General features: G+C 38.5%; 52 protein-coding genes (2 of these 52 only partly in view). 18 read left to right on the plus strand and 34 right to left on the minus strand.

What is annotated here, in order from left to right; translation table 11 throughout:
• A protein-coding gene (locus tag QNI22_RS20995; RefSeq protein ID WP_314513704.1) for a LysR family transcriptional regulator crosses the window boundary here: on the plus strand, positions 1 to 684 show its 3' portion. Its footprint begins 237 nt before the window's first position; only the last 684 of its 921 coding nucleotides appear in the window; its start codon lies beyond the left edge, outside the window; it ends in the stop codon at positions 682 to 684.
• Here the strand turns inward: QNI22_RS20995 and QNI22_RS21000 are convergent.
• From QNI22_RS21000 to QNI22_RS21010, 3 genes are all read right to left on the minus strand, one after another.
• Positions 681 to 1,277: a hypothetical protein gene (locus tag QNI22_RS21000; protein ID WP_314513706.1), complete on the minus strand. Its 597-nt coding sequence runs from the start codon at positions 1,275 to 1,277 to the stop codon at positions 681 to 683. The genes QNI22_RS20995 and QNI22_RS21000 overlap by 4 nt on opposite strands.
• Positions 1,278 to 1,367: 90 nt before the next feature.
• Entirely contained in the window at positions 1,368 to 1,871 is a 504-nt protein-coding gene (locus tag QNI22_RS21005) for a hypothetical protein (protein ID WP_314513708.1), read from the minus strand.
• A gap of 23 nt (positions 1,872 to 1,894) precedes the next feature.
• The gene (locus QNI22_RS21010; RefSeq protein ID WP_314513710.1) at positions 1,895 to 2,920 is read right to left on the minus strand and encodes a tetratricopeptide repeat protein; all 1,026 of its coding nucleotides are present in this window, start codon (positions 2,918 to 2,920) and stop codon (positions 1,895 to 1,897) included.
• Positions 2,921 to 3,158: 238 nt separating this feature from the next.
• Between QNI22_RS21010 and QNI22_RS21015 the strand changes: the two genes are divergently transcribed.
• Positions 3,159 to 3,707 (plus strand): hypothetical protein, encoded by a 549-nt coding sequence (locus QNI22_RS21015; RefSeq protein WP_314513711.1) that lies wholly within the window; start codon positions 3,159 to 3,161, stop codon positions 3,705 to 3,707.
• Positions 3,708 to 3,712: 5 nt separating this feature from the next.
• Here QNI22_RS21015 and QNI22_RS21020 read toward each other — a convergent pair whose 3' ends face one another.
• Positions 3,713 to 4,432, minus strand: coding sequence for a hypothetical protein (locus QNI22_RS21020; protein ID WP_314513712.1), 720 nt, complete (start codon positions 4,430 to 4,432; stop codon positions 3,713 to 3,715).
• Between the two features lie 208 nt (positions 4,433 to 4,640).
• Positions 4,641 to 6,035, minus strand: coding sequence for an alpha-L-fucosidase (locus tag QNI22_RS21025; protein WP_314513713.1), 1,395 nt, complete (start codon positions 6,033 to 6,035; stop codon positions 4,641 to 4,643).
• 295 nt (positions 6,036 to 6,330) lie between these two features.
• Here QNI22_RS21025 and QNI22_RS21030 point away from each other — a divergent pair, with 295 nt between their 5' ends.
• From QNI22_RS21030 to QNI22_RS21045, 4 genes are all read left to right on the plus strand, one after another.
• Positions 6,331 to 7,185, plus strand: coding sequence for an alpha/beta fold hydrolase (locus tag QNI22_RS21030; RefSeq protein ID WP_314513714.1), 855 nt, complete (start codon positions 6,331 to 6,333; stop codon positions 7,183 to 7,185).
• Positions 7,186 to 7,782: 597 nt separating this feature from the next.
• Positions 7,783 to 8,256 (plus strand): RNA polymerase sigma factor, encoded by a 474-nt coding sequence (locus QNI22_RS21035; protein ID WP_314513716.1) that lies wholly within the window; start codon positions 7,783 to 7,785, stop codon positions 8,254 to 8,256.
• Positions 8,243 to 8,836 carry a hypothetical protein gene (locus QNI22_RS21040; protein ID WP_314513717.1) on the plus strand — a complete coding sequence of 198 codons (594 nt, stop codon included), beginning with the start codon at positions 8,243 to 8,245 and terminating at the stop codon, positions 8,834 to 8,836. Before QNI22_RS21035 ends, QNI22_RS21040 begins: the two co-directional genes overlap by 14 nt.
• Positions 8,837 to 8,954: 118 nt before the next feature.
• Positions 8,955 to 9,881 carry a hypothetical protein gene (locus QNI22_RS21045; protein WP_314513720.1) on the plus strand — a complete coding sequence of 309 codons (927 nt, stop codon included), beginning with the start codon at positions 8,955 to 8,957 and terminating at the stop codon, positions 9,879 to 9,881.
• 115 nt (positions 9,882 to 9,996) lie between these two features.
• On the opposite strand, the gene QNI22_RS21050 is transcribed toward QNI22_RS21045, so the two are convergent.
• The 10 genes from QNI22_RS21050 to QNI22_RS21095 all read right to left on the minus strand — a co-directional run bounded on the left by QNI22_RS21050 (position 9,997) and on the right by QNI22_RS21095 (position 21,907).
• The gene (locus QNI22_RS21050; RefSeq protein ID WP_314513723.1) at positions 9,997 to 10,719 is read right to left on the minus strand and encodes a hypothetical protein; all 723 of its coding nucleotides are present in this window, start codon (positions 10,717 to 10,719) and stop codon (positions 9,997 to 9,999) included.
• Between the two features lie 21 nt (positions 10,720 to 10,740).
• The gene (locus QNI22_RS21055; protein WP_314513727.1) at positions 10,741 to 11,115 is read right to left on the minus strand and encodes a GntR family transcriptional regulator; all 375 of its coding nucleotides are present in this window, start codon (positions 11,113 to 11,115) and stop codon (positions 10,741 to 10,743) included.
• Positions 11,116 to 11,151: 36 nt separating this feature from the next.
• Positions 11,152 to 11,946 (minus strand): hypothetical protein, encoded by a 795-nt coding sequence (locus tag QNI22_RS21060; protein WP_314513729.1) that lies wholly within the window; start codon positions 11,944 to 11,946, stop codon positions 11,152 to 11,154.
• Between the two features lie 58 nt (positions 11,947 to 12,004).
• Positions 12,005 to 12,775 (minus strand): ABC transporter permease, encoded by a 771-nt coding sequence (locus tag QNI22_RS21065; protein WP_314513733.1) that lies wholly within the window; start codon positions 12,773 to 12,775, stop codon positions 12,005 to 12,007.
• 53 nt (positions 12,776 to 12,828) lie between these two features.
• Entirely contained in the window at positions 12,829 to 13,737 is a 909-nt protein-coding gene (locus QNI22_RS21070; protein WP_314513736.1) for an ABC transporter ATP-binding protein, read from the minus strand.
• 47 nt (positions 13,738 to 13,784) lie between these two features.
• Positions 13,785 to 14,645 carry an ABC transporter ATP-binding protein gene (locus QNI22_RS21075; protein WP_314513739.1) on the minus strand — a complete coding sequence of 287 codons (861 nt, stop codon included), beginning with the start codon at positions 14,643 to 14,645 and terminating at the stop codon, positions 13,785 to 13,787.
• A 42-nt stretch (positions 14,646 to 14,687) separates the two neighbouring features.
• Positions 14,688 to 15,344, minus strand: a complete 657-nt coding sequence (locus QNI22_RS21080) for a DoxX family membrane protein (RefSeq protein WP_314513741.1) — start codon at positions 15,342 to 15,344, stop codon at positions 14,688 to 14,690.
• A 576-nt stretch (positions 15,345 to 15,920) separates the two neighbouring features.
• Positions 15,921 to 17,873, minus strand: a complete 1,953-nt coding sequence (locus QNI22_RS21085) for a sensor histidine kinase (RefSeq protein WP_314513743.1) — start codon at positions 17,871 to 17,873, stop codon at positions 15,921 to 15,923.
• 291 nt (positions 17,874 to 18,164) lie between these two features.
• Positions 18,165 to 21,119 (minus strand): FAD-binding and (Fe-S)-binding domain-containing protein, encoded by a 2,955-nt coding sequence (locus QNI22_RS21090; RefSeq protein WP_314513745.1) that lies wholly within the window; start codon positions 21,117 to 21,119, stop codon positions 18,165 to 18,167.
• Between the two features lie 341 nt (positions 21,120 to 21,460).
• Entirely contained in the window at positions 21,461 to 21,907 is a 447-nt protein-coding gene (locus tag QNI22_RS21095) for a Rid family detoxifying hydrolase (RefSeq protein WP_313997481.1), read from the minus strand.
• 60 nt (positions 21,908 to 21,967) lie between these two features.
• Here QNI22_RS21095 and QNI22_RS21100 point away from each other — a divergent pair, with 60 nt between their 5' ends.
• Together QNI22_RS21100 and QNI22_RS21105 are read left to right on the plus strand one after the other, a co-directional pair.
• The gene (locus QNI22_RS21100) at positions 21,968 to 23,101 is read left to right on the plus strand and encodes a tetratricopeptide repeat protein (RefSeq protein WP_314513747.1); all 1,134 of its coding nucleotides are present in this window, start codon (positions 21,968 to 21,970) and stop codon (positions 23,099 to 23,101) included.
• Between the two features lie 43 nt (positions 23,102 to 23,144).
• Complete coding sequence (locus QNI22_RS21105) at positions 23,145 to 23,744, plus strand: IMPACT family protein (protein ID WP_314513748.1); 600 nt, start codon at positions 23,145 to 23,147, stop codon at positions 23,742 to 23,744.
• On the opposite strand, the gene QNI22_RS21110 is transcribed toward QNI22_RS21105, so the two are convergent.
• Positions 23,732 to 25,234 (minus strand): tetratricopeptide repeat protein, encoded by a 1,503-nt coding sequence (locus QNI22_RS21110; protein WP_314513750.1) that lies wholly within the window; start codon positions 25,232 to 25,234, stop codon positions 23,732 to 23,734. The genes QNI22_RS21105 and QNI22_RS21110 overlap by 13 nt on opposite strands.
• A 189-nt stretch (positions 25,235 to 25,423) precedes the next feature.
• On the opposite strand from QNI22_RS21110, the gene QNI22_RS21115 reads away from it, so the two are divergent.
• The 4 genes from QNI22_RS21115 to QNI22_RS21130 all read left to right on the plus strand — a co-directional run bounded on the left by QNI22_RS21115 (position 25,424) and on the right by QNI22_RS21130 (position 29,409).
• On the plus strand, positions 25,424 to 25,672 hold the full coding sequence (locus tag QNI22_RS21115) for a YiaA/YiaB family inner membrane protein (RefSeq protein WP_314513752.1): 249 nt from the start codon (positions 25,424 to 25,426) through the stop codon (positions 25,670 to 25,672).
• Between the two features lie 127 nt (positions 25,673 to 25,799).
• Positions 25,800 to 27,152 (plus strand): MFS transporter, encoded by a 1,353-nt coding sequence (locus tag QNI22_RS21120; protein ID WP_314513754.1) that lies wholly within the window; start codon positions 25,800 to 25,802, stop codon positions 27,150 to 27,152.
• Positions 27,153 to 27,360: 208 nt separating this feature from the next.
• On the plus strand, positions 27,361 to 27,909 hold the full coding sequence (locus tag QNI22_RS21125; RefSeq protein ID WP_313982961.1) for an inorganic diphosphatase: 549 nt from the start codon (positions 27,361 to 27,363) through the stop codon (positions 27,907 to 27,909).
• 150 nt (positions 27,910 to 28,059) lie between these two features.
• A complete protein-coding gene (locus tag QNI22_RS21130) occupies positions 28,060 to 29,409 on the plus strand; it encodes a lysophospholipid acyltransferase family protein (RefSeq protein WP_314513757.1) in 1,350 nt (449 codons plus the stop codon).
• A 3-nt stretch (positions 29,410 to 29,412) separates the two neighbouring features.
• On the opposite strand, the gene QNI22_RS21135 is transcribed toward QNI22_RS21130, so the two are convergent.
• The 8 genes from QNI22_RS21135 to QNI22_RS21170 all read right to left on the minus strand — a co-directional run bounded on the left by QNI22_RS21135 (position 29,413) and on the right by QNI22_RS21170 (position 39,395).
• A complete protein-coding gene (locus tag QNI22_RS21135) occupies positions 29,413 to 30,189 on the minus strand; it encodes a Rossmann-like and DUF2520 domain-containing protein (RefSeq protein WP_314513759.1) in 777 nt (258 codons plus the stop codon).
• 125 nt (positions 30,190 to 30,314) lie between these two features.
• Positions 30,315 to 31,055 carry a GLPGLI family protein gene (locus QNI22_RS21140; RefSeq protein ID WP_314513761.1) on the minus strand — a complete coding sequence of 247 codons (741 nt, stop codon included), beginning with the start codon at positions 31,053 to 31,055 and terminating at the stop codon, positions 30,315 to 30,317.
• A gap of 53 nt (positions 31,056 to 31,108) precedes the next feature.
• A complete protein-coding gene (locus tag QNI22_RS21145) occupies positions 31,109 to 33,910 on the minus strand; it encodes a TonB-dependent receptor domain-containing protein (RefSeq protein WP_314513762.1) in 2,802 nt (933 codons plus the stop codon).
• A gap of 384 nt (positions 33,911 to 34,294) precedes the next feature.
• Complete coding sequence (gene ccsA / locus QNI22_RS21150; protein WP_314513764.1) at positions 34,295 to 36,820, minus strand: cytochrome c biogenesis protein CcsA; 2,526 nt, start codon at positions 36,818 to 36,820, stop codon at positions 34,295 to 34,297.
• 74 nt (positions 36,821 to 36,894) lie between these two features.
• Complete coding sequence (locus QNI22_RS21155; RefSeq protein ID WP_313997460.1) at positions 36,895 to 37,335, minus strand: cytochrome c maturation protein CcmE domain-containing protein; 441 nt, start codon at positions 37,333 to 37,335, stop codon at positions 36,895 to 36,897.
• Between the two features lie 43 nt (positions 37,336 to 37,378).
• A complete protein-coding gene (locus QNI22_RS21160; protein ID WP_313997458.1) occupies positions 37,379 to 37,603 on the minus strand; it encodes a CcmD family protein in 225 nt (74 codons plus the stop codon).
• 50 nt (positions 37,604 to 37,653) lie between these two features.
• Positions 37,654 to 38,349, minus strand: a complete 696-nt coding sequence (ccsA, locus tag QNI22_RS21165; protein WP_313982947.1) for a cytochrome c biogenesis protein CcsA — start codon at positions 38,347 to 38,349, stop codon at positions 37,654 to 37,656.
• 374 nt (positions 38,350 to 38,723) lie between these two features.
• On the minus strand, positions 38,724 to 39,395 hold the full coding sequence (locus QNI22_RS21170; RefSeq protein WP_313982945.1) for a heme exporter protein CcmB: 672 nt from the start codon (positions 39,393 to 39,395) through the stop codon (positions 38,724 to 38,726).
• A gap of 186 nt (positions 39,396 to 39,581) precedes the next feature.
• Between QNI22_RS21170 and QNI22_RS21175 the strand changes: the two genes are divergently transcribed.
• The 4 genes from QNI22_RS21175 (at position 39,582) to QNI22_RS21190 (ending at position 43,397) form a co-directional block, all read left to right on the plus strand.
• Positions 39,582 to 40,613 carry a vWA domain-containing protein gene (locus tag QNI22_RS21175; RefSeq protein ID WP_314513766.1) on the plus strand — a complete coding sequence of 344 codons (1,032 nt, stop codon included), beginning with the start codon at positions 39,582 to 39,584 and terminating at the stop codon, positions 40,611 to 40,613.
• A 300-nt stretch (positions 40,614 to 40,913) separates the two neighbouring features.
• A complete protein-coding gene (locus QNI22_RS21180) occupies positions 40,914 to 41,609 on the plus strand; it encodes a CoA transferase subunit A (protein WP_314513768.1) in 696 nt (231 codons plus the stop codon).
• A 27-nt stretch (positions 41,610 to 41,636) separates the two neighbouring features.
• Complete coding sequence (locus tag QNI22_RS21185) at positions 41,637 to 42,299, plus strand: 3-oxoacid CoA-transferase subunit B (protein ID WP_314513769.1); 663 nt, start codon at positions 41,637 to 41,639, stop codon at positions 42,297 to 42,299.
• 132 nt (positions 42,300 to 42,431) lie between these two features.
• Entirely contained in the window at positions 42,432 to 43,397 is a 966-nt protein-coding gene (locus QNI22_RS21190; protein ID WP_314513771.1) for a hypothetical protein, read from the plus strand.
• A gap of 23 nt (positions 43,398 to 43,420) precedes the next feature.
• Here QNI22_RS21190 and QNI22_RS21195 read toward each other — a convergent pair whose 3' ends face one another.
• On the minus strand, positions 43,421 to 44,353 hold the full coding sequence (locus tag QNI22_RS21195) for a DUF2167 domain-containing protein (protein ID WP_314513773.1): 933 nt from the start codon (positions 44,351 to 44,353) through the stop codon (positions 43,421 to 43,423).
• Positions 44,354 to 44,523: 170 nt separating this feature from the next.
• Between QNI22_RS21195 and gldC the strand changes: the two genes are divergently transcribed.
• Positions 44,524 to 44,868, plus strand: a complete 345-nt coding sequence (gene gldC, locus QNI22_RS21200; protein ID WP_313982934.1) for a gliding motility protein GldC — start codon at positions 44,524 to 44,526, stop codon at positions 44,866 to 44,868.
• Between the two features lie 52 nt (positions 44,869 to 44,920).
• On the opposite strand, the gene QNI22_RS21205 is transcribed toward gldC, so the two are convergent.
• On the minus strand, positions 44,921 to 46,039 hold the full coding sequence (locus tag QNI22_RS21205; protein WP_314513775.1) for a TerC family protein: 1,119 nt from the start codon (positions 46,037 to 46,039) through the stop codon (positions 44,921 to 44,923).
• Between the two features lie 182 nt (positions 46,040 to 46,221).
• On the opposite strand from QNI22_RS21205, the gene QNI22_RS21210 reads away from it, so the two are divergent.
• Positions 46,222 to 46,962, plus strand: a complete 741-nt coding sequence (locus QNI22_RS21210; RefSeq protein WP_313982931.1) for a glycosyltransferase family 2 protein — start codon at positions 46,222 to 46,224, stop codon at positions 46,960 to 46,962.
• A gap of 51 nt (positions 46,963 to 47,013) precedes the next feature.
• Here the strand turns inward: QNI22_RS21210 and QNI22_RS21215 are convergent, their stop codons facing one another.
• From QNI22_RS21215 to treY, 8 genes are all read right to left on the minus strand, one after another.
• The gene (locus tag QNI22_RS21215) at positions 47,014 to 47,760 is read right to left on the minus strand and encodes an endonuclease III domain-containing protein (protein WP_314513776.1); all 747 of its coding nucleotides are present in this window, start codon (positions 47,758 to 47,760) and stop codon (positions 47,014 to 47,016) included.
• A 119-nt stretch (positions 47,761 to 47,879) separates the two neighbouring features.
• Positions 47,880 to 49,550: an ArnT family glycosyltransferase gene (locus QNI22_RS21220; protein ID WP_314513778.1), complete on the minus strand. Its 1,671-nt coding sequence runs from the start codon at positions 49,548 to 49,550 to the stop codon at positions 47,880 to 47,882.
• An 85-nt stretch (positions 49,551 to 49,635) separates the two neighbouring features.
• A complete protein-coding gene (locus QNI22_RS21225; protein ID WP_314513779.1) occupies positions 49,636 to 50,493 on the minus strand; it encodes a 2OG-Fe(II) oxygenase in 858 nt (285 codons plus the stop codon).
• 106 nt (positions 50,494 to 50,599) lie between these two features.
• Positions 50,600 to 51,253 (minus strand): phosphatase PAP2 family protein, encoded by a 654-nt coding sequence (locus QNI22_RS21230; RefSeq protein WP_314513781.1) that lies wholly within the window; start codon positions 51,251 to 51,253, stop codon positions 50,600 to 50,602.
• 120 nt (positions 51,254 to 51,373) lie between these two features.
• Positions 51,374 to 51,811, minus strand: a complete 438-nt coding sequence (locus QNI22_RS21235; protein WP_314513783.1) for a response regulator — start codon at positions 51,809 to 51,811, stop codon at positions 51,374 to 51,376.
• A 1-nt stretch (position 51,812) separates the two neighbouring features.
• Entirely contained in the window at positions 51,813 to 53,297 is a 1,485-nt protein-coding gene (locus QNI22_RS21240; protein WP_314513785.1) for a sensor histidine kinase, read from the minus strand.
• Between the two features lie 310 nt (positions 53,298 to 53,607).
• On the minus strand, positions 53,608 to 56,970 hold the full coding sequence (locus QNI22_RS21245; RefSeq protein WP_314513787.1) for a TonB-dependent receptor: 3,363 nt from the start codon (positions 56,968 to 56,970) through the stop codon (positions 53,608 to 53,610).
• A 307-nt stretch (positions 56,971 to 57,277) separates the two neighbouring features.
• Positions 57,278 to 57,671, minus strand: partial view of a malto-oligosyltrehalose synthase gene (gene treY, locus QNI22_RS21250; RefSeq protein WP_314513789.1) — the 3' portion only. 2,315 nt of this gene lie beyond the right edge of the window; 394 of the gene's 2,709 nt are visible here — the last part of the coding sequence; its start codon lies beyond the right edge, outside the window — the gene reads right to left on this strand; it ends in the stop codon at positions 57,278 to 57,280.

A 57,671-nucleotide genomic window follows, 5' to 3' on the forward strand; every position in this document is an offset into this window, starting at 1 on the left:
GAAAAAAACTTTCAGAAAAGTACAGAAAAGCATACACCTACAGTAAGTATCGGGATGTGTTTTGAAACATTTCAGATTACATTGGAGCAATATATTTCATCACTTCCCTTCAATGTCATTATCCGGTTCGGTGATTATCCTGAGATGCTGGATAATCTGGAAAAAGGAATACTTGATCTCATCATTACGCCCCAGCAAGGCTTGTCCTCTCAGATTGATCATGAAGCATTCTCATCTGAAACGATTGTACTTGTAGGCGGTGTGGATATAGACGATTTGCCTTTTCAGCACTTAGTCAAAAAGAAAGACAAACAAGGCATGCAGGATTGGCTCATACAACAGAAATGGTATGGAACCACAGGAGATATGGAACATCTGTTTCGTTTCTGGCAGCTAAATTTTAAAAAGCATCCGGATTTCAGACCCAATTACATTGTCCCTAACTTAAATTCCATTGTACGTTGTTTATCCGGAGGGAAAGGACTGGCTGTCATTCCTGACTTCCTTTGTCGGGAGGAAATCAGGAATGGGCAAATCAAGCTTATATGGGAGGGATCACCCAAACTAACCAATACGCTCTATTTTGCTACCCGCAAAAAAACAATGTATCAGGAAGAGATTGAGAGGATCAAACAGCTATTCAAAAGAGTAATGCTTCCTCTACAGAATGAAGGTGAGAATTAATATACAGGCTGGGCATTGTGCTGAAGCCTGTCAAACTTATTGGTAAGCCAAAGCAATAGCAATGTCTCAAAAATCAACGTAAAGGGAATTACAGACAAATTCTTTAAAAACAAAAGTATTGTCCATTCTGAAGCAGAGCTAACCAGAATACCACCTTCTTTCAATTTTAAATAAAAGCAGGTTTCATAAGCGGCTTGATCTATCAGATAGTTAAAAAACCAGGCAATAACCATAAACAATATTAAATTGAATACAAGGGATATCCATTGCTGTTTAAACTTTTGAACAGCGGTTCTCCATTGTTGCTTGCGATTGCCTTTGCTTGTAAAGAATCGTTTTATACGCAGCAGACCATTCTTTACATTGGCAAATCCTAATACATATATACATAAGAGAATACGGGCAGATTCGATTACAACCTCCAGCACGATATGCAACCATGTACTTATTGCACCAAATCCTCCCAATTGAATAACTCTGCCAAAGGCAGCAATGAGGCTAAGACTGACGACTACCAGAAAATGTTTTCTGATAAAGTAGGCAGTGCTTTGTATCAAATTGAAACGATGAGATAGTGTAGCAGATAGATTCATAGGATTGTAGTTTATGAGTAAAAACCATAATTCACTACAAGATAAAAAGAAACACAGTTATCTACCTATAAAGATCTGAATATCTACATATTAATTCGAGCTTTTCATAAGTAGAACTTTGTTATTGAGAAACCACAATTTTCCTGTTGGCCCCAGTCCAAAAAAGTAGTCCCTATGCCCATGATAGCTTGTATCACTTTTATGCAACTCTTCTTTGGCTGTAGCATCCAGCCAGTCAAAATCAAACTCCTGATACCCATAACCCGGAGAAGTATATTCTATTGTATGATAGCGTTTTTGTAAACTATCAAATGTAACAGTATCAAAATACAAAACAGCCTGTAAATAACTATCTGAAGGCCCTGGTACAGACAGTCGTTCATTTTGCCCGGAGTTATCAATAAATGTGTACTGATACTTTACATGTACAGGCTTGAATACACTCAGATTAATCAACTTTGCCAGTTTTGCTTTAGTTGTATCGAGTGTTGTCTGCACATTTGTCTTTGCAGCATTTGTATCCTTAGTTTCCTGCTGGCAACCAACAATCAAAAGTATGAACCCAATAAAGATTGCCACCATACATTTTGCCATAGTATAAAGTTGTCTGAATAGTTTTACTCTGAGTCTAATTCATCATAAAAACTGGATTTCCTAAACTTGCGAATAAAATATTCACGAGTGGCATGTTCACCATTTTTGATGCCAGATGCATCTAATTGAATAGATGTACCAAACAAAGTCATTGTAGCTACTCCTGAATAAAAAATAATTGTATCTGTTCTTTCAGCATTATCTGATGTAGCAAAATGTGTACTGTAAAAATAAGAAGGCAAGGTGTCCAAAAAAAATTGCATAGATTGCTCCGCTTTCTGCAAACTATCTGCAATAGCTTTGGGTGTAAATAACTTTTTTATCACCCGAACACTTATCTCATCATGGCGATTCAGACATTCGGGAAGTAATAGCTCCAATACCTGTTTATACTGGCTTAAACCTTCATAACAACTCGCATATAGAAAATCATATTCATTCTTCTGCATCCAAAAGTATGTTCCACAGGTATAACTAACCGGATATTTTTTAATAGCATCTTCCAGATACTGATAGGCTTCCTTAAATTTTTTTTGTTTCAAACAAATCTTTGTTAGAATAATAGCGGCATCATTTCTATGATCTGCAGTAAAGCTACCATAAGCCCTGATAGTAGTATCTCCAATAATACCCGCTGAGTAATAATGTATGCCAATATAATATGGATCAGAAGAATGAATAACTTTCAGACACAATTTCTCTGCTTCTTCCAGCCTGTCTTCCGCCCACAATGCATATATGAGTTGACTATATCTCTGATCATTGAGTGAATCTGGTTCTTTATGAAGCAAGTAGTTATACTTTCGACAAACTTTCTTTGTTTCTTTACTCGGAGATTGTGATAAATAATCAAAGGGCATTTGAAAATCCCATGAGGAGGAAGTTGTATTTATGTCCACACTAAAAGGTGGTGATTCTTCAATAACTTTTAAAGAAAAAGAAAGCGAATCCTGACTATATACGGGAGCAAGATGACACCATAAACAGACTAGAATAACTAATCGTAAGCGATACATAAAAACAGGAAAGTGGATAAGGCAATTATCCATATAAAAATAGTAGATCCCAAAATACTTAAACAATAGTAGTATTAAGATGAAATATATTATTTTCCAATATGTTAAAAAACTAACTTCATCTTTGTTACTATCAATCTTTTTACTAGCTTAGCTAACAGGTTCTGTTTCTGATCTGTCGACAGAAATATTACTGCTGATATTTCACCTGTTTACACACAACTCCTTTCAAAAAGTATACTGATTTCATCATTTTACAAATGAATGCTTTATGAAAAGGATTTTACTTTTTTCTATTCTCTCTATCATTGTACTATCCTGTAAGAATACAGAACCTGATCCAATTGCTAGCGCTGATTTTTTTCCTCTTCAGGTAGGTAATTACTGGAAAGTAGATGACAACGACTATCTGGAAATTACGAATACAAAAGTCATTGATGGACATACATACTACCAGATCTATACAAAATCTCCCCTAGGAGGAGAAGGAAACCTTTATATCAGAATTGACAAAGATCTCAATCTGATACAGGCCTATGAAAATGCACCTGGCTACAGTAAAACCATTGCTAACTTTAGAATGAAACAAGGCAAAAAGATTGCGGACACTCCGGAAAAACCGACTGTTATTGAGCGAGATAATGACAAAATAACATTCCGTTATCTATGTGTAATTTGTGGCAGACCAAATGCAATGTTTGATATTAGTTTCCATAAAGGCAAAGGCATTCTATCCAGAAATTCTCTTTTCCGGGGATATTTTGAAAATAATCCGCCTTTCACTGAAATCCGGATTAACGGGCAGGTATACAAACTGTAGTTGTGTTAGATAAACACCTTACTCTCTGCTTTTTTCAGGTTCCTTTGTAATTGCCCGATTCCAGATAGTGTGACAGTCTGCATTCTTACAGGCAGGCAGACATGTTGTCTGGAATTGTTATTTTGTAGAGGTTGTCTGTGCGATTGAACTAGGGAAACTATCCGTGGAGATAAATGCACTTTGGTATTAAACGGACTAACAACCTGATTTACAGCTATAGTACTCTCTTCTTTTTTAGCTAGCTGCACCACTTTGAAAGCATTAAAATCAGCTTCTTCCTGCTGTTCGATCTGTTCAAACTTTTTCCATGTCTCATACGCGGCCTGAATACGGACTGTCACATCATCCCGTTTGACTTCTTTGAGGATATACTTAGCTGTGTTGTCTTTGTCTTTTTTCTTCTCCACTACAGCCAGGTGGTATTCATTGCGTTTATACTGGGCATTGACTTCTTTAAATTCTTTTTCCGCTTTTTTGAGTTGCTTATTGCGTTCTTTAGATTCTGGTTGGGCTTCCAGTTTGGCTTTTCGCTGGATTGCATGTGCCAGTAACACAACAAGAAGGGCTTGAGTGGCAAGAGATTGCTCTTCATCCTGCTGGATTTGTCTGATTCGTTTCTTCATGTGATGAAGCTGCTCATTCAAACGAGCTTCATACGCTCTCAGGCGATAGTATTCAGATCTGTATTTGCGGATACTAGTTGAATTAGTATGATATTTTGACATAGGGATGCTTCGATTTAGAGTTGTAATTTTATACCCTAAAGATACCCAACTTCAAAGCAGCATCCAAAAATATTCAAACTACGCTCAGAGCTCACTATCAAGCAATTACAGACATTTTAAAAAATATTTTTTACTTGTTTTACTTAGTAAAGAAGCCTGTCCTTTTGAAGAGGGCAGGCTTCTACTATTCTACTCAAAAGAGTTGCTCTTAAGACTCGTTATACACACCAAACTCAGCAATGGATGGAGCACTTTCGTAGGATTGAATAACAATCCGGACTTTGCTTCCCTGTACTTTAGTAAAGCGGTGTAGTTTTACCCGACCTTGGGTTTCACCTTCAAATAATGGTTTCCAGGTACCGTTTGCCCAGTATTCCAGTTTGTATTTTTTGATGTTAGGTTTACGTTCAAATACAGTTATAGTGGTAAATGCCTGAGAAGTTTTCAGATCAACTTCATACCAGGGCTCTTTTATCTCTGGGTTAGACTGCCAGGAGCTCTGAAAATCATCGTCATTGGCAAAATCCATGATATCCATATCATAACTCCAGCTGGAATTGGATGGCTTGTTTTTTGCCAGATTGGAAGAAATAATAGGTGCTCCTGTAGCTTTAATTTTACCAACAGATCCCTGATTTATCCAGATCTTTCCTATTTCTTTTAGGGCAGTCAGTGCATTTTCATCAAACAATCCCTCACGGTTGGGGGCTACATTCAGGATAAAGTTGCAGTTAGCTTTATTTAATGGCTCCAGTGTCTCACTTACCAGCTTGGCAGGATCTTTCACAGCTGTTGTCGGGAAGTTTGTTTTCCAGAACCAGGAGCTTTGCAATGGTAAACAAGCCAGTGCAGGCATTTCATTTTTGTCACCTGACAAATGTTGTCCGGCTCCCATCTCATACGTCTTGATATCTGTATAATACAAGCCATCAGCAGGATACTTTGCCCCATTCAGATCCATCAGAATACAATTGGGCTGAAGCTTTTTCACCAGCTTATAAATCTGTTCAAATGAGATTTCATCATAGGATATCCGTGACCAGGGAGCATCCCATCCATCAATAATCAGAGCTTCAATATCTCCGTATTTAGTTAACAGTTCTGTTAATTGAGCCTTTATAAATTCTGTATGTTTCGGCTCTATTTCATTGGGACGTATTTTATGATGTGTATCCAATATGGAATAATACAACATCACCTTTATTCCATTTTTACGAAAGGCATCTACATATTCCTTTACTACATCTTTTTTATAGGGACTTTTCATCACACTATAGTCTGTAGTCTTTGTATCCCAGATACAAAAGCCACTATGATGTTTGGTTGTCAGGCAGCCATACGACATATGGGCATCTTTGGCAGCTTTTGCCCACTGATTGGCATCCAGCTTTGTGGGATTAAACAGAGAAGCGGGTGCTTCCGGATCAGGCCAGTCCTGGTTATAATAGGTAGGCATACCAAAATGGATAAACATACCAAAACGCAGATCTACAAAGGTTTGCTGAAGTTCGGCTAATGAACGTTGTGGTTTTGTCTGTCCATTTACTTTCAATAAAATACTGCTAATGAAAAAAAGAAGGATGAAAATAGAATTTTGTTTCATTGGATAAATAAATAGTTTGTATGATGGTGCGACGTCCCAAGATACTAGAATCTCTACAAACAGACTTACTCATTATATAAAGTTTTGCGAAAAGAAGTTATTACAGAATCATGCAGAAAACAATATTCTCTTCTACAAATACAATCTTCTAACATAGAGAACCAAATAAATAGTAACTTCCAGTCTACAACCAACTCATTTTTAGACACTTAAAAAATAGTTAAAATATTTTCAACTATTCCTGTAACATTTCGGTGTCCGTGTTCCCTAAATGAAAAACAAAACAAACACAGACATGAAAAAAATAACACTCACACTTATTCTATCTTTTTTTACAGCTATTGGTATTAGTAGCTTAGCCCAAAATACTTCTCCATTTCAGGTAACTGTTACAGGTAAAGGCAAACAAGCCATCTTATTTATTCCAGGGTATTCCTGTTCCGGAGATGTATGGAAAGAAACAATTCAGCAGTTAGGTCCCAATTACACCTCACATGTATTCACCTTTGCGGGCTTTGCAGGTATAGCCCCTCAAGCTAACCCAAGCCTGAACGAATGGGTACAGGCAATAGGACACTATATACAAACACAAAAGTTGAACAAGCCTATTGTGGTTGGTCACAGTCTGGGAGGTGTTGCAGCCATGTGGTTAGCTTCTGAGTATCCGGATAAAATAGGCAAACTGGTAGTAGTAGATGCCCTACCTTGTCTGACAGCGATTTACAATTCAAACTTCCAAAGCCAACCCACTCCGGATTGTAGTGCCTTTATTCAGCAATTTGAAAAAATGGACCCGCAAACCTTCAAAACGACCCAATATACCACCATGCGATCTATGGTAGCAGATACCTCAAAACTGGAAACTGTAGTACAATGGAGCATAAAATCAGATAAGGCCACATTAGGCAAAATCTATTGCGACTTCTCCAATACCGACATGCGAGAAAAGATTGCAGCCATCACCTGCCCTTCATTGATCTTACTGGAAGCCGGCTTCAAAGCCTATCAGGACACAATGAATTCCCAATATAAGAACCTAAAAACAGCACGAATCGAATACTCCACTAAAGGTCTCCACTTCATCATGTACGACGACAAAGACTGGTACTATAACCAACTCCGCACATTTCTAAGCCAGAGCAACTTCTAGAGGAAAAATTATTTTTAACAACTACTTGTTGTAGTCCTCAAAAGGCTATATGCGACAAAAAGAGTTAAGATGAAGTCAATCGTGGAAGGTAGTGTGGGTAGAGTCTTTTTCTATGAGGCTGGTCTTTATCTTGTACCATAACTTTTCTGGAAATGAGGTCTGTAAATAAAGAAAGAATATTCTTTTTGCCCTCATGAAAGCACCATGCACCCTCTGTCCTCCTGAAAGGATCTCGCGACAAATAGAGCCATGTTCGCTTTATGAGAGACAAATAAACTCCAGTTGGAAATGCCGCCGGTCTTGTCACGAGATCCTTTCAGGAGGACAAAAAATGAAAATCTTTCCCTATCACCCTCAAGAGTGAAAAAGTTATGGAACAAGATAAGGGTTGGACATGCAAACAGAAGTATTGAGGAAAGTGCTCTTTTGGTTATCACACAGTGTTTTGACACAAAAGCAGCAAGCTGTAGGAAGAAAAATGAAAGGGGCTACGAAAGACTAAAATGAACCAAGATGTTGAGAGCTTATTTTCTAAAAACGTTACCAAACACCACACTATTCAAATTATTGTACATTAGCCAATGCTAACGATCCATCATGACCTTCGAAGAAATCTATACCCAGTATTCACCTAAAGTATACCGCCTGTGTATGGGTTATGTCAATGACCCGGATCAGGCCAAGGATCTGGTGCAGGATACATTTATTCAGGTATGGGACTATTTACCCGGCTTTCGGAACGAATCAGGTGTTGGTACATGGGTATTTACCATTGCTACCAATACCTGCTTACGACAACTAAAAAAAGAAAAAAAGCAATCTCGGACAGAAATGCCTCTGCAACTGGAAGAAAAACCAGCAGATACCATGGATGAACAAGTTGCTTTTCTGTATAAATGTATTGCTTCACTGGAAGAGAACGAACGTTTGATTATCTCATTGGTACTCGAAGAGGTTCCTCAGAAGCAGATTGCCGATATTATTGGCATCTCCGAAGGAAACATTCGGGTACGTATTCACCGGATCAAAGAAAAACTCAGCTCAATCATGAAATACCATGGACAACTTTGATGATTTAAAGAAGCTCTGGCAGCAAATGCCTGCTTCAGATCTTCCCTCAGCACAAGAAATGAATCAGAAAGTACATACCTATCAACGAAAAATGAAACAGAAATATATTATCTCCATAGCCTATCTGGCAGCCACGTTTATCTTTATCGGCATTATTGGGTATTTTATTGAGCCTGTCTATGCTACCACCCGAATAGGTGTAGTGATTATCATGGGAGGCATTGTGATGGTTATTATATCTCAAAGTAAACTTATCTCCCTACTTTCCAATGAAAAGTCTGAAGTAACCGATAGCCGTCAGTATTTACAACAAATGATCGTATATCAAAAAAACCTGCAACGTATACAAACTACCACTATGTCGTTCTATTTTCTGCTGCTTAGTATAGGTCTTGGATTGTATATGTTTGAATTTATTATGCGAATGGGCATGATTCCCCGTATCATAACAGCATCCGTAACAGCGATATGGATTGCCTTTAACTGGTTTTATATTCGTCCGAAGCAGATTGCGAAACACCAATCCAAAACCAATGAAATGATTACTCAGTTGGAAAAGGTTTGCGGACAATTTGAATAGCATGGTAGTAGGAATATAGTCAGAATTGTAATCCTTTGTTACACCCTAAACTTGTAGCATTTACTCAAATACTTTGCATATTTGTGCTTTACAATTCTGACTATATTCTATCCTGACTATGTACAAACTAAGTTTACTTATTTGCGTAGTGGCTTTTGTAGCCTGTACGTCAAACCCAAAAGAAACAAACACACAAACAGATTCAACGACTGTTACAACTTCATCAACAGACTCAGCGGCAGTAACTAACCCCAAGTTGTCAGAATATGTACAGTATCTGGCAAATCTAAATGACTCGACAGCTGAATCGGCTACAAAGGCTGCACAAAAGTTTCAGGAAATTTTCAAAGGATCATCTCCTGCTCTTTGTGATTCAGCATTCGTGTTCTTCAATACCTTTTATGAAAAATTAGGTACCCGATTAGATGAAGTCCACGCATCCGACACTACCAATTACGATTCACTGATTGTAGACCCCACAGCCAAGCCTGTACCTCTGTCTGCAAAGTTGACTGCCTATAATCAGAAGTTAACTCAGAATGGATTTCAGGTGGCAATGACCGAAGGAACAACCTACATCAAACAAGACCGAGAACTGATTGCAAAATGGTTTTACGCAATGGTTTCTCCAACCATGAAGTCTTATCTGACCCAATTAAATAAAGAAAATAAGGAAGGATTTGCCGAAGATGCAGGCATTAATATTCCTATTACCTCACTAGCCGACCGGGTTATCTGGTGGGAAAAGTTCAACCAGACAAATCCTAACTTTGTATTTGCAGAAAGAAGCAAGGATCTCTATCAAAACTACTTGTTTTACCTTCTTAAAGGGATGGACAACACGGCTTCTTACTACCAGGATGAGGCTGGTAAAGTTGCTCCTGATCAAGAGTTTATGAATGCATATACATACGTATTGTCTAAACATCCCAATACAGAAACAGCAAAATTGGTCAAACCTTTTCAGGCTGCCCTTGCTCAACATGATGTTAAAAAAGCGGAAAGTCTTCTGAAACAATATCAGGATCAAAAAATCATTCAATAAAAGAATTAGGTAGATTATAATCCGGGTTACGTATTTCGTTTGATGCCGGTAGAGAATGTAAAATCCAGACAATAGTACAAAAGAAAGGGCTGAGGATCAGCCCTTTCTTTTTGTACTATTGTTGAACATTTTTCTTTAACAAAGGCCTCAGCGATGCTCCGGATAAGGAGATATCGGCACTATCACCTACAATCGGATCGATTGTTTTGAATGGAATATCATCTGCTTTAAAACTACTTCTATCCTTAAGGGTCAATTTTAAATGGTTAATATAGGATTGGGTAGCGCCTTTCTCTTCCTCTTGATAATCCATATTCAAATCACAACTACTACTATCAGATTCTTCTATTATTAAATTATCAATCTGATTCTCCAATACATTCAAACTGGAAGACCCCTTTAACTTTACAATCAAGTCAGACACTTTGAACTTATTCATAGATCCATCAATGTTTTGTAACTCAAAAGAATACATAGAAGGACACCTAATGATTAATCGTCTTCCATCATGGATATTCAGACTATCCGGTATTTTCTCAAATTTCACTAACAATGTATCACCCTTGAAGTTAATTTTGGCAAATTCACTTATATCCTGAAAAGAAGAGATTTCATAATCAGGAGCAAACTCAACTGAGATCCTACTATCAAAATTAGCGTCTGTACCATCTACTTTGAGATATTTAAACGCTTCTTTACTCAAAGTGCGGTATTCATCTGCCTCTATTTTTTCACTCTTTATCTTATCATACTTTGCTTTAAGAATAAAATTAGAGGTTAGCATTCCTGCAAATAATACTCCTATAAAGCCAAGTAATAGTTTATTGCTTGTTTTCATTGTCAAACCAGATAAGTGTTTTTACTTTTTAAAGTTTTCCTCTTTGTACTTTTCAAACTGCATTTCCAATTCTTCTACTTCAATATTAAGCAGATACATATTCCGAAAAAGAACTGGTAACTCATGCTGTACAAACTGCTCCTTGCGGTAGACAAGGATAGCATGCTCTGCATCTTCGTTTACGAAATAGCCAATACCCCGTTTATTTTGAATAATATCCCGGCTTTGCAGAAAATCATAAGCTCTGGTCACCGTATTGGGGTTCACCTGCAACTCAACTGCAAGTTCTCTAATGGACAAAATCCGATCATTGGGCAGCCACTTCTTCAGCAAAATATTCTCACATATATAATCTGCTATCTGCACATAGATCGCTTGTTGTTCCCTGAATTCCATATCTTAAATAATCTAATTTGCGTGTCTTAATTTTAATTACAACTCCTTCTCTGCAACTTTCAGATAGGTTATAAACCATAAAAAAGGCGTCACACAGTATTTAGCAATAAATTCTATTACATGGGTGATAGAATCCGGCATCCGGGCCGTTATATAACTATGTCTCAGTAAATGAAAAGGAATAGCAGTTACTGATTCTTCTCCTATCAAAATTCTACCCATTGCATAATTACTAAACGTAAACAGTGCCACTAGCAACAATCCACTTATCGCCGTTTTAATAAAACTAAATCGCTCAAACCATACAGATCCCAGCAGAAAAACAGCCTGTATAAAGAAGTAAGGAAAAAAGATGTAATAGAATTCTTTCTCTGACTGAAAAAAATTCAATACCTGAATACGGCTATTATAGAATTTAGAATGTCTTACTAGTTCGTCTGCATTATAACTCTGGCTTACCTTAACAAACGGAATAGCAACAGCATAAAAGATAAGAGAATATATAATGACAAAACCTATAGTCGCATAAAGCCATAAAGACAAAAACTTTTCCAGTGATGATCCAGGTAACGTTAGAAACAGGATTCCTTTAGGTTTTTGCGAGAAGTCATTGAATATATAGCTGGTAAAAATAGTACCACACAGAAACAATCCGGCAGAATAGTATCCGATCTGGAATGTGTCTTCAATCTTTCCATCTTCGGTATAAAAGACTAACAGAAATATGAGAATAGTAAAACCAGCTATTATTCCCATCCCCATCAGATATATGCGGTAATTTTCAATCCAGTGTTTTCGTAGTAATAATCCTAATCTTTTAAAACTTAACATAGTATGAGATTTTTGTAGTGTATGGGTATATACTACCCTTTTGAGTGCATGCAAACAGTTATCCTTTATAAAACCGACTAAAGTCTATGTATCCGGCAATGGTGATGACTACAAAGTAACCTAGACTGTATAATTCATGAGAGGCCAATACCTTAACGGACTTATCTGATGAAAAAATAGTATACATTGTAAAGGTATAGGGATAGTAAATTGCATATTCCCATCTTTTAAACAGAATAGTTGCCGTAACAATACAGATCAGCCCTACTCCAATTGCAGCAATCATATTTTTTAGACGGATACTTAACCAGTAATGAATTGCCAGCATAGCTAATGTTGAGACAAAAGACCGAAATGCTAGTTTTAGCAGTCCATCCAATGCCAACGTCTGATCCAGAAAACCAAGCTTAGGTCTGAGTATGCCTAATACTACGCCAGCAGCCAGTAGAAAGACAATGAACAACACATAGGTCAATACAGTAAGTGTAAGGATGATTGACAGCTTATTGACATATATTGACAATCGGGAAACCGGAAGGGTTAACAAGTATTTCCAGGTATTGGACTTGTGCTCAATATTCATTACCAGACTGCAAAGTAGTACTACAAAAAAGGGAATGAAGAAAAAAGACACTCCCTGAAAATTGGCAAAAGAAAACTGATTCCAGGAATTTGCGCCTTTCTGAGGAACGAAAGTCTCCCATTTGGTTAGATATACTACAAACATCAATGCGGGCATAAACCCTGCTCCCAGACAAGCCAGCCACAATGCAAATGTATTTTTGGATTTAATAAGTTCGGTTTGATAGACAGTGCCAAGTGTTGCCATAAAATGATCTGTTTAGATTGTTTGCAATAGTTTCATAGTTGTAGTAGCAGGTGTTATACAGCAGATTCTTCTGTAATCTGCAGAAACAGTTTTTCCAGATCGTTGTCCATCACTGCCAGTTGGTACACATCTATCTCATTTTGAACCAGTAATCTGTTTATATGAGCAGCCTGCTCTCTATCCTGGAAGGAAGTTTTTAATCCATTGCCATTCAGCGTTACCTGAAATTGAGGATTTAATAGTTCTAATGCCTTGAGGTTATTGCTGGTATCAAAACATAACATAGCTTGGCGGGATTTTAAGGTTCCCAGTTCCTGAATAGTCCCCTGAAACAGCATGCTCCCTTTATGAATAATTCCAACATGGGTCGCCATCTTTTCTACCTCAGATAACAAGTGGCTTGATAGAAAAATAGTAGTGCCAGCTTCCTTGTTGAGACGAATCAATAATTCACGTGTCTCAATCATTCCATTGGGGTCTAGCCCATTGGTAGGTTCGTCCAGAATCAGTAGTTCGGGTTCGGAAAGTAAGGCAACTGCCAACCCTATACGTTGTTTCATTCCTAAGGAATAGGCTTTTACTTTCTTATGGGCAGCATGAGTCAGTTTTACCAGTTCCAGTGTTTCGTCAATACGCTTTTTGGATACGCCCTTAATGCGGCGTGTTATCTCCAGATTATCCCATCCTGTCAGATGTTCGTAGAGAGAGGGTATCTCTATCATGCTTCCGATCCGAGAAAATATATCTAACCTATTGTCTGATAAAGTTTTTCCAAAGATCCGGATGTTGTTTTCAGGATTGGGTAACAATCCTAAAATAAGTCGCATAGTTGTAGTCTTGCCTGCCCCGTTGGGTCCTAAGAAGCCATAGATAGAACCTTTCTCTACATTCAGGTTCAGATTCTTGATAATAGGCTGGTCTTTCTTAAAGCCAAATTGCAGGTTTTGTGTCTGAATAATCATAGGAATGGCGTGTTGGGTATTACCGTTTACATAGTTGAAGATGCATTCTATTTCTCCAAATTAGCGGACACTTTGTCGGCAAACAGTTGTCGTATCTTTTCTTTCGTAGCAAGTGCTGCATTAAACAAAAGTTCCAGATCCACCTTACTGTCCTCACCTTCCACATTCTCCTGCACCAAAGAAATCCCACGTACTGTACTTTCTGAATAGAGAACAGACTCAGGTTCCTCTACTTTAGATACTGTTTTAAAGCAAAGCTTTTCGGTGATCTGCTCAATACTGGCATACAGTAAAATCTCACTTCCATCCAGAATAATGATAGGATCAATCAGACTCTCCAGATCCCGCACCTGGTGGGTAGAAATAATAATGATACGATCTTCGGTAGCGGCTGAAGCAATGATCTTTCTGAACTGGGTTTTAGAAGGAATATCTAGTCCATTAGTTGGTTCATCCATAATCAGGACACTGGTATTCGTAGCAAGTCCAAACCCAATCAATACCTTCTTCTTTTGCCCGTATGATAATTCTGTCAGAGTCTGGCTATCATCAATACCAAACTCTTTGAGATAGTTCTGAAACTGTACTGCATTAAAAGCCGGATAAAAGGGAGCATATGTTTTCACAAAGCTCCGGATAGGCACTGAAGGCACGTAAAACTCTTCCGGAATGAAAAATATATCCTGCAAAAACTCAGGCTCACGCTTCTTTGCTTCCCGCCCATTGACCAAACACTTGCCTGACACCGGAAAAAGCAAACCAGCCATATTTTTGAGTAAGCTTGATTTTCCTGCTCCATTTTTACCAAGCAATCCATATACAGCTCCTTTTGGCAACGTAAGACTCAGATCCGTAAACAGCCGTTTTTTTCGGTTATACCCAAACGTAACATTTTGAATGTCAATCATAGATTATATAGAGTGTAGTAAGATTTCAGTAGAATACAGTAGTTATATTTGCAAGGGTAATTCCGATGTTAAAGTATTGTGTACTTTATTTTGTCTCCAGCGCAATACGATAGCCACAATGCCCAAACCAATCAGCAGCACAATACCTAGATTGATCAGATACATCGAAATCAGTTCACTCACAGGCCACAGCATAGCTCCTATCAACAGAATTATAAAAACTACTCCATTACCCAAGTCCAGTCGCCAATCATTTCTCTCTATAGGATGATGCATCAAGGGTGCCGGATTATCAGAAAGAATGAATTTCAGTTTATGAAAGTCGTATATCAGCAACAGAATAGTACAGAAAAGAAAGAAACCCACTACATAAGGTGTCCCCTGCCACTTCAGCGAAATCACAACAACCAGAATATTTACCAGCATAGGCGTTGCCATAACAGCTCCCAGCGTAGCAAAACGTTTGGATATAAGCAGAAAGCCAATGGTCACCTGACTGAAAGCTATAAACCGAGCATACATTCCTAAACCATACTTAGCCAGTTCATCTTCCAGAAAAGGTGGCCCCATCGTATTTGGGAAGGTATTATGAGTAAGCTTCGCCAATCCGGAAGTCAAAAAAATTAACCCTAACCAAAAGCGAATAGATCCAATAGTGAATTGTATCAATGATTTTCTTGAAGGGAATCTGATTGCCATAGTGTATTACTTAAGTAGTACACTACAAATGTAAAGATTCTGAAATGAGAAAAGCAAGAGCATACTAAAACTTTTCGATAAAATGTGTTGAAAGGTAGATAATGAGGTTGAACTTGAGACGCAATATGTAATGGTAGTTAGCTATAAATAGCCTTTACAATAACAAACATGAGTCATCCCGAATTTTGAGTAAAAGGGTGTCATTGAGAAAGTAATAAAAAATGTTACAAGGAGAGCAAAGATGACTTCAATCGTGGTTGGCAGTGTAGGTGCGTTGGCCTTCTTTCTGCCGCGAGGTTGGCCTTTGGCCTTGTGGGCTGAAGGATCGGCAGAAAGTGTCCTTTTGCACACACACAGATCTGGCTCACCAAATTCTCATTTGGTGCCCCTCTTTTGGACAAGCAAAAAAGTAGCATGGAAGGAAGAATGATGTTTGGAACAATAAAGAAACGAAGGGAGAAACGTCTCTCAAAAATAAACTCAAGCCCATATTTTCAAAAATATAGGCTTGGGTTTTACTCTCATCCAAAATTAGGGATGACTCATGCTTTGAAATTCCTTAGTATACTACTATAGTTATTGTACCTTAAAGTTGGGCATTAGCAGGCGAAATGTAGTTCCTTTACCAATCTCACTCTCTACTGAGACACTCCCTTCCAATCGTTCAATAGTTTGTTTTACAATATACAAACCTAATCCGGACCCATCAGACTTAGGAGTTGCCCGGAAGAACATATCAAAGATGCGGGCAATATATTGTTCTTCAATACCCATTCCATTGTCTTCGATAATGATTTTTGCCTGCTGCTCAGTGACTATAATCTGAAAACGTAGAAAGTTGGAATCAACATGCGGGTTCAAGTATTTTGCCGCATTGGAGATAAAGTTTTTAAGAATAATACCAATACGCAGTTCATCACTATGAAACTCCACTTCTTTGTCAACATTTACTTCGATATGCAGTCTTTCCAGATTAGGAAGATAACGAAGTTCATCCGCACAATCGTGAATAATTTTCTCGAAGTCGATGGGTTTAATAATAATTTCAGAGTTCAGTGTTCTGGAATGATTCAGGACAGATTTGATAAAGTCATCCAGCTTACTTACCCTATTCTCAATCAGTGACAGATAATTACGCAGTGTGTCTGGATTATCGTCCATCTTGGTCAGATTGATCAGTCCCAGAATGGAAACCAGCGGAGCTCTCAAATCATGTGATACTTTGTATACGTAGTTGTCTAGTTCATGATTACGCTTTTTCAGTTCTTTCAATGTGTGTCGCAATACATCTTCGGTCTTCTTCTGATCTGTGATATCGTATCCGGCACAGGTAATTCCTTTTATTTTCTGGTTTTTATCAAAAGTTGGCTCAATGGTCAGTAATAGATAAACTTTTTTTCGTCCAAAGCTAAGATTGATTTCCTGAGCAGTTCCTTCGCCTGTTTCCAGCACATGTTGTTTAATGGCAGTCAGTTGTTCGGCTTCTTTCACTGGAAAGATCTCAGTATCCGTCTTGCCTAGTGAATCAGAGAAATGGTATTGCGATAGATTGGTATTATCATAAATCCAGGTATAACGCAGATGAATATCCTGGTTAAATACAACAATAGGGGCTTTGTTTAGGGCTGCTTTGAAACGAGACTCACTTTTACGCAGGTCATCCGTTATTTTTTCACGTTTGTGAGCCTCTGCTACCAACAAATTATTAATACGCCGGATTTTTGCCATCCGGGACAATGAGATATTGGCAAATTCATTTTTAATTTTATTCAGCTGGCCATAAATAGCTGTTAGTTCATTGCTATTGGCCATTAACTCACGGTTGTTGGAGTGCAACTCTTCGTCTTTCTGCTTTAATTCTGCACTCAATGTTACCAGCTTGCCTTCGTAATAATCTTTGTTTCGAAATTTATTCTGGATCAGAATAAAACTCCCGGATATCATCAGCAGATAAGATCCGAGTACCCAGTAAATCGCCTGTGTTGTACGATGCACTGAAGAAACGTATTCTCGGTTTCGTAAAGTCAGATGATTTCGTTCTTCTGCAATAACCTCCTGCAAAACATGCTGAATATTATTCATGGCAGCACGGTTCTGAGGAGACTTATAAAGTGATTCCAGACCGGAGAGATTGTTATTATTCTTTAACAGAATAGCATACTGCATCAAATCAATCTTTACAGATGCATTCTTTTTTAGTGAGTCGATCAGTAGTCGATGATGAGTATTGGAGTTGGTCAGATAATATAAGGAATCTATGTATCCTCCCACAGAGTCTATACTTCTATAATAAGGCTGCAAATCTATGCTATCATTGCTGACTACATACTCTCTTTGTCCATTCTCAGCCCTATTCAACAAGGATAAAACTTTCTCAGCCGTATAAATGATCCGGTTGGAATGAAAAACCTGTGCAGCCTTCTCCAAAGCTACTTTGTGGTTTTGGTATATGCTAAATCCAATCCATGCCAAAACCAGTGTACTGATAATAAAAGCTGTGTGGACGATTGGTTTGGAATAACGCATCATCAATTTAAATTAGAACTTCTGCTGGTTTTATTTGAAGTAAAATTAGCTCAGAATTTTAACAAAAAATCTTGTAAAAACAACCCCTGATTATAAAAAGCCTGAAATAATTTCTGTAAGATTTTGCCAAATCAGCCAGTCATCAGACATAACACACTGATTTTAAATAATTTACACCACAAAAATAATATCATCTTAGTTTCAAAATAACTAAGTGATACTCAATATATTACTATCTGAGGGTGCAATAAAGGCAAATATCCTGGAAATTTATACTATCCTATATGATATTTATCAGACAAGAGCCTGATACAAAATCTCGACAGGATGCAGAGCCTTTCTATGTGTACCATCATGAATCTGGTGTCTACAGCTGGTACCTGGCGCTGCAATAATCACATCCTCAGGCTGTTTACGAACAGTCGGGAATAAAACCAGTTCGCCGATTTTCATCGAAATGTCATAATGCTCTTTCTCATATCCAAATGAACCCGCCATGCCACAACAGCCAGATGGAATCAGATGTACTTCATAGTTTGCAGGCAAGGATAATATTTTCTTGGTTGGAACCAAAGATCCTACAGCTTTTTGCTGACAATGTCCATGTAGTTTGATCAAGCGTTTTTCCTGGGTAAACTGATTTTTCTTTAAATTACCTTTATCTAACTCTTTGGCCAGAAATTCATCAATCAGGAAAACATTTTTAGCAAGTTTTTGTGCATCAGCCTGCATACCTTCACTCACTAATTCCGGGTACTCATCCCGAAACGTAAGTATGGCAGACGGCTCTATACCTATTAGAGGAGTTTCTTCTGTGATTGTGTTTTTCAGCAACTGTACATTTTGCTCGGCAATCTCTTTCCCCTTACGTAATAACCCTTTGGATAAATAAGCCCGTCCACTCTCTACATGTTTAGGGATAATAACCTCATATCCTAACTTCTCCAACAACAAAATACCTTTTTTACCAATCTCTACATCATTGAAGTTGGTGAACTCATCACAGAAGAGATAGACTCTTCTCCCAGAAGCAACCGTCTTCCGCTTGGAATGCCAACTCTTCAGCGTAGTTGAGGCCAGCAGTGGCATAGTACGATCCGGGTGAAAACCAACTATGGTATTGGCAATACGACGTAAGGAAGGAGTTTTGAAGACAAGATTATATGCCCAAGGCATAACTGACGCAATATCTGAGAGCTTGGAGAAGTTTCCAATTAACTTACTACGCATAGGTACACCGTTAGCATCATAGTAATGCTGCAGAAACTCTGCTTTGAGCTTACCCATATCCACATTGGATGGACATTCGGACTTACACCCCTTACAACTCAGACACAAATCCATTACCTCTTTAATCTCCTCATGGTCAAATGGATTTTCTTTAGTTGAGTTAGTTAGAAACTCTCTCAGGATATTGGCGCGGGCACGGGTAGTATCTTTTTCATTCCGGGTGGCCATGTAGCTTGGACACATGGTTCCTCCGCTCAGTTGTGTTTTGCGGCAATCACCTGACCCATTACACTGTTCAGCATGACGCAGTATTCCCTGTTCCCGTGTGAAATTGAAGATGGTCTTGATTTCAGGATTCTTCTGACCTGGAGTATAACGTAGAAACTCATTCATAGGAGGAGTGTCTACAATCTTTCCTGGATTAAAGATATTGTCTGGGTCCCAGGTCTGTTTGAGTTGCTTGAATAATTGGTAATTCTTTTCTCCAACCATCCAGGGAATAAATTCACCTCTCAGGCGTCCATCGCCATGTTCACCACTCAGTGAACCATCATATTTTTTTACCAGTAAGGCAATTTCTTCTGCAATTTTCCGGAACAGTTGATTACCTTCTTCTGTCTTCAGGTTAATAATCGGACGCAAATGCAACTCTCCAGAACCTGCATGTGCATAGTGGACAGAATACAAACCATACTTTTCCAGAATTTGATTAAAATCACGGATATAATCAGGCAGGTCATTTACATCAATAGCAGTATCCTCAATAACAGCAACAGGCTTTGCATCACCGGGCATATTAGTCAACAGGCCTAAGCCTGCCTTACGTAATGTCCATATCTTTTTGGTGTCTTCCCCATATAAAACAGGAAAATGATAGCCTAACCCGGCAGCCCGCATTTCTGCTTCCATTTCAGATGCCAGTCTGGCCACCTCATCCTTATCTTCACGGGCAATTTCTACTACCAGGATAGCTCCTGGATCACCTTGTACAAAAAATCTATTTTTACTCTGTTCAATATTCTCCTTAGTACATTCCAGAATATAATGGTCGATCAATTCACTAGCTGATGGATTATATTTCAGGGCAATCAGATTAGCTTTTAGTGCTTCATCAATGGTATTGAAGTGCACACAAACCAAACCTGCTACTTTAGGAGGCAAAGGCAATACATTTAGTTTGATTTCTGTCAAAAAAGCCAGTGTTCCTTCAGATCCTGCAATCAGCTTACAGAAATTGAAAGCCGGACTTCCTGGTGTAAAAGGCTCAGTTTCAAGTAGTAAATCCAGAGCATATCCTGTATTGCGGCGGGCAATACTGCGTTTGGGGAACTGAGACCGGATTTCTTGGGCATTCTCTTCATTTGAGAGTATTTCCTGTACCGAACGATAAAGTTTGGTTTCCAGATCGTTTTTTGGTTTAAAGCCACGAGGTACAGTGCCTGTAGCTGGTACACCCAGACATTTTGCTTCAAATTCATCAATACTTAACTCATAAAAATCTACTTCTGATCCATCACTCAGCAATGCTTTCACTGAAATCAGGTGTTCACGAGTACTACCATATACAACAGAATTTGACCCACAGGAGTTATTACCAACCATCCCTCCTATCATTGCCCGGTTGGCAGTAGAAGTTTCCGGTCCAAAATATAGCCCATACTCTTTCAGAAATAGATTCAACTCATCTCGTACTACTCCTGGTTGTACTCGTACCCATCGTTCTTCGACATTTATTTCCAGAATCTTATTCAGATACTTGGACATATCCACTACCAGTCCACTACCTACTACCTGTCCGGCAAGAGATGTACCGGCAGTACGTGGAATCAAAGCTACTTTTTCCTTACGGGCAAAAGCAATCAGCTTTTTGATATCATCGATACTTTTGGGAATAGCCACTGCCAGAGGCATTTCACGATAAGCAGACGCATCAGTGGCATATAGGGTACGAATGGTATTATCAGAATAAAATTCGCCTTCTAATTGTGCAGACAGGGAGCGGAGTTTTTCGGTAATCATTTATTCAGAAATCTGGAGACAATGGTAAAAGTGAGTAGATTCACTTATGAATCACAAATTTAAAACAGAATGTTAAAAAAATAGATTTCATCGGGAATAATATTCGGCAGACACGGCGGATACCCAAATTACATGGTTATGTCCTATAACTTTCCCAGTTTTGTATTATTTACGAGTAAAACAGGAATATATTTTACTTTGAAAAGTACGTCCATTGCGTTGATTAATTCAAAGCCTGAACAAAGCTCAATTTGTCCTAACGCAACGGACGTACTTTCAATATGAATCCGAACGGACGTTCGAACCAGTTCCTTTCTATTTAAAGAGATTCATTCTCTTCTTTATTTCTTCAGCACAGCCACTACTGCAATCTCTACATTGGCTCCACCTGGCAGGCTTACGATACTGATTGTTGTACGGGCAGGAGGATTAGTACTGAAATATTTGCCATAAATTGCATTCATTTTTGCAAAATCATTCATATCCTTCAGATAAACTGTAGCATTCACTACATTCGTCAGATCCAGATTGGCAGCTTTTAAGACAGCTTTGATATTCTCAAGGGTCTGGGTTGTCTCCTGTTCAATACCACCTTCTACCAGTTTACGGGTTTTAGGATCTACACCTGTCTGCCCTGCTCCAAAGAAAAATCCATTAGCAATTACTCCCTGACTATATGGACCTACAGGTAGTGGGGCTTCTTCTGTTTTCACAATTTTTTTTTGTGCAAATACCGCTGATGTACTTAGAACAGTAATAAAGAAAATCAGAAAGGGAATCTTTTTCATAGGTTTGTACGTTGGGTTTTGTTATAGAAATACAATTTATATTGCTTAAAATCATCTGAAATGATCAGACTGTCTCAAAAGTATTATTTTTTTGTAATTATATTCTCATTCCTGTTATCTCCTGTACAAGCACAGATCCTTCAGGATAATGAAGTTCAGCAGTGGATTCATGAAGGACTTGACAAAATGTACAATTTTGAGTTTGCAGAAGCCAACCCCATCTTTGAGAAAATTCGCCAACGTTATCCCCAGCATCCAGTATATCCCATGTTAAAATCGCTGGAAACAACATGGAAAAATATTCCGATAGGAGAAAATAAAAATGTGATTGCTACCCACAGAGCCTATCTCAATGAAGTTATCAAACGGGCAGAAGTGCTGCTTGATAAAAATGATAAAGATCCGGAAGGCGTATTTTTTGCGATGGCAGCTCATGGATTTCTGGCATTAAGCCACTCAGAAAGCGATGAAATGACATCCGCAGTTAATGAAGCTCGCAAAACATATGGACACCTGAAAGACGGTATGAAAATGCTCAACCAATATGCCGATTTTTATTCTCCGGTAGGTGTATATAACTATTATGTTGTGAAGTATCCGGAAACACATCCTGTTGTCAAGCCTTTTATGATTTTCTTTGCAGATGGTGACAAAGCATTGGGATTGAAACAACTGGAAATTGGTAGTCAGAAAGGTATATTTACCAAAGTGGAGGCACTTTTCTTTCTGCTTCATATCTATATAAAACATGAATATCAGGCTGGTAAGGCCTTAGCCTGTACTCAGCAACTTATTACCCGTTATCCTAATAATATTATTTTTGCCATGCGTCATGCTGAAATGCTGCTTGCCAATGGCCGATATGATGAGGCTGAACCCTTTATAACACAGGTAGGACAAAACAAGGATAAAGTTTTTCAAAGTACAGTTGCAGTATTCAATGGCATTATTCAGGAGAAACAGACAAAGAATTTACCTCAGGCAAAGATCTATTATCTGAAGGCTACTACTATGAACGCTCTTAATGTGCGTTATAACAATGACTTTCTGGCTATGGCCTATGCAGGTTTGGCACGGATTGCCATAACTGAAGGAAAGAAAGATATTGCAAAAACCAACTACAAAAAATGTCTGGAACTTGCAGAATATGATAGCACTATTGCAGAAGCCAAAAATTATATGAAGAAGAATTAGAATTCGCCGGAAGGCTCCTAAACCTGAATGTAAACCAATCACTATGTCAGATACCTATCTTACCATTGCTGCACCAGCGGAAGGATTATACAAAGAAAAAGGGAGCAAGTTTCTGGCATTTGCCTATCCGGTTCGTACGGAAGATGAGGTTAAAACTCATCTTGCCCAACTTCGTAAAACATACTTTGATGCCCGACATCATTGCTATGCCTATATTTTGGGTGCTGACAAAACCAAGTACAGAGCAAATGATGATGGAGAACCTAATCACTCAGCTGGAGATCCGATTCTGGGCCAGATCCGTTCCCGCAATCTGACAGATGTACTGGTGGTAGTAGTGCGTTATTTTGGTGGAATAAAGCTGGGAGTTAGTGGTCTGATCCAGGCGTATCGTACCTCAGCTTCTGAGGCATTGGAGACTGCACAGATTATAGAAAAGATTGTGACGATGCCTTTTTCCATACAGTTTACCTATGAACAGATGAATCAAGTAATGAAGCTTCTGAAAGACTACGATGCAGAGATTCTTTCACAAGACTTTCAACTAGTTTGCAACCTTACAGCAGCTGTTCGCAAAAATCATTACACAGAGTTACTGGGTAAATTTACCTTCCAACAGATAGAAGTTCTTCAAGAACTTTGAACTAACTCAAGCAACACATCATAGTATTTACGTTTCAGCCATTTAGCCTTGAGCCATGCATAAAAGTGCATAGCCTGCAAATCTTCCTGCTCTACAGGTAAAAATACAAAAGCAGCCTCTACTTTCTGATGGAATACATCATCTGTAAAAGTTTCCGGATGCTCTACCAGCTCTTTCACAAATTGCATATACATCCGGATATTACGTGAACGCTTAAGAAGCGCCTCAAACGTAGTCTCTATAGACCGGATTTTATTTACGACCAGATCTATATTTCCAAACTCATACTGGATAATCAATTCACTCAGATTCTTCCTTAACACCCATTCCATTCCCATTTTCTTCTGACACCACTGATCTGAGTGAGGAATAGTTAGTAGTAAGCGACTTGCTTTGCCATACTCCTCTTGTTGAAAATAGTAAAAGGCAAGGTTGATCTGTGCATTCAACTGATCCTTAATAGATAGCGATTTCCCCTGGTTCTTCAGCAACTCCTCAAGCAATACTATAGCAGCATCTCGTTTGGTATCATACATATAATTGGCTGCCATTAACATCACATACTTCGGATAAAATTGCCCCCAATAACTTTTCTGAGAATCCTGTAACAAAGCATACAATTGTGTCAGATATACTGTAGACTCCTCAAATTTCCGATTACGATATAATGTCTGCGCAATCATATACAACATCCGAAGCTGGATATATCCATGTCTTAATTCAAACGTAGTTGCGTTGTACTGTTGAATAACATACGGTTCAAATGCATAATAGTCCTTCCGTACCAGTACTACACTTCGGGCAATATTGACTAGTTTATACAACATTGCCGGACGTTTGCTTATAACAGTGGTCAACTGATACTGCGCTAGAATGGTTGATATAATAGATTCAAAGTCAGGCACTGCCCCGGTTTGTCGGGCCTGACTCAACTGTTTGGTAATCAAAGCTTGTGCAATCACAGCCCGTTCTTCTTCTTCACAGAGAGGTTTATTCTGGTTACGCTTTTCTATAATAGATTCCAATGGATCGGCAAATTCACTATCAGATTTTTCAAGTTGAAAATGGTAGATAGTATTTAATAAATCAAAGTGATCATTTCGTATAGCTATCTTTTCAGCTTTACGAAGCATATGCCAGGCCGTTTTTTCTACTCCCCGATCAAACAGATATCTTGCCAAAGCCAGTAACTCAGACACGGAAGCAGTTGCAGATAAATCAAACTCTCTGCTCTTCAGCAAAATAAAATCTGCCAGTTGTCGCATCAATCTCTTTCGCAATGCATGATAGGCCACCAGATTAGGTTTCTTTCCATACAAATACATGGGGATGGATTTCTCCTTGTCTGGCAGATTTTGTTTTTCTGCGAGCAATCGAAACAAGTCAATATCCTTTCGCTCTTGCTTTGATTTCAAACGCTGCAGGTAAGCCGTGAAGTCCTTCTGATGTTCTGAAGGCATAGCCTCTATAATACTTTCCAAATTGTCCATGAAATTACAAGTAAAACACGAATATAAAGCAATAGTTTTAAAGTCCTTTTCACAATCACCAATACACTGTATATCAATTATTTAAATTATTTTACAAAATATTAAAAAGTCCTTTTTGTAGAGAATTCCGTTTGATTTAGGGTATCCACACAGTATATCTTTGAATCGTTAACTAAAAACACACACAAAATGGAATCTAAAAACACAGTAGTCAATAAACCCACTCCAATGTACCGTTTTCAGGTATGGTCATCTTTTGTTTTATCTTTCTCATTGATGGTAATTGGTATTTATCATCTGCCAGTAGAGATATGGATCAAAGGATATTTAATTATGGGTATTATATTTACCGTTGGTTCTTGCTTTACGCTTGCTAAAACGATCCGAGATGACTTCGAATCGGAAAAAATAGAAGGCAAAAAGTATGAGAATTCCTGAAAAAGATGCTTCTTATCAGCCTTATATATCTTAGTGTCAGGTTCCTCCGCAAATGGAGGAATTCTTCTGACCCAGGAAATACATCTTTGACAAGCAAGACAGAAGCAAGGAGTTAAACTATCCTGATATGAAAACAATCCAACTGCCGGAAAAAAACAATCCTAAAGTGCTCAATGCCTGGTGTAGTTATGACTGGGCCAATTCAGTCTATAATCTGACTGTTACCTCAGCGATCTTCCCTATTTATTACAATGGTGTCACTTCGGCAGCACCTCCAGATGGTTTTGGAAAAAATGCGAATGGAGAGACAATGATCGATTTTCTAGGCTTGACATTTGACAGCCAGGTATTGTACTCTTATGCTATCTCAGCATCCTTTCTGGTAATTGTTTTTCTGGCACCTATTCTGTCAGGTATAGCAGATTATAGTGGAAAGAAAAAGAGTTTTATGCAGTTTTTCACCTATCTGGGATCAATAGCCTGTCTGGGACTTTTCTTCTTTAAGGGACTTAATATTGAATATGGCATTCTATGTGCCTTTCTGGCAAGTATAGGATATGCAGGCTCTCTTGTATTTTACAATGGCTTCTTACCCCAAATTGCTACACCTGATAGGATGGACAAAGTTTCAGCTCGTGGTTATTCGATGGGATACATTGGCAGTGTTATACTCTTGGTGCTTAATTTAGTCATGATATTCTTTCATGAAACCTTTGGCTTAGCAACAAGGGAGATTGCTACCCGCACATCTTTTCTGACAGTAGGTATCTGGTGGATTGGATTTTCACAGATTGCCTTCTATTATCTGAAAGATATTCCTACCAATCATTCCATAAGTACGGGATTACTAACTAAAGGATTTGACGAACTAAAGAAGGTATTTGCAAAAGTAAGAGCTTCCCAACATACATTCCGGTACCTGTTAGGTTTCTTCTTCTGGTCGATGGGAGTACAAAGTATTATGCTAATGGCCCCTTTTTTTGGAGAACGGACTATTGGAATGGAAGGCACAGAAATGATTGCGATTGTTTTGATCCTGCAATTAGTAGCTATACCTGGAGCTATTGCCTTTTCACGAATCGCGATGAAAGTAAGTAATACAACAGCTATACTAATTGCCATTATACTTTGGATAGGCATTTGTGTAGCAGCTTATTTTATCACAACCAAAACAGAGTTTTATATCTTGGCAGGTTTCGTAGGAATTGTGATGGGAGCAATCCAATCGGTATCACGAAGTACCTATGCACAATTGATCCCTCAAACTACAACAGACACCGCATCATACTTTAGTTTGTACGATGTTACTGAAAAACTAGCGATTGTTATTGGTACCTTTACCTATGGACGTGTACTGGAAATCAGCCACAATGTACGTCTTAGCGCATTGAGTATGGGAATATTCTTTATAGCTGGAGGTATATTTCTTGTGTTTGCACGCCTTCCTCGTCGGGTAAGTGATGCGGTAGCAAGTAATTAAAAGATGAAACTACTTTGCAGATACCATAGAAACAAGAGATATTTGCAGCCTGAAATGCAAAACGGTAGCCTAAAAAATATTTTTGCAAAAGACTAGCTATAAACGAAAGCATTAGCAAATGTGTCTATCGGGAGGCTGTTTACCATTTCGGGCTTTTTGCTATCAATAACAATCAGAAATTTCACAATTCCACATTAACCATCAAAACATGAGTAACCAATCGAATCCTTGGCATGCTGTATCTTATGGCTCCAATTCGCCAGTAACTGTAAACGGTATCATTGAAATCCCTAAAGGAAGCAAAGCCAAATATGAACTGGACAAAGAAAGTGGTCTGTTGATTCTTGACCGTGTGTTATTCTCCGCAGTACACTATCCTGCCAATTATGGATTCATTCCACAAACCTATTGCGATGATCATGATCCTCTGGATATACTGGTTATATCTCAAGTTGATTTTCCATCTCTGTGTCTGGTAGAAGCTAAAGTAATCGGAGTAATGCGTATGATTGATCAGGGAGAAGCAGATGACAAAATTATCGCTGTAGCTCAACATGATGTGTCTGTTAATCACATTGATGACATTGACCACTTGCCTCCACACACACTGGTTGAAATGCGTCGTTTCTTTGAAGACTACAAGAAACTTGAGCATAAAGCAGTTGTGGTAGAACACTTCCTGGGCAAAAAAGAAGCATACAAAATCATTGAAGATGCTATTGCTCTGTATCGCGAAACATTCGGACAACCTGCATAATTTAGTATTCAGCTTGTAAATACCAACCAATTCACAGGAAATAAGAATATCACATATTCACCCCATTATTCTTATTTTCTGTGAATTCTACTCTCACCCAACGTACCTCTCTTTTTATACTTTGAAGTAACCGTTAACCCCACTACTCACGTGTACTTCCTACTCAAACTCATCGCTCGCCTTGCCCTTAGAGTCTTTTTTCGTAAGATTCATGTTCAGGGGCTCACTGAAATTCCTGTGAATGGACCTTTGCTGGTTGCAGCCAACCACCCCAATACCTTCATGGACCCTATCCTGATAGCTGTATATCTCAAACAGGACATTTATTTCCTAGCCAATGGCTCGATCTTTAAAAATCCTATAGTTGCCTGGTTTTTAAAGAAACTTCATATGATACCTATATACCGGAAAAAGGATGTAGGAGCAGGTGAAAAAGTAAACAACAGTGCTACCTTCTCTAAGTGTTTCGAATTTTTACGTAAGAAAGGCACACTGTTAATATTTCCGGAAGGAACCAGCGAGCACGAACGTCGGTTAAGGCCTCTCAAAACAGGTACAGCCCGCATTGCATTAGGTGCTGAGGCTTCTGCCAACTTTGAACTGGGTGTAAAGATTCTGCCGGTAGGATTGACCTATACTGATCCCAAACATTTTCAAAGCGAGGTTTTTGTACACTTTGCTACTCCTATCGATGTACAAGCCTATAAAGAACACTATCAGCAAGAGGAGTTTGCTACAGTGGATGCCTTAACAGAGGAACTCCGTCAGCGACTTGAGCACCATACTATTACTACCAGCAATGAAGAACATGACCTGCTGGTACATAATATTGAAAAGTTATATAAGAACCGTTTGATTGATGAATTGGAAATTTCTCCTGACCCATCCAGAGAAAACTTTCTGATTACAAAAGGGATTGCAGAAGCTGTAACTTATTATGAAACCAATCAGCCTCAACGCTTTTTAGCGATCCGGCAAAAAATTCAGGAGTATGTCAATCTGCTTAACAAGCTGGGTCTGGATGAAGAAACTATAACTCGGAAAAACCAATTTGTACATCGGCTTACACGGGGAATATTTCTGGTGCTGGGCTTTCCAATCTATTTGTATGGACTGATATTCAATTATCTGCCTTATATTCTACCATCCAAGATTGCAGGATGGATCTCAAAGGACGTAACCTATAGGGCACCTCTGATGATGATCACCGGAATAATTACTTTTACTGGATTTTATATAGCTGAAATATATTATTTCTATCAGAGGATACCTTTACTATGGCCAACTATCCTTTTCGCTCTGAGCTTACCTGTCAGTGGATTTATCTGCTGGTATTACTGGTTATTGGCTGAGGATTCCTATGAAAGCTGGTCATTCCGGAGGCTATCTCAGAAACGCAAAACACAGATTACTCATTTACTTACTGAACGTAAAGAAATCTTTGTCTTACTGGAAGAAGCGAAACAAGAATATCTTGGTACGATAAAAGCCGAATCATAGGTACTATCCTTTGCTCATATCCTGTATACTTTCTGTCAATAACCTATAGATTCGTTGTTGTAACGGGTAATCTTTCAGATAGCGTACATGATTAGCAATTGTTTGTTCGTCGCCTCGTATGGCAGGTCCGGTTTGAACAGTAGCAGGATTATCAACAGCTAATGCTTTTGTAAACGTTTCTTCGATAAGGGGTTTGAGCAGAGAAAACTCTAACCCTTCACGTTCAACAATATTACGAGCTACAGCCATCAGGTGATTGGAGAAATTACAGGCAAATACAGCTCCAACATGCAGTATCTTCCGTTCGTCAGAGCTAACCAGGTATACTGTTTTGCTGATGCTTTGTGCCAGTGCCACAATGTATTCTTCTGTTCTATCATTACTGGCTTCTAAACAAAACGGTACCTTCTGAACATCTACATGCCTGCTTTTACTAAATGTCTGTAAGGGATAAAAAACTCCCCGATCAGGAAAAGGTCGCAAGGTAGATAATGGCAATGTTCCAGAGGTATGACACAAGATAGCACCTTCCGGAAGGATACAGCTGTCAGCAATCCGTTCTACGGCATCATCAGGAATGGTAATGAAAAAAATATCTGCATCACTAGCTGTAAAGTCAAGTGTATTTACAGCCTGCGCATCGTATAGATTTCGTGTCAATTCTTTTGCATGACGTATATCACGGCTATATACCTGCCGTATGGAGTGCCCTGCATCTTCCAGAGCCTGTGCTAAATGCCAGGCAACATTGCCAGCACCAATAAAGGAGAGTTTTGCCACTTTGTATTTCTTTCAAATTTCAATGTACAAATAAATCAAAGTTTGGTATAAGTAGAAAAACAATCCCCTCCTGAATTTCTGTGTTAAGAGCTTCAGGAGGGGATTCAAACTGTCAACTTTTTATTCTAGTACCTAATCATCCAATAGGGATTACGTTCTTCTTTTATTTTTTCTTTGATGAACTTATCAAGCATCTTTTCATACGCAGTCTCTGTTAACTTAGTTCCTTTCATCTTTTTAGGCAAATCCAGTTCCTGAGTCAGCTTTTTATTTTCAATACGGGAAGCTTCAATGGTGACAGTCCCATCGTTGATATCCAGAGCCAGAATCATTCCGGGGAGCCCATATGAACGTTCCGGACCAATATTAGAAGGAATATCCTGTGCAAACCAGGCAACAATCTTTTGCTTCTTCACTGTATCTTCTTTCATTGCCTTCATACAAATATGTCCGGCCACATCCTTCAGGTCATTCATAATCTTCCAGTTTTGTGTACCAAGCGAGTCTTCAATGATATACGTTTTTCCTACCATCTCAATAATATCTACCATTGTATTCTTCTCAAAATCACGTTTTACCACATATTGTTCCTTGCGCCAGTCATAGCCAGAAGATTCAGCCGGCTTTTCATCCGAATAGGTATACTTGCTTGATTTGTCATTAAAGTATAACACCATATACTCTTTCCAGTCATCGCGCCCGCCCCACATATAGGCATTCCGTTCTTTTTCCTGTTTGCTCAGAAATGTAAGCTGATTGATCATTTTAGTCCAGTAGGTAGTTCGGGTATAGTGTACGATTCCTTCCTGCTGGGCGGATGCAGCAACGGATAAAAGCAGTGTAAACAAGAGCACTAATTTCTTCATAGAGATGTAAGCAGATAAATATGTAAATAGTATGAATCTATATCAAATAGCTATTACCAGCCACCATTGTTTTTCACCTTATCAGAATAACCACGTACATTATAGGAGATACTTAGCATAAAGTAGCGGGCTAATGTCAATGCAGTTTGCTGAGTAATAATATTTTGTGAGCCATTTTGTGTAATACTTCTTCGTTTATTCAAAATATCAAAGGCAGCCAGTCGCATTTCTACTTTGTTATCCTTCAGGAAAAGGCGACGTATGGAGGCATTGAAAATAGGAATATCCTGATTGAAGTTAAACCGATCATTCTGATAGGAAGTATAGTTTAGATTACTTTCCAGGAAAAACTTCTTGGCAAAATTCCATTTCAGAGAAACATCTGCTCCTTTTCTCCAGATCTCCTGGTTCTGACGTTCTTCAATAGAATAATTAATTGTGTTGAAGTTAAGATTGCCACTCAATGTCATCAATAGCTTTTCATTTGGAGTCACAGTAAAACCAAGCCGCCCATTGTAACTATTATTGTTAGTTTCATTACGAATGCCATTGATAAATAGAGGAGTGGCACTTCTATTATATCCGGCACTCAGATTAAGGGTTAGTTTGGTTTTGATAATTGGCTTTCCAGCATATAGTGATGTACCAAAGCTACTACCTCCCGAAATATTCTCAGGACGTGTAAATGTCACCAGAGAGTCATTAATAGTTTGGTTGTACACTACCCGACTCATATAATAACTATAATTGACTGAGAGATTAATATTGGTAAAAGTAGAAGGGTCAAATTTGTAGAAGAAGGCGTTCAACTGGTGACTTTTTTCAGGAGAAAGATCTGGATTACCAGTAATAATGTAATAGGGATTATTGTTATTTACTACTGGCTGGAGATCATTCAGTTGGGGAGCCTGTACATTTAGTGAATAACCTGTACTAAAATACATATTATTCTTCATTTCAATATCAACTCCCACATTTGGTGTCCAGGCTGTAAAATTGCGTCTGATCTGACTACGATTCTCATCTGAAGCACTGTTAGCAAACTTTCCCTCCAAATCGTATCGTAATCCAGCCATACCCAAAGATATATTTATGCCAGAGTATGAATATCGTAGACTGGTACCCAGTCGATTGTAATAAATCTGATTGGTATAATAGGCACTCAAACTATCCATACGGGCATCATTCTGCAAACGATTAAAAGCATCTTTACTTACTTCTCTGAAATCAGAACTAAAGTTATAGAATGTCTCCCAGTAAAACTTCTTACTCAAAGGTTCTAAAAATAAAGCACTTGTCTTTAACTGACTCTGCTTGTTGTTATTATCATTGAGTTGTCCAAGTGCCCTGATCTGATCATTGGGATCTAACGCAGTGAGATAACGGGTAAGTGAGTTTAGATTTTCATTTCCATTGGATGAGCTGGCATTAAAGCCACCACTCCAGGCAAAACTACGTCCTTTCTTTTTAAAACGATGGCGATAGATAACCGCACTGGTTAATGTAAATGAATTGAGCGTTGTTCCATTATTTATTTGTACCGCACTCCCTAGCCCTTGTCGTTCTGTCAGATAACTTTGTTGTTGACTATCTGTAACATCAGAGTTACTAAATCGGAGATTCCCCTTGGCAATAAGGGTATTGCTGGAATCAAGCATTTGTTCTATACGCATACCGATGCTATGATTACCCCGAAAATCAACTTTCCTGGTAGTATCTGTTGTAAAGAAAGACGAAGAATCTAATAAAGTTTGTTTATTGGTAAACTGATCCAGGTTTAACCGGGTTTGGTTATAGAAGTAGCTGGTGCTGAACTTTGTTTTCTGGTGTGTATAGTTATAATTTACTCCTGCTCCGGCATTTTTAGTAAAGCCCCGTCCATCGAAATTATTCAGAATGCCACCGCCATCCGAAAAGTAGTATATCATGCCTCCCCCAAATCCAAAGTCACCATTGTCATAATTGTTAAAAGAGTTATTCCCTTTAAACTCACCATAGTCTTCCCAGTTTACACCTGTTTCGTTAATATTATTTCCATATCCAATGACAGAGAACTGCTCTTTTTTATTAAATCGGTTGTAATTACCACGAGCAGCCCAACGTTCTTTAGTTCCTCCTGCTAACGTAATTTTTCCAAAAGACCCTTTCTTAAATTCATCTTTCAGTTCCAGGTTCATTACCTTTTCGCGTTTGCCATCATCTACTCCTGTTAACTTAGACTGTTCTGATTTGTCATTGTATACTTGAATCTTTGACAATGTTTCTGCACCCAGGTTTTTAGTTGCAGCTTTCGGATCATCCCCAAAGAAAGTTTTTCCATCTACTGTCACTCGTTTAATATCTTTTCCTTGAGCTTTGATGTTTCCATCGCCATCGACTTCAATTCCAGGTAGTCGACGCAGAAGGTCTTCCACTGTTGAACCAGGAGGAACACGAAATGAAGCTGCATTGTATTCAATAGTATCTCCTTTGATGCTTAGTGGGGCACGCGCAGCCTTGATAACCACTTCGATTAGCTCTTTGGCAATAGGTTTGACTTTTAGACTTCCCAGATCATTTACATCTGTAGCAGAGACAGAAATAGTTTGCTGGTAAGGTAAGTAGCCAACATAGGATATTTTTAGAATATATGGGGCATTCTTAACATTCTTGAATTCAAAAGTTCCTTTTTCGTCTGAGCGGGAAAAATTTACCAGAGCAGAATCTTTGGGTTGTAATAACATGACAGTTGCAGCAGGCAATACAGCTCCGGCAGTATCATGTATAATTCCTTTAATAGTCACTCGCGTAGGGGCTTGAGCCTGAACCAACAGACAAAGCAATCCCATACACAACGTAAGTAGTGTTTTTTGCATACAACAGAGATGGTGAAAGTGGATAAACAAATATATAACTATATTTTTAGTTATATAGTATATTATTGAAAAAAAATATTCTACAGATACATTTATTTATAAGCATAAAGACAGACTAGAGAAAAATAAAAATAGGTGAGAGAAATAAACCTATCAAAAACCATGCTGAAATGCTAATAATCAGTAGTCAATTACTGAAAAACTGATATTTTCAAAAAAATAGTTTGTATACTCAAACTACTCAAGTAACATATCAGAAATACAATTACTATTCAGATGCAGAAAAAAGAGAAAAGTTGCAAACTCCTGTAAAAAAATTAGCGGGTGAAATCTAAAAAGATTCCACCCGCTAAGTCATAGGGGCAAAAGAAGTAAATTAACCTCTTATCGTTTCCACCGGAAGATAGAGATTACAAACCCTATCAGCATTACAATAGATCCAATCCAAAGAATATTTATATAGGGTTTTTCGATTGCTTTTAGAATAATAAAATCTTTCTGTGTACGACTTACGCCAAATGTAAACTCTCCTGTAGCAGGATTTACATTTAGGAAAGAAACACGCAGACCCAGGTCATTTATTGTCTCAGACATTTGTCCAACCATCCGATCTTTAATAACAAAGGTTGGTTGTGCAATGTATTCCTGTGTTTTACCCAAAATGCGAATGTTGGCTTTTACAGCTGCATCGGAAGAAGTTAGCACGATACCTGGTATATCTGTGACACGTGTCACATCGTCCAATACAGCTACATAATCATTCAAATACAACGTATCGCCTTTGTGTGCTGTAAACTCTTCCGGTTTACTCCATTCTTTCTTTTCACCTGCCATACCTGGATCATAGTTTACGAATGTATACAGATCGCGACGAGGTTCTTTCTGAATATCCGGAGAAATAGCGTATCCACCCATTTCTCCATTTTTCTGAACCCGCGGATACAAGGTAAATACTCGTCCCTCTTCATCGCGGTATTCTACTTCATAGTACGTATTCTCCGGATACACACGTACTGTATCTCCTTTTTGATAATATACTTTTCCTTCTTTCTCAATAGGATTTGTTGCCACAGCTCTGAAAGGAACATCAGCAGATCCCAACAACTTAGGATCTACATACCCGGGAACACCTTTTACTTCAGCCCGCTTACCCTTATAGGTCACGATATATTTATCCATACGGGTAGGTTCGTTGATCCAAAGCAATGTATTCTCTTTATTTTCTTTATTATCGTCTTTTGTAAAATCTTCCCCACGAGAATACATCAACCCAGTCATATTTAGTGAAACTACTTTTGAATAACCGGATGAAAACAGGATTCCAATCAACATCAGAGCAACACCCATGTGAGATATGGCTCCACCAGACAGCTTATATCCATTCCGGATGATCATCCATAAAATACGACCATTAACAATAAGAGAGAAAGATGCTGCATATAACAAGATAATATATTGCCACTCAGCAACTTTGGCCACACTGGCAATTAATGCAGCTAATAACAAAGCAATTAATAATGGCATGACCAACCAGTTCAACGACTTAGCTGACTCATACCGCTTCCACCAGAAAAACTGTCCAACAGCTGAAAGAATAGCAATAACAATAAAGAACCAAAGTTGAAACTGTGTATAAAATTCAATCTGATCAGCAGGAGGAGCGACATTAGAAACGGCACCAAATAATTCAACGATTTTATTCCAGACAGGAATAGAAGTAGGAACCAATACCTGAAATGCAGCCAATCCCAGTACTGTAATTCCCATGAAGATCCAGAACTCACGGGTATATACAGCCAGTTCGGCATCGGCAGAAGGAATACGTTTCCACTCCCGGATCATCAGAACAATAGCGATGAATGTAAACACCAGCAAATAAATCAGTAACTGCCCTGATAATCCAAGATCAGTGAAAGAGTGTACAGAAGCATTGCCTAAGATACCACTACGTGTAATAAAAGTAGCGTAGAGAACCAGAATAAAAGTAGAAACAACCAATATTAGCGAAGCTTTTAACGCTGTTCCGTTTTTGCGGGCCAGTAACATGGTATGCAAACCAGCTACTAATGTCAGCCAGGGAATATATACGCCATTCTCTACAGGGTCCCAGTTCCAGTATCCACCAAAGTTTAGTGTTTCGTAGGCCCATACACCTCCCATAATAATTCCTGTCCCTAGAATAAATACGGCAAACAAGGTCCAGGGCATAGCAGGTTTAATCCACTCCGTGTATTTTCTATACCATAGTCCAGCAATAGCAAAAGCAAAAGGTACTAATGTGGCTGCATATCCCAGGAATAAAGTAGGTGGGTGAATTACCATCCAATAATTCTGCAATAGGGCATTAAGTCCGCTTCCATCTTCAGGAATAAAGTTAGGTTGAGTTTTAAAGATAGGTGCATCACTCATAGCATCCCGCAACAGGATAAACGGAGAAGATCCAATCTTCACATTGAGCCCTGGAATTACCACACCTAAAATCATCGAAGCCAAAAATGCCTGTACCAGCATAAATACTGTCATAGCAGGTGCCTCCCACTGACGATTCGCAAAGATAAATACCAGCCCAAGCAATACATGCCAGAATATCCATAGAAGAAAACTTCCCTCCTGACCTTCCCAGAAACAAGCCAGAATATATTTGGTAGGCATGCTCAAAGAAGAGTGGTCATAGGCGTAATAGTACTCAAAGTAATGATTGATGATGATAAAGAAGAGTGTACCCACTACAGCTACTACCGCACCAAAGTGTGTAAAAAAAACGGCGCGAGAAAATCTGCGCCACTGGTTTACTTCCAGAATATCTTCTTTGCGGCTCATCTGATAATACCCATATGCCGCAATCAGAGAAGAGATAAAAGAGAGAATAACGGCAAAATGCCCAAAGTTACCTATACCTTCGTGAATCATAATATAGTTTCAGATTTTGGATTCCGGAGGTCTGTTATCGATACATGCTACCAGAATCCAATGCAATAATTAGTTTATAAACTTGCCTGTGAACCGGCCTTCTCTGTTCCCTTAATTTCTGTTTCCTGATACTTGGAAGGACATTTCATCAGAATTTTCTCTGCAATAAACTCATTGTTCTGCATATGTCCAATCACCACTACCTGCTCAGATCGTTCAAAGTCCTGTGGTTTGGGATTGTCATATACAACGATTGTTTCTTTGTTATCTCTGTCGATTAATTTGAAAGTAAAGTGATTAGGATCGATTTCTGGTTGATAACTCATTTCCAGAATATTGCCGGTAGCATCTTTTTTCAGCGATCCCACCACATGTACTTTAGTAGATTTACCACTGGCAGCCATGTCAGCAGCCTCTTTGAAGGTAACATAGGTACTTACATCCTTTGTGGTTGACACAATCACAGCGATTGCCACCACGATAACAATAATGCCAATAATATGAGTAATTTTCATGGGAAAACAGGCAAGGTGTTTTATATAATACTAAAGTGAGACCTTATTTTTCTTTTAATTCTTTTTCTACTCTGGAGATTTTACGATCTGTAGCAAATACAAAAGCAAGCAGTCCTATCATAACTACAGCAGCAACAGCTACTACCACATAAATCATTCCATTTGCACGCATGGCATCAGCCATTTCTATATCACCTCCCGCATTCTGAGCCCATAAATTAGTGGATGCCAGTATAGCAACCAATGCAACTATTAGTTTCTTACACATCGTATGATCTAGTATTAACTCTATTTCTAAAACTATTTTCTTTGAAAAAACTATCCATTAACAGCCATTTTTTCTGATAGGGTATGCTCTACCATACGAATGCGGATACGTAGTGAAGCAATCCATAATCCTAACAAAGTCCATCCGAAAACTGCCGGATAAAATACCTTTCTTAAATTATTGTCCAAATCATAAGCGCTGAATCCTGGATTTCCACCTTGTCCCGGATGTAGAGAGTCAACTCCTTTTAATCGTGGAAGGATATATAATAAAGGAATCAGCATCCCATAAGCAAAGATATTATAGATAGCACTGATTCTGGCACGTTGCTGCTGGTCAGGTAACGATCCCCGCAAAATCAGATACGCTAAATAAATCAGCATAGCTACAGCGGCACCATTTAATTTAGGATCTTGTACCCACCAGTCACCCCAGGTAAAACGGGCCCAGATACTTCCTGTAGTAATTCCCAACATACCAATCACAATCCCAACATTGGCTGTTTCCACAGCAAAATCATCATTTTGAGGGGTAGGGTTGCGCAAATAGCGGATGGAGTATACAACAGAAAAAGTAAGGATGATCATCATAGCAAACCACAATGCCACATGAAAGTTCATATTGCGGATGGTTTCATGCAAGATAGGCAGTTTGGGAACAGGCATTAAAAAGCCACCTAAAATGGTGTAAAGCAACAGAATAACTGTCAGAACTTTCCACCATGATTTATAAAATAATGCTATCATAAAAGAGTATCTCAGAGAAAGGAACAACTATCAGAAGCACCAGTCAGAACAATATCTGGTAAGCGCCTGTTGTTACACAAATAAGTTGACTGCAAAGGTACAACCAAAATAAATGCGAAACGCCAAATAATTCAAAATCTGAAATGACAGAAATCATTTTTTGCTATTTGAAACGTAAAATATCTGAGTTCAGCTGATATTCTGGAGATTAGTAGTGGAATTGCATCTATTTTTATCTTAGAAGAATATAGACTTCAACCAAACGAACTAGCTTAGTAAAAGATTTATTTTAGAAACCATATCCCAGAAACAACTATTTCCTCATCATCCTTTGTATCAGTAAGTAAATAGAATGTTGCATAATTAAGGGCGAATCAACTCTTCCACAAATAAGGAAACAACATATAGGACAAAGCTACTACAATAGCATTGAGTGCCAGTAATGTGTTCAATTCATCCATTATTACTGATCGATCCAAGCCATCCATTGCATTGCGGGAAACCTTGATGAGCATCAGTAGCATAGGCAGTATAATAGGAAAACTCAGTATAGCCATCAGAACACTATTATTTCCTGCTTTGGAAGCAATACCCGATACCATAGTCAATGTTGAGGCAAATCCAAAACTACCTAGCAGAATAGTAAAAATAAATAAGGGTTTGTCATCAACCGGATTGCCTAACATCATAGCATAGACAAAATATCCAATTAAGGCAATCAAACTCATTAACAAGGTATTGTATATTATCTTGGAAAGAATAATAGCCTGGGGACTAGCCAACGTATAATAATAAAGTAGTCGCCCGGCACGTTCTTGCATAAAGCTCTTTGCAACAGCACTGACAGCTGTGAACAGCAAAATAATCCAGAACAAAGCATTCCAGGTAGGAGGACTTATACCTTCATTACGAGAACTGAAGCTCAGATAACAAATCAGAACAGTACTAACAATATATAACAGCATGCCATTCAATGCATACTTTTGCCGCCATTCTAGCAGCACTTCTTTACGAATCAGATAAGCAATCTCCCTAATTACAATCATGGTTGGATGGAAATTTCTCTTTCTGGTATGGTTCTCTATATAGTAGTAACAGACCAAAGCAAAACGAGAAACGAAAAACTTATTTTTTTCTAAATACTGGCGTAACTTTGGGCAAAGATACATTTTGTGAGTGAATAATAGGGATAACTGTTAACACTCTGACAACAGACTTAACTTATTTGAAAATTGACACCTGAATGGTACTCCCTTTCCTGGTTTTCACCCGAGACACTACGTAGTTTTACATGGGGTCAGAAACTCTTTTTGTACGGACTATTGCTTATCCCATTTTTATTTTCAATACGCTGGCTGTTATTTGTTCGTTTTCGGCAGAAGCTGGCGCTTACGATGCCCGGCAAAAGGTTTTACTGGTCATTGACAAGTCTGTTACGATTTATACCAGATCTTCTGGTTTCGATGGTAGTTGCACTGATCATTATAGCATTAGCTCGTCCTCAACGTATCAATCAACGAGTTGAACTCTCCTCTATGGGTATAGATATTATGCTGGTTATGGATGTATCCCGTTCCATGCTGGCTCTTGACTTTCAACCCAACAGACTGGAAGTAGCGAAGAAGCTGGCTAAAAACTTTGTCAATAATCGTTTTCAGGACCGGATTGGCGTGGTAGTATTTGCAGGCGATGCCTATTCATTAGCTCCTTTAACAACAGACTATGATTTACTGAATCACTTGCTCGGAGATATCAATCAAAATATGATTCAGAATCCTGAAACAGCCTTGGGTACAGCTATCGCGGTCACTATTAACCGAATGCGTGAATCGAATTCCAAATCAAAAGTTGCTATTATCATCAGTGATGGTGAAAGTGCGGCGGGTAATATAGATCCTCTTACAGCCGCCAAGTTGGCTAAGGTTAATCAAATTAAACTATATACCATTCTGGTTGGACGTGAAGGTATGGTACAGGCAGTCAATTCTGAAGGCAAAATCGTCCAGCAAAATAATACGGTTGACGAAACCATCATGCGTGAAATATCGCGAATCGGAGATGGACGGTTTTATCGCGCTTCCAATGCAGCTGCTTTACAAAGTATTTTCAAGCAGATCGATGCCTATGAAAAAGCTCCTATTACAGAAGCACGTTACAAAGACACAGAAGACTTTTATCAGATATATCTCCGCTGGGCACTGGTGTGTTTAGTAGCCTGGATAGCAACCAAGTGTACCTTCATGAATAATATTCTGGAAGATTAACACCATTTACTATCAGGCTTCTGATAGATCTCTAATCTTTATATCTATCAGATTATTTTCTTCTCAAACCAAATTCCAACCAGAACTCCGATTATCTCTTGATAGTATCAGACTTCTGATGCTCTTTTTATTTTAACAGAGATCTGATTATTCTCTTCCACTATCAGTCCGCTGATACTCTTGTATAGTCACCACATCCTTTATTTATATTTTATCTGAGTTTTTAAATATTCTTTATTTAATTTCTCTTCGTACCAACAAAAATTCTATATTGTCAGTATCATTATTTTTCTTGTTGCTATGATTAATAAAGTTGTTGCCAACGCAGATGCTGCCATTGCCGATATTTTTGATGGCGCGATACTTATGCTTGGTGGATTTGGATTATGTGGTATTCCAGAGAACTGCATTGCTGCCCTGCTACAAAAAGGAGTCAAAAATCTGACGTGTATTTCCAACAATGCAGGTGTAGACGATTTCGGGATTGGACTGATGCTCAAACAAAAGCAGGTAAAAAAAATGATTTCGTCTTACGTTGGAGAAAATGCAGAGTTTGAACGTCAGTTGCTTTCCGGTGAACTCGAAGTAGAATTGCTCCCTCAAGGCACTTTAGCAGAGCGTATTCGAGCTGGCGGTGCAGGTATCCCTGCATTTTTTACTCCGGCTGGCGTAGGTACAGAAGTAGCACAAGGAAAAGAAACTAGGGAGTTTGATGGAAAATTATATCTGATGGAACGCTGGCTACGCGCCGATTTTTCCATTGTAAAGGCATGGAAAGGAGATACGGCAGGCAATCTGATTTACAAAGGCACAGCGCGTAACTTTAACCCAATGATGGCAACAGCAGGCAAGATTACCATTGCAGAAGTAGAAGAACTAGTACCAGCGGGTCAACTGGACCCTAACCAGATACATACTCCAGGCATTTATGTAAAGCGGATCTTTCAAGGCTCTGACTACGAAAAACGTATTGAACAACGCACTGTCCGCAACTAATATCTCTTCTCAGAAACCAATTAGTGTATGATTGATAAAAATGGAATAGCCAAACGAATTGCACAAGAAGTTCGAAATGGTATGTATGTAAATTTGGGTATTGGTATTCCAACACTGGTAGCCAATTACATCCCTTCCTCTATTGACGTAGTATTACAATCCGAAAATGGGTTATTGGGAATGGGACCATTCCCTTATGAAAACGAGGTAGATCCAGACTTGATCAATGCAGGTAAGCAAACTGTTACTACACTCCCAGGCTCTGCGTTATTTGATTCGGCGGCCAGTTTTGCAATGATCCGGGGAGAACATATTGACCTTACCATACTTGGCGCTATGGAAGTTTCAGAAAATGGAGATATTGCCAACTGGAAAATTCCTGGTAAGATGGTTAAAGGTATGGGTGGAGCAATGGACCTTGTTGCCTCCGCACAAAACATTATTGTAGCCATGCAGCATATCAATAAAGCAGGAGAGTCCAAACTATTGCCTCAATGTACTCTTCCTATTACAGGACTACGTTGTGTCAAAAAAATTGTAACAGAACTAGCCGTACTGGATATATTATCAGAAGGTGGATTTAAACTTCTGGAACGTGCTCCTGGTATATCTGTCGATGAAATTCGAAACGCCACTGCCGGAAAGTTAATCATAGAAGGAGAAATTCCTGAAATGGAAATAAACTTGTAGATAGTCAGGAATCAACACATTTCTCTGCTATTTCTGCAATAATCTTTTGCTGAAAGGATTTTATGCCTATTCATCTATACATTACTTTACAAAAAACAGTATCTTGCGGGTCGCATTCAATGTAATCCACTCATGTTTTTTGATAAGGTAAAAAATAAGCAATCAGGTATTTTGCTTTATGGGATCACTCCTCCCAAAGCACAAAACACTTCAGAAAAGACACTGGAGATTTCACAAAAACGAATTGCAAATGTACAAAGCCTGCCTATCGATGGTATGGTCATCTATGATTTGCAGGATGAGTCGAATCGTAATTCACAGGAACGTCCTTTTCCGTTTTTACCAACTATTGATGCTTATAATTATACAACCTCTTATCTGCATGAACTTGCTATTCCAAAAATAATTTATCGGTCTGTGGGCAAACTCTCAGGAGGAGAATTATCAACCTGGATACAAGATATTCAGCAACAACCTTGTGCTATTGTTTTTGTAGGGGCTCCATCCAGAGATCAGGTAACTCAACTTAGACTGTCAGAAGCTTATGATATATGGAATACACACAATCAGAATGCTCTGTTAGGAGGGGTTACCATCTCTGAACGACATCAGAGTGGTCGAAATGAACATTTGAAAATTGTTCAGAAGATGGAAGCAGGTTGTTCATTCTTTATTTCTCAGTGTGTATACAATGTAGAGTACACAAAAAATGTATTATCTGACTTGTATTTTTATTGTCAGTCCCATCAACGTCCACTACCTACCATTATTTTTACATTAACCACATGCGGTTCATTAAAAACAATTGATTTTATGGAATGGTTAGGCATTCACATGCCTATCTGGTTAAAAAACGAATTAGCTAACTGCCAGGATATTCTTCAACGTTCAGTAGAATTATCGTTACATATCGCCAACGAGCTGGTAGCATTCTGCAAGTACAAAGGTATTCCTTTCGGATTTAATATTGAAAGTGTTTCTATACGTAAAGACGAAATTGAAGCTTCCTTATATCTGGTAAAAGAAGTAGACAAAATATTGACAACCAGCGGAGCCAGAATATCAACAAACTCTCTGGTTACAGATACAAGAGCATAAAAAAAGGGCAAAATGCCCTTTTTTTATGCCTCACTGGTTGGAGTTTCGTCTGTTGCAGTCGCTAACTCTGTATCATCTTTCCTTCGACCTGTAAGCCATTTCCACAAAGCAGATACCCCACCAATAACTGCTACTGCAATTATTTTAAAAAACTTACCAACAAATGCTAGTATACCTACCTTTGCCAAAACTTTTCCTGCCACCAATCCACCTACAGTATAAGCAGCTACTTCGTCAACATCCGGGTTAAAGTCAGAGTACTTATACCCATCTGAAAACTGGACAATGTTCAACACTTTGTCTATATTCTTATTGATGACAGGCAATTCCTGCATAGAACCAATCGCATTTAACACCAATACCCCTTTACGTCCCAAAACACGGACATTATAATTCAGTGTATTCACTTCCTCATCACCAAACTTGATCTCCTTAGCCCAATGCAGGATTTTCCGATCTTCATCATAAAAAGGTTTGTTGGCCCAGCCTACAAGTTTAATCGGCTCGTATCCCTGTGCTACTCGCTCTTTGCTTGCTTCAACAATATCATTCTGCATTTCTTCTAACAATTCTTCATAATCAATATCATCGGCATCATCATCCTTAACATAGCCCATTTCATCATATTGAATATTGAATGCCCATGCTTTGTCACCCAGTACACCTTGGTTTTCAGGCACAATTAATCCTAAGGTAGATTGTTTGGGATTACCCCACAAGTCAGTCAGTACATACTCGGCCTGCTTGGGGTCCAGGTATTTAAAACCTGTTGGAATAGTTACCTCTCCAATTCCCCCTTCCAGTTTTATTGTACCATGCTGATATTTTAGTGAATTCTCAATAGAGTCAATCTTAGCCTGATATATGGCAGTAGAGTCAACATCTGTAGCCTGACTTACCAGGGAAATAAAAAACAATAAAACTCCTCCTACTAAAGCGTAATAGTTTTTCCTCATGAAAATATAAATTTTAAAAGACAGTGATAACTTCACATTTATTCAGAAAAACGACAGGAAGTAAACAGTCATGATCATTTAAAATATTTAGACTATTTTTGTGGTTTAGCTGGTCAAATGAACCTGAGCGATTTGAATAGCGTTTAGACAAAAACCTTAACCTTATACCTGTGAAAAAATCAGAAATACATTTTGATGTAGTATTAGACAATGACAGTGTTCCGGAAAAAATTCATTGGCATGCTACTGATAACCCTAATGAAGGTATTGACGAAACCAGAGCAGTTTCTATTGCAATATGGGATATGTATCACAAAGGTACAATGAAAGTAGACCTTTGGACAAAGGAGATGCCTGTCCAGGATATGAAACAATTCTGTATTGATATTATTGGGACACTGAGCGATACAATGCTAAGAGCTACCGGAGATGAGAAAATGTCGGATGCTATGAATGATTTGTGTCATTATTTAACAGAACTATTGAAGAAAGAAGCAGAAGAACAAGGACAATAAAAAAACTGCCTGGCATAAGTAATTGCCAGGCAGTTTTCCTTTAATCTATCTATTAATAATTTTCCATCCAGGATTCGTCTTTTGTTTCTGGAGAATTTTGTGGAGGTTCTGGCTTGTCTGTGATTTCCTCTTTTTTCTGAGGAAACAACAAAGATGCGCCAATACTAATTACCAGAATAGCTAAAATAATGTAGAGTGAATATTGCGTCTTAAATCCAATCTCCTCCAGATAGTGATGTGCCAGCATCTTGCCTCCTATATACAACATCAGAAACGATAACCCTACCTTCAGGTAATGGAACAGGTGCATGATATTGGTCAGAAAGAAAAACATAGACCGCAGACCCATAATAGCAAAGATATTGGAGAAATAAACAATATAGGGGTCTTTGGTAATAGAAAAGACAGCAGGTACGGAGTCTACAGCAAAAATCAGGTCTGTAAACTCGATTATGAGTACAACCAAAAATAATGGAGTAAGCATTAGCTTATGGTCTTTTCTTACAAAAAAGTGATTTCCAACAAAACCTGGTGTTACAGAGAAGTATTTGGAAGCAAATTTTACGACCGGATGATTATGTGGTTCTATCTGTTCATCTTCATTACGATTGATAAACATCCGTATTCCGGTAAATACCAGAAAGCCTCCAAACACATATAAAACCCAGTCTGCCTTCTGAATCAAGCTGCTTCCTAAAAAGATAAAGGTGAAGCGCATCACAATAGCTCCTAAGATCCCCCAGAAAAGCACTTTCTTATAGTAAATCTCCTTTACATTAAAAGAACTAAATATCAGCAACATGACAAAAATATTGTCCACAGACAATGCATACTCCATCAAATATCCAGTGATAAACTCAAGAGACATATTATCCATGTACAGCCGCTTATTCAGTTCAAAGTCTGTAGTAGAAAACTTTACATGTTCTGAATACTTTTCTTTTATAGAAACAAGTTTGGCATTGGTATCTATGTCATGGATCAGATAGCCATAATTATTCAGAAATACATAAAAAGCCAGTGCAAACATTACCCACACAGCACTCCAGGCACCAGCTTCCTTAAAACTGACGATATGACTTTTCCTGCTGAAAACGCCCAGATCCAACAAAAGCATCCCAATAATGAATGCATTAAAAAGTAAAAAGAAGATAGCTTCGTTTGAAATCATGCAGAAAAAATAGTTGTCGGATTAGTAAAAATAGTAAAAACTGCACTGCGATAGGTTTCTTATAATCATTTTTAGCCGAAATCTACCTCATATCCAATAAAATCCCAATCAATACATAAAATAAAAACACATGCCTGCTCAAACTATTGGCGAACAAGATTGTATTCTCTAATTTTGCAGCCATGTATAATAATAAAAAAGTAGTTATTGTATTACCGGCTTATAATGCCGCTCTTACATTAGAACAAACTTATCGCGAAATACCGTTTGATATTGTGGATGAAGTTGTATTGGTAGACGATGCTAGTCCCGACAATACTTTAGAAGTTGGAAAAAAGCTGGGAATTAAAACCATAATCCGACATGAACAAAATAAAGGATATGGTGGCAATCAGAAAACCTGCTATGCTACTGCTTTAAGTCTCAATGCAGATATAGTAGTAATGTTGCATCCAGACTATCAGTATACTCCCAAGCTAATTACAGCTATGGTATCCATTATTGGGAACGAATTATATCCGGTAGTGTTTGGATCCCGTATTTTGGGTAAGGGAGCTCTTAAAGGAGGTATGCCTATGTATAAATACATAGCAAACCGTTTTCTGACTCTTTCTCAAAATATCTTAATGAATCAGAAGCTATCTGAGTATCATACAGGATACCGAGCATTCTCTGGCGAAGTCTTACGGAGTATTGATTTAACCCCTAACTCTGATGACTTCATTTTTGATAATGAAATGATAGCACAGATTTTTTACAAAGGTTATGAGATTGGAGAAGTTACCTGTCCCACCAAATACTTTGAAGAAGCTTCGTCCATAAACTTTTCACGCAGTGTTACTTATGGATTGGGTGTACTTAAAGTTTCCCTGTTTTATTTCCTGACTAAGATAGGTTTGATGAAATGGAAACTGCTGAAATAATAGTTGTACCAGTGGCAGACAAATGGCTTATCTTTACCTGCCACTGATCTATTAATTATCAGCGGGTATGTTTTCTGATTTGTTAGTAGCTCTATGCTCCTGATACCAGTTGCAAATATTGGGCAACGGACATTGGCTACACTTAGGCTCGGCCCATTTGCAAACACGCTGTCCATGCCAATAGAAGTGTTTGTGAAAATTAAATAATACCTTGGGGTCTTTCGGTAACAAAGACAGCAATAGAGCATGGGCTTTATCAGGAGTGATCTTTGGACCAATTACACCTAACCGTTGTGTAACACGGTGTACATGGGTGTCTACAGGCAATACAGGTTTATGAAAGTTAAACAGCAATACCAGAGCAGCTGTTTTTAATCCTACTCCTGGCAATGAGTACAACCACTCAAGCCCTTCTTCCAATGACATATCTTTCAAAAAACCGATATTGGCTTCTCCCCTCTCATTAAAGATCTGTGTCAGGATCTTTTGTATATAAGCCGCCTTTGGTTCAGGAAACTGTGCTGGTGAAAGTGCTTTCACCAACTCTTCATAAGGAGCATCCCTAATCCCTTCCCAGGTCCCAAACTTTTCAAACATCCGCCAGTAAGCTTCTTCTTCATTGGCATGAGTGGTTCTATGAGATAATACTGTCGAGATTAATTCTCGCATAGGCTCTCTCCTACTAATTAATTCCTGTTCACCATATAATGTTTGTAAGCGTAAATGAGCTTCCCATAGTTTCTGCTCCAATGTCATAGGGTCTGTAAGCAGATTATCTCTATTTTCAATCCTTGTCATAGCTGTCCTTTTGTAATAAGCAGATAAAAAATCATTCCTGTATCAATACATAATTCTAATAACAAAAAAGCCTTCCTAATAAAGGAAGGCTTCCAGGATGACATTTATGAAATGGTATTTTACTTCTTCTTTTCGCGTTTATAAAACAGAAATCCGTTTTCCTCTCCTATTTTCTTCAATGTATGTATTGTATCTGTTTCTGCTTCGGAAGTGATTTTGGCTACTACATAAACATCTTTATCGATATCCCCATAATATAACCAATCCATATCATGACGTTTGGGATTGGCATGGTTTGGTTCTCTAGGATAAAAATATCGGCCATAACTCCGGAATTTATGTGTTACGACATACGCATCTTTTCCCTGTTGTGCTTCATAAAAGCGCATAGCAGCATCCTGAGAGATCCCTTCGATACGACCAATATATGCTATAAGAGTTGCCAATACGAATACTGCTGTACCAGCAAAGAAGGCAATAGCCCCTTTCATAGTTTCTTCAGGCTGGTTCCGGTTCAGAAAACGAATACCTGTTACAATAGCAATAAGAAGTATTATACCAGGAATGATGCACCACAATGACCAATTGATATTGGCATCTAGGTTAGCTAAGGCAAAAGGATCTTTTTCGACAAAAGGTCTTACTAAATCAATACGCCGTCCTAAAAATGGTAGAGCGATGGTTGCAATACAATACAACGACCCTACTGCAATTAATCCAAAACGCATCCATCCATTAAAACGAATTTTACCTTCCCACATCTGGTAAATAGTTAGTGCAGTCAGGTAAGTCATCGGAAAGTAGCACATGGACGAATAGTGCACGATCTTGGATTTCACTATTGTAAATAGAATCAGTACTACCCAGAACAGAATAATCATCCAACGTTTAAAATCACGCTGATAGTTAAATTGCTGTGGGGTATTACGGAAAGCTCTAAGAGCAAAGATAGAAGCAGGGAAACAGCCTACCAGTAATACAGCAAAATGATAACCAGGAAATCCTGCATGTCCGGCGTCAGGGGTACTAAAAAGCCGGTAGTTATATTTCATGAATTCATTAATGAACCAGGGTCCATGTTGCCATGTCTCTAATCCATACCATGCCAGAGTCATGACACAGGTCATAAAACTAAACAACAGAAAATGCCAGGCATTAATGAAAAAGTAGAACCGATTCACAAGCCAGTACACAAATAAGGTAAGGCAAACAATCAGGTATGCAACGGGGCCTTTTGTAATCACTCCTACTCCAAGCAAAAAACCTCCGAATAACAGATAGCTGTATTTATTTCGGAATAGTAAAATGCCAACAAACTGGTCTTTTTTCCAGTAAAAAAGGATAATACCGAGTAAACCCAAAAATATAAACAAATTGAACCAGGGGTCTATAATACCTGATTTGAAATAGAGATGCGGCAATACTGACCCAATATATGCTCCCGCCCACAACAATCCGAAACGCACATCATATAGTTTAGCTCCAACTCTGAATAGCAATACCAGGGTTATCATACCACAAATGGCATTAGGAAACCGGGCCGCATACTCTCCAATACCAAAAAGGTGCATAGCAGCCGATTGTAGCCAGAAGAAAAAAGGAGGCTTTTCCCAGAATGGTAAAAAATCTACGTGTACCCGTAAATAATCATTTAATACAATCATCTCACGGGATATTTCAGCAAAGTTGATCTCATCCCAGTCAAACAGACGGACTCCACCCAAGAATGGAAGAAAGAACAATCCTGCCACCAGCGCGATCAGGACTGAATACAAAAGTTGTTTATTCAAGTGATGTAAGAGGTTAGCAGTTAAAATAATTAGGGTGTTATAAAAGGTATATTCACCCTTCTATAACACCCCAATTGGTATTCAGTTATTTTTTCTTTCCACTAAAGAAGTTTAATACTTTGCTCACAAAGGCATCATCAATTCCAAATGTACGCTTTACCGTTGTATATGTAGCAACCAGTTTTTTATCCAGCCAGATCAGAATGGATTTAGCACCATCCTGCGGACGAGCCTGATAATTGGTTGAACGCAACTTTGGTGTTACGGACTCTTCTGTAAAATAATACAAGGCAATGGATTTACGGGTCATATCTTCCGGACACAATATTGGATCAGGCAACCCATGATAGGAATCTTCATCTGTGTTAAAAATTACACAACGATTGAATATAGGAGAAATCTTCTGTACCACTCCTTTCATCTGACGGTCCCATAATTCCAGATCTCCTCTGTATTCAGGCTTCCAATCTTTGTTAAGGTATACGAGTACATTGACACGTCTACGCCAGTTACGTTTGTGTGGATGTACTGTAAAATCGGCATGCACATTCAAGAAGCCATTCCGTCCCGACTGATGCAGTCCCCCACCTTCCAGCATATCATCAGGCAGCAAATTAGGAATGCCTGTTAGCTTGCTTACATACTCAACAAACTGAGGAGAGTTGAGTTCTTCAATAACAGAACGGACAAATGGAGGAAGCATGTCCATTTTATTCAATCCATGTTTCTTTTCATTTACATGGACATAGTGTATCCATCCTGCATCTTTTACAGCTGGAAATTCGGACAATGCTTCGTCAGCAGCCCATTCTTCCAGAAAGTTATCTAAAAAGATATGGGGATAAGGTGATGCCTGCTGATAGCGACGCTGGTCTTCAGGCAAAGAAGTTTTCCAGCGTTCATAGTTAAATATAGATTTTTGAGCAGTTACGGAAGTATTCACGGATTAGTATAGTTTGTTTAGTAAGACACACACAAAAGTAATGCAATTTGTCAGATTAATGAGCATCCAAACTATTTTGACCTATTGTTATTCAGAAGCTCCAAGCTTAAAGTCGCAGAATATTCTGTTGATACCAGTTTTTGGGATTCCTTTCAAGTAACCGTTCTATAACCAGATACATCAAAACAGTACTACTTACCCCAATGAAAGATCCAGCATAAATATCTGCAAAGAAATGCTGACCCAGATATACGCGGGAATAAGCTGCTAGAAAAGCCAAGGTAAAAAACAGAAAGCCAGACAACTGGTTCTTTAGAATAATACTCAGCAAAGAAAAGACTGCAAAAGCAGTAGTGGCATGTCCGGAAGGAAAACTATGGCTTGAATGAATTTCTAACCCTGCCACCCAATGCAATGTATAGGAAGATCCCTCGAATACAGCTTTAGGACGTAAAACATCTGCAAATACAAGGCGTTTTAATCCTTGCGCCAGCAGTGAACTCAGAGCAAAACTACCCAAGCCAATTAATACATACCGATACCTGATAAACAAAAACAGAATAATCACAGCAGCGAAGAAAGCTCCGTCACCTACATTTGTGAAATACTGAAAAAAGGTATCAAAGAATGGATGATTAGCTCCATTAATAACTAGAAATATCTGGGTAGGCGACCATACTACCTGCCAGATTCCTCCTGCAATCAGAAATATTCCATACAGGACAAAGAATACTTTATTCGCTTTAAAAACTTCTGCCATAGGGATGTTTTAAAAAACAGACGTTCAAAAATAGTGTTCTTCCTGTTATTTTTCCGTTTTAAAGGCACATTTTTTCAGTTAAGAACCAACAAACAACCCGTATGAAAAGATATATAGTGTTTATTGTCCTACTATTTTCAGAATATGAAACTGCATAAAATTATCCAGTGAAGACACCCGTTTCGTGTTTTCATTAAAATTCAATGGCTTAATAAGGTATCCTGATACTCCTAGCATCTCCGTCATCTGTCGATCATAATCTTCGTAAGATGTAGTCATAATAAATACTCTGATAGAAGACAGTTCCGGGTCGGAATCACTTCTCAATATTCTGAGAAATTCGATTCCATTCATCCGCGGCATGTTTATATCCAACACGATTACATCTGGAAGAGGATCTATTTTAGGCATTCCATCACCTCTGAGCATAGCCAATGCTTCAATACCATTATAAGCAGTATATAGCTGATGCTCCATATTGAGGCTATTCAAAGAACGCTGGAAACTAATTACATCCAGTTCATCATCCTCAATCAGTAAGATAGATTTTACTTGCATATCAATTATTATTTAAACTGGTAAACTTTGGCCATGTGAACGTAAAAATAGAGCCTTCCCCCAATTGGGAGGTTAGCCATATTTCCCCTTCCTGTTCGCCAACAATTTTTTTGACAATAGACAGACCGATACCGGTGCTTTCTGCTTCGTTTTTCTCACGCAGGGTTTGAAAAATCGTAAATATCTTTTGATGGTATTCGGGTGCAATCCCAATTCCATTATCTGCAACTGAAAACTGATAATATTCACCCACGTCAGTCCAATCTATGGTGATAATACAATCTTCTTTCTTACTATATTTTACTGCATTGCTTATCAGATTTGAGAATACCTGTTCCAGGTAAAGACGTTTGGTCTGTAATACAGGCATAGAAGATGGCAGATTTACCTTACAACTGGCAGGTACCAGCAACTCTACAATTTCCTGCACTATCTGGCCTACATGGACAATCTCAATAGACTCTGTTTTACGACCAATACGGGCATATTGCAACAGTCCATTAATTAGACTTTCCAGTCTGATAATACGTCCACGCATCTTTGTATGGTATTTCTTCAGTTGGTCAGATAGTTCTGACTCCAGATCTTCTTCTATCCACTGAAGAATATTGTACATTCCTCTTAAAGGAGCTTTTAAGTCGTGTGAAACCACATAGGCAAACTGATCCAGTTCCTGATTTCTTTTTGTCAAAACGGCAAAAGAATGCTGCAGTTTTTGAGACATGATATTTAAGGATCGAGACAAATGGGTCAGTTCATCATTTTCCTGATCTTTGATAACAGAAAATGTACCCTGTGATATTTTCTCAGCTAGACTTACCATACTATAGATCCGGCGGGTGATTGTCTTAACAACAAAAAAACCGGTGATAATGGCAATGGTAATATACCCTATAGCTAACGAAGCAGAAACAAAGTTTGTGTATCGGATAGAATCACGAAGCCTCTGCTGCCTCCTGTTACGTACGTAATACTCGTATTGATCAAACTCTTTAAATTTTAACGTTATAACGTCATTTAATTGTTGACCAACTCCCCTTCGTTGCTTCTTCTCAAAAAGCTCCATATAGACTTCTTTGCCTTTTGTAGTTTCCAGACTTTCCTGCTTGGCTTTAATGAGTGCATTGGCATATTCTATCCATTCGGTATGTAACATGGCAATTGAATCCAGACAACGCAACTGCTCTGCATTACCTTTCACAATTTCCCTTTCTTCCCGAAATATGGGAGGTATTTCTTTAAGGCCTGCATAATAGGAATCCAAAAAAGTCTCTTTCTCGGCAAGAAGATATCCTCGCAAACCACTCTGCATCTGGATGATGCTTTTGTGCAGTCTGTTTGAGTTACGCAAAATGGTTTCGGAACGGGAAAGAAATTCCATGTTACGAATTACCTTATTAGATAACTGATAATTTACGATCAGATCCACAATCGCAAAAAATATGACAAACCCAAAACCTATATATATCTTCTGGGAAATTTTCATTCGAACACAGTGAGTTAAACTAGGATACAGTGTACTAAGTATGTACATTCTGAGTTTTCAGAATGGAAAAATGGAGAGTTTTACTGGGCTTAAATAGAGCCGATTATATTAAAACATAACTCAGCTTTTAAGAGGTGGTTACTGGCAAAGTAAAAAAATCAGGCTGATAAAACCAAAAATAGCAGAAGAAACGAAAGCAGGAAGTCTTGTTTTAGTTATAAATGCCAGGGAAACCCATTTTATATAGCAATAAAAAATCCCCACATAGCTGAGTTATGTGGGGATATATAAGATACTTTAAAATCACTAATTAAAACAGATAACGGAGTCCTAACTGCCCCTGGAAGCGGGAGTTAAACTGATCTATTGAATAGGTAGAAGTAGGTGTTGTAAATGTATACGTTGGCTCACTGCTGTTTGTCGCAGAACGAGTCACAGTAAGACCTGTGTTGACAGATGAACTACGTGTGTTAGGAACAAAATACACAATGCCCCAGGTTTTACTTAGCAAATTGGTAAAATTGATCATGTCGAAAGATACCTGTATGGTATGTTTACGAGTACCCGCCTTAAAGTTGAAATCCTGCATCAGACGCACATCCAGACGATTGTTCCAGGGTGTACGGGCACCATTTCGTTCAGTAAACTGTCCCCTGCGAGAACTCAGATAGGAATTCCCATCGATAAATTTATTCAAATCCTGCCATTGTTGTGCAGCAGAAACTTTTACAGAACCATCACTATTTTTTATATCTACCATTTTAAACGAACCTGTACCTTCAGAAGGGCTAAAGTCGGATGTCTTAGGAATATAAGCCAGATCTATCTGTTGTCCGTTTCGCGTCAGATTATTACTTCCGATAACCCAGGTAAACGGAGAGCCAGATTCAGCGGTGAAAATAAATGAGATGTAAGATGTCAGTTTTTCACTCCAAGCCTTTTTATAATTTACTGTAGCCACAATCCGGTGCCGAATGTCAAAGTTTGAATAAGTTAATTGAGGATTGTTTGGATTCAGGTTCTGATTCAACTGCCATCCGGATTCAGGAGAGTTACGAATACCATTCAGAATATCTTTTGACTGACCGTAGGTATAGGCGGCAGAGATATTTAAGCCAAATTGATATGCCTTCTGAATTTGTGCAGTCAACTGATAACGATAGCCCTTTGTTGTATTGGTTATCAGATACACACTGGAAAAGTTGTTCGATACACGTCCTCCTGTTGAACCGCCTTGTAAATACAGAGGCTGCTGTTTTTCTATATCATACGCCGCATAATAGACTGAGTCTTTCAGGTTAATCTGTTTGATCATCATATCCTGAAGTGTCTTGGTGTAGATTGCTTCCAGTGTTAATTTATATCCTTGTGGAAGATTGAAATCTATAGCCAGATTGCTACGCCACATACGTGGGAGCTTGAAGTTCTTATCAAAGATATCCAGTTCACGACGGGCATTTAACCCAGGAGCAATGCTTGAATTAACAGACGGAAACGTGGTTGGATTCAGTAATGAGTAGGACTGACCTGAAGAAGTCTGCCCTGTTAGAGGTAGAGATGTGAACGAACCAGAATAGGTTGGCTGTGCATCAAATGCGCCAAAGTTTACGCCGTTGTTCACATATGAATAGCCAAGCCATGCAAAAGGAATGCGGCCTGTGAAGATGCCTGATCCACCTCTCAATACAATAGATTGATTTCCTTTTACATCATAGTTAAAACCAATACGTGGCGAAATATATACCTGTCCGAAATACTTATTACTGATAGAAGAAACCGTATGTCCAAATGTATAAGTCGGATTACCTGTTGTTGTGGTACCTGTTTGTGTGTCCAATACAGAGGAAGTATAAGCATCCGGGAAAATAGCATGGGCATCTGTCGGTGGAGTATTTGGTACAGTAGTCATATCTGCACGCAAACCGTAGGTAAGTGTAAAGCGACTATTTATAGTAAACTCATCCTGTGCATACAAGCTGAACATATTTACTTTGTAATGAGCAGGTGAGTTATTCAGGTTATAATCACGTGAATTATCTCCACTCAAACTATAAATAGCACGCAAACGAGCTGGCTGATCATTCAGGAATTGTTGTACGCTATTATAATCATAACGTCCATTCCAGGAATTGATGAAGTTGTATTTGATGGAATATAACTCATTGTGTGTTCCAAATGTCAGACTGTGATTTCCGAGAAACCATTTGAAATTATCTGTGATTTCAAATGTTTGCTGACGCATGTTAAAAATACCCGCTTCCCGGTTTGTTCCCAGTAATACTGTACCACTCCCCGTTGTAGTTGGATCTGAACCTACATTATTAATCTGAATTTGTGGAAAAATAATACCTACAGGATTCCGACGATCCTTTATATCGGTATACCCTATGATCAGGTTATTGCTGATGAGATTGCTAAAACGGCTTTTCAGTTCTGCGACTGTGCTTATGTTTGTGTTCTTCTGCACAAAGTCGTAATTACCAAACTGAAATTCTGATGAACCTCTCTCCAGATTGGTTGCTTCTGAGATAACTGTATTATTTCGTAAAGCCAGCTGATGCTTGCTGGTAATATTCCAGTCAATCCTGTTAAAGAACTTATTGCTATTTGCATAAATAGAATAATCACCTGTAGCACCTGGATCATATCCATAATTGGTGATCAGCTTATTGCGAATAGCATCGGCAGTAGCTTGAGACATAAAATAATTTGGAGAACCAGCAGGAAAAAACTGAGGAACCTGATTTCGGGCTATTTCTTCATTGGTAAAGAAGAAGAGCTTATCTTTTATGATGGGAAATCCAATCCGGAAACCTGTCTGGTAATCATGGTATGCACTGCTGATTTTTCCGTCATTTACACGATCGCTTCCTTTGTAATGCCCGGTAATGGCAGAACTTCGACCAAATGCATAGACAGATCCAGTCACTTCATTCGAACCACTACGTGATACAGCATTTACACTACCTCCTGTAAAGTTACCAATACTCACATCATACGGAGCAATCTGAACCTGCACTTCCTGTACTGCATCCAGACTAAAGGAATTGGATCGGGTACTACTACCAGGCTGATTGGCAGTACCACTTAATCCCCCCAATGAAGGACTAAATCCAATCGCATCATTATTAATGGCTCCATCCAGAGTAATGTTGTTATACCGAAAATTTGTACCTGCGAAAGAGTTATTGCTTGACTGAGGAGTAAGACGCGTAAAATCAGAGAAACTTCTGGATAAAGTAGGCAAAGTCTGAATTTGTTCCTTGCTTACTCCAATAGCAGCTCCGATTTTGGCTTGCCCTGCACTGGAAATAACTTTCACTTCTTCTAGTTGCGTTGATTCATCCTGTAAGATGAAGTCTATTTTCTGCTTTTCGCCTAATTGCAGATAAATATTTTCCCGTTTTTCAGCCTTGAAACTCACAAAGGTGATTGTCAGTTCATAAGGCCCGCCAGGAGTCAGGTTTACAAAGTTATAGCGCCCATCAGCATTGGTTAATGCACCTAACTGGCGATTAGTAGGCTTATGAACTAAAGAAACAGTAGCACCTGGTAATACTTCACCATTTTTATCTGTGATGCGCCCGCTTAAAGATGAACTAGTAGTTTGTGCAAAAAGAGTCACGTTTACTGCACATACTATGTACAGTAAAACAAACGTAAAGAATTTCATATAAAATGAATAGAAGTTGTAGCTGTGGGTAACAGTTACATAAGGAATAGCTAAGAATACACTTACCTGTGCACCCTTTTATGAGAGGCTAGAGCGAATGATTTTTGAGTATGTGAGGCCAGCGAAATTGTTATTTCGGGGCAAAGCTACATCAGCAAAACTAACTCAATGTGTCCCGAATATTACTAAATTGTTAATCGCCAGCTTAAAGGTGTCTTTCTATATCTTATATAGATAGGTACAAAAAAAATGCTATCAAAGGAGGTTATCATTCCTTTGATAGCTAATATACTACTATATGAGTTTCTTATTTCCTGATCCAACATCCAATTGGAAACACTGACAATAACTCCCCTATTGGCTGTCGGGAAGATAAGTGAATAGATGTATGTGTAAAAATATTTACATATTCTACTGTGTCACTTTCTTCAGGCCAACCCAGATAGGTATCTTCCCACACGTCAGTTCCAACAGGCAAACATCCGGATTCACATAAACTGACAACCTCTAATGGAAATACTACCAATGCTATCTGGGACTTCCATTCCCGAATAAAAGCAGTTACTTTACGGGCATGTTTTCCAGCTGTCAATATAGGTTTGTATACACCCTGTAAAAACAACTCAGGGTATTGTCGTCTTAACAATAATAGTTTATGCAATACAAATAATTTAAGCGAAGGATCCAGTACATTTTTAAGC

It is taken from the genome of Xanthocytophaga agilis (assembly GCF_030068605.1).
Lineage (GTDB): Bacteria > Bacteroidota > Bacteroidia > Cytophagales > 172606-1 > Xanthocytophaga > Xanthocytophaga agilis.

What these genes read in the sequence shown, in the direction of transcription:
- QNI22_RS21000 (WP_314513706.1), bottom strand. Translation starts at nt 1,277, where the DNA reads ATGAATCTATCTGCTACACTATCTCATCGTTTCAATTTGATACAAAGC.
- QNI22_RS21005 (WP_314513708.1), bottom strand. Translation starts at nt 1,871, where the DNA reads ATGGCAAAATGTATGGTGGCAATCTTTATTGGGTTCATACTTTTGATT.
- QNI22_RS21010 (WP_314513710.1), bottom strand. Translation starts at nt 2,920, where the DNA reads ATGGATAATTGCCTTATCCACTTTCCTGTTTTTATGTATCGCTTACGA.
- QNI22_RS21015 (WP_314513711.1), top strand. Translation starts at nt 3,159, where the DNA reads ATGAAAAGGATTTTACTTTTTTCTATTCTCTCTATCATTGTACTATCC.
- QNI22_RS21020 (WP_314513712.1), bottom strand. Translation starts at nt 4,432, where the DNA reads ATGTCAAAATATCATACTAATTCAACTAGTATCCGCAAATACAGATCT.
- QNI22_RS21025 (WP_314513713.1), bottom strand. Translation starts at nt 6,035, where the DNA reads ATGAAACAAAATTCTATTTTCATCCTTCTTTTTTTCATTAGCAGTATT.
- QNI22_RS21030 (WP_314513714.1), top strand. Translation starts at nt 6,331, where the DNA reads ATGAAAAAAATAACACTCACACTTATTCTATCTTTTTTTACAGCTATT.
- QNI22_RS21035 (WP_314513716.1), top strand. Translation starts at nt 7,783, where the DNA reads ATGACCTTCGAAGAAATCTATACCCAGTATTCACCTAAAGTATACCGC.
- QNI22_RS21040 (WP_314513717.1), top strand. Translation starts at nt 8,243, where the DNA reads ATGGACAACTTTGATGATTTAAAGAAGCTCTGGCAGCAAATGCCTGCT.
- QNI22_RS21045 (WP_314513720.1), top strand. Translation starts at nt 8,955, where the DNA reads ATGTACAAACTAAGTTTACTTATTTGCGTAGTGGCTTTTGTAGCCTGT.
- QNI22_RS21050 (WP_314513723.1), bottom strand. Translation starts at nt 10,719, where the DNA reads ATGAAAACAAGCAATAAACTATTACTTGGCTTTATAGGAGTATTATTT.
- QNI22_RS21055 (WP_314513727.1), bottom strand. Translation starts at nt 11,115, where the DNA reads ATGGAATTCAGGGAACAACAAGCGATCTATGTGCAGATAGCAGATTAT.
- QNI22_RS21060 (WP_314513729.1), bottom strand. Translation starts at nt 11,946, where the DNA reads ATGTTAAGTTTTAAAAGATTAGGATTATTACTACGAAAACACTGGATT.
- QNI22_RS21065 (WP_314513733.1), bottom strand. Translation starts at nt 12,775, where the DNA reads ATGGCAACACTTGGCACTGTCTATCAAACCGAACTTATTAAATCCAAA.
- QNI22_RS21070 (WP_314513736.1), bottom strand. Translation starts at nt 13,737, where the DNA reads ATGATTATTCAGACACAAAACCTGCAATTTGGCTTTAAGAAAGACCAG.
- QNI22_RS21075 (WP_314513739.1), bottom strand. Translation starts at nt 14,645, where the DNA reads ATGATTGACATTCAAAATGTTACGTTTGGGTATAACCGAAAAAAACGG.
- QNI22_RS21080 (WP_314513741.1), bottom strand. Translation starts at nt 15,344, where the DNA reads ATGGCAATCAGATTCCCTTCAAGAAAATCATTGATACAATTCACTATT.
- QNI22_RS21085 (WP_314513743.1), bottom strand. Translation starts at nt 17,873, where the DNA reads ATGATGCGTTATTCCAAACCAATCGTCCACACAGCTTTTATTATCAGT.
- QNI22_RS21090 (WP_314513745.1), bottom strand. Translation starts at nt 21,119, where the DNA reads ATGATTACCGAAAAACTCCGCTCCCTGTCTGCACAATTAGAAGGCGAA.
- QNI22_RS21095 (WP_313997481.1), bottom strand. Translation starts at nt 21,907, where the DNA reads ATGAAAAAGATTCCCTTTCTGATTTTCTTTATTACTGTTCTAAGTACA.
- QNI22_RS21100 (WP_314513747.1), top strand. Translation starts at nt 21,968, where the DNA reads ATGATCAGACTGTCTCAAAAGTATTATTTTTTTGTAATTATATTCTCA.
- QNI22_RS21105 (WP_314513748.1), top strand. Translation starts at nt 23,145, where the DNA reads ATGTCAGATACCTATCTTACCATTGCTGCACCAGCGGAAGGATTATAC.
- QNI22_RS21110 (WP_314513750.1), bottom strand. Translation starts at nt 25,234, where the DNA reads ATGGACAATTTGGAAAGTATTATAGAGGCTATGCCTTCAGAACATCAG.
- QNI22_RS21115 (WP_314513752.1), top strand. Translation starts at nt 25,424, where the DNA reads ATGGAATCTAAAAACACAGTAGTCAATAAACCCACTCCAATGTACCGT.
- QNI22_RS21120 (WP_314513754.1), top strand. Translation starts at nt 25,800, where the DNA reads ATGAAAACAATCCAACTGCCGGAAAAAAACAATCCTAAAGTGCTCAAT.
- QNI22_RS21125 (WP_313982961.1), top strand. Translation starts at nt 27,361, where the DNA reads ATGAGTAACCAATCGAATCCTTGGCATGCTGTATCTTATGGCTCCAAT.
- QNI22_RS21140 (WP_314513761.1), bottom strand. Translation starts at nt 31,055, where the DNA reads ATGAAGAAATTAGTGCTCTTGTTTACACTGCTTTTATCCGTTGCTGCA.
- QNI22_RS21145 (WP_314513762.1), bottom strand. Translation starts at nt 33,910, where the DNA reads ATGCAAAAAACACTACTTACGTTGTGTATGGGATTGCTTTGTCTGTTG.
- ccsA (WP_314513764.1), bottom strand. Translation starts at nt 36,820, where the DNA reads ATGATTCACGAAGGTATAGGTAACTTTGGGCATTTTGCCGTTATTCTC.
- QNI22_RS21155 (WP_313997460.1), bottom strand. Translation starts at nt 37,335, where the DNA reads ATGAAAATTACTCATATTATTGGCATTATTGTTATCGTGGTGGCAATC.
- QNI22_RS21160 (WP_313997458.1), bottom strand. Translation starts at nt 37,603, where the DNA reads ATGTGTAAGAAACTAATAGTTGCATTGGTTGCTATACTGGCATCCACT.
- ccsA (WP_313982947.1), bottom strand. Translation starts at nt 38,349, where the DNA reads ATGATAGCATTATTTTATAAATCATGGTGGAAAGTTCTGACAGTTATT.
- QNI22_RS21170 (WP_313982945.1), bottom strand. Translation starts at nt 39,395, where the DNA reads ATGATTGTAATTAGGGAGATTGCTTATCTGATTCGTAAAGAAGTGCTG.
- QNI22_RS21180 (WP_314513768.1), top strand. Translation starts at nt 40,914, where the DNA reads ATGATTAATAAAGTTGTTGCCAACGCAGATGCTGCCATTGCCGATATT.
- QNI22_RS21185 (WP_314513769.1), top strand. Translation starts at nt 41,637, where the DNA reads ATGATTGATAAAAATGGAATAGCCAAACGAATTGCACAAGAAGTTCGA.
- QNI22_RS21190 (WP_314513771.1), top strand. Translation starts at nt 42,432, where the DNA reads ATGTTTTTTGATAAGGTAAAAAATAAGCAATCAGGTATTTTGCTTTAT.
- QNI22_RS21195 (WP_314513773.1), bottom strand. Translation starts at nt 44,353, where the DNA reads ATGAGGAAAAACTATTACGCTTTAGTAGGAGGAGTTTTATTGTTTTTT.
- QNI22_RS21205 (WP_314513775.1), bottom strand. Translation starts at nt 46,039, where the DNA reads ATGATTTCAAACGAAGCTATCTTCTTTTTACTTTTTAATGCATTCATT.
- QNI22_RS21210 (WP_313982931.1), top strand. Translation starts at nt 46,222, where the DNA reads ATGTATAATAATAAAAAAGTAGTTATTGTATTACCGGCTTATAATGCC.
- QNI22_RS21215 (WP_314513776.1), bottom strand. Translation starts at nt 47,760, where the DNA reads ATGACAAGGATTGAAAATAGAGATAATCTGCTTACAGACCCTATGACA.
- QNI22_RS21230 (WP_314513781.1), bottom strand. Translation starts at nt 51,253, where the DNA reads ATGGCAGAAGTTTTTAAAGCGAATAAAGTATTCTTTGTCCTGTATGGA.
- QNI22_RS21235 (WP_314513783.1), bottom strand. Translation starts at nt 51,811, where the DNA reads ATGCAAGTAAAATCTATCTTACTGATTGAGGATGATGAACTGGATGTA.
- QNI22_RS21240 (WP_314513785.1), bottom strand. Translation starts at nt 53,297, where the DNA reads ATGAAAATTTCCCAGAAGATATATATAGGTTTTGGGTTTGTCATATTT.
- QNI22_RS21245 (WP_314513787.1), bottom strand. Translation starts at nt 56,970, where the DNA reads ATGAAATTCTTTACGTTTGTTTTACTGTACATAGTATGTGCAGTAAAC.